Raw genomic sequence first — 57671 nt, forward strand, 5'->3', positions numbered from 1 at the left:
GGGTCCACCTCAGTACCTGGATTCTTAGGATCTTCTGGGGTGACGGTTACTACTTTTTCTCTTACGACGACTTCAAATGGTTGGTCTGTAGCCTTATCTGTGTCGAAGACTTGTCCACCTTCTTTAGTGAAGCCGTCTGTCACCACTTCATAGCCTTGGTTGGTAAGCTCTGTAATACGATCTGTTGTGGTGTAGTTGATTGGCTCGCCTGACTTACCTGTCACTTCATCGACAGTTCCTAGCGTTTTTCCTTTGTCATCTTTGTAGGTGATGGTGGCTTTTTGGGCGTCCTTCACATATCTAACGATAACTTCAGTGTCTGGATCAGTTGCCGGAACATCCTGAACAGCTTCGACACTTGCCTTGTCTGGTGTGTAACCTGCAATTGCTGGTGTGTCTACCTTGTCGAAGTCATCATCAGTTGAGGTCCAGTCGCCATAAGTCACTTCTTTAGTTACCAAGTTAACAGTCGCGGTACGTTTGTAGGTCAGTGTTTCAACAACATCTGGCTTAGCCTGACTTCCATCTTCGTATTGGTACTTGATAACTCGTGTAACCGTTTGGTTGAGGTCACTTTCCTTCAAGCCATCTGGCCATTCTGGTCCGGCTGGATTATCTGGGTCCACCTCAGTACCTGGATTCTTCGGATCTTCTGGGGTGACGGTTACTACTTTTTCTCTTACGACGACTTCAAATGGTTGGTCTGTAGCCTTATCTGTGTCGAAGACTTGACCACCTTCTTTAGTGAAGCCGTCTGTCACCACTTCATAGCCTTGGTTGGTAAGCTCTGTAATACGAGCTGTGGTGGTGTAATTAATCGGCTCGCCTGACTTACCTGTCACTTCATCGACAGTTCCTAGCGTTTTTCCTTTGTCATCTTTGTAGGTGATGGTGGCTTTTTGAGCGTCTTTTCTATAAGTAACGATAACCTCAGTATCTTGGGCATTATACGGAACATCCTGAACAGCTTCTACAGTTGGCTTATCTGCTTCATAGCCGTCAATAGTTGGCGAAACAACTTCATTAAAATCATCATCAGTCGAGGTCCATGGGGTATAAGCAAGAGCACCTGTCACTACATTTACCTTAGCAGTACGGGTAAATGTTAGTGTTTCTTCAACTGTTGGTCTAGCCTCTGCTCCACCCTCATACTGATATTTGATAGTACGCTTAACACTCTCGTTCAAATCTGTAGCACGTACTCCTTCTGGATACTTCGGCCCAGTTGGGTTAGTCGGATCTATCGGAGTATTCGGTTCTTTTGGAGCATCAGGAGTTACTGTCTTAATTCTTTCACGTAAGACAATTTTATAAACTTGGCTTGGTGCTACTGTTCCAACTCCATCTTCAATGCTATCGTAATAAGTTGTCTTATTCGAAAAACCATCGCTAATTACTTCATATCCTCTATCTATATAGTTCTGCAGAATATCAAGAGTAATACGTTTTGGAATAATCGTTTCTTTTCTTCCTTGTTCCCTGATAGTATGATCCAATTTATCAGGACCAGATACAGCGCCTGTTTCAACATCCACTGGTCTTAAATAAATTTCCATCAATGCTTTTGCTGCTTTTTCATAGACATAAGTCAATTCTTTCAAGGTATCTCTCTCGACAGCACCTGTTTCAGAATCAATTTTTACAATTCTTCTAAGCTCATTAGGATCTTCGGTAACTGGTCTTAGAGTAGAGGTTGATGGATCAATCCCTATTAGAAAATATTGATCTATCGCATCACCTTCTCCTGTAAACACACTAAAATGCTTATAATTTTTTGTATCGTACTCTTCACCAGTTGCCCCATGTCCAACAAGGGTAGCACTACGCTTGATCGTTTCTCCTTTATCATTCACATAGTGAATAATAACACTACCTTTTTCGGCATAATAATAGGTCACATGTTGCTCATTTTTTACATTGTCATTGACCATTCTCATTCGAACACCACCGAAACCGAAAGGTTGACCATCTTTACCTTTTAATGTTACAGCTTTGTGTTCTGGAATAAAAAACATACCTTCAGAGAAGTTTTTTCCATTTCTAGAGAACTCTATAGTTTCCCCTGTTATCACATTTGTAACAGTTTTAGGCTTAGTTTTATAACTCTCAAACTGATGTTTAGAAGTATAACTATGACTACCTTCTAAGGTATTTACTGCTCCAGGGACGATTTCCTCAGACGTAAAGAATTTAATAAAGTTTTCAGAAGTCAAATCTGCTTCTGTAATTTCTGTTTTTCTATCTAGTGTTAATCTATTCGGTCCGTCTGGATTTAATAAATAAATATGTGCTTTATGCGTACCATCTTTTTGGGTAACTTCTAACACACGCACCAAATTGTGCGTCATGATACTTTGAATCGTTTTAGCACCCACCTTGTAATCTGCCGCCAAATCTCCCTTAAGAACTGTCGGAACATCTTCGGCAATTAGCTCATATTTATCAAAATCTAGGGCACCTGCAATCGTGTAGCTATCGCCTGTCAATGCTCCTTTTTGAATAAAGGTAGCAAGCGTTTCTTCGGCTCTCTTATCTGTCGCTTTTACAACGTATTTCGTTTCTTGTGTTGTCCGAACTGGAACCAAAACATCGTGAATATTCAGTTCTGTACCAACAGATTTTGGACTTACCTTATCATAGATGATGGTATTGATATTGCCACCGTTAGGGTTATTGATTTTTAAGTTTTTACTTGTAGAATTACTTGGATCTGGAGTAAATTCGAAACGATAGTTAAAATTGTTGCCCGAAGTTCCTTCATATTGGGCTAGGCTAGCAAATTTCCCTGTAGAACCTTGAGCAATCTCTATAGATTCTAAAATTTTATTGTTTTGACGCTTATCAACTAGATCAGCATATACTTTATTTATTTCTCCTTCTTTAGCTGTAGAAAATTGGAAGAAATAGTCTTTGTTATATTTTTTATTAAAAGTCGTTGCCTTATTCGGATCTGTTTGTGAATCTAGGCTTAAGACCATAAAGACCTCTCGTCCTTCGGGTACAGTCGTCTTATAGGCAGTAGGAACAACCGTTGTTGTCGCAGTCACACTTGCATCACCAGCTGCCTTGTCAAAATTTGCACCAACTGTTTTAGCCTCATCAGGAACAATCCACTCTGTCGTTACATAAGATACAGTATTTGCACGTCTTGTAGCATTTTCGATAGCCCTAAAACCACTTGTCCCTTCCGCATTACCACTAGCTGCAACGGTCGTTTCTGTCAGCGGATTATCCTTCTCATCTTTTTTCCGAGTTACAGCAAAGGAAAGTATGTTGGTTTCGTTTTCAGCAACAACCTTAGTTATGACATTCGCCTGTCCATCTGCTAGACGATAACCTGAACGAAGCTTATCAGCAGTGACAGTTACCTCAGTCTTAGCCACCTCATCAGTAGTCTTGACAGTTACATAACCTACTTGGCCTAGCTTTTTCTCTTCACCTGTTTCCACATCAGTTTGAACAACCTTATAAGGAATATTGACTGTACGCTCAATGACTGGCTGAGAAAGTTCTTTCGAAGCTTCAGCTAATGGTTGAGTATCAGAATGAGTAGTTTCAGCTGGAATAAGCGATTTAACTGCAACAGCTGGTTCCTGTTTTTCTGCTGGCTTATCCACAATTGGAGAAACGGTTTCAGCCTTAGCAACTTCCTGGCTTGAAGCCGGTTCTGTAACCTGCTTTTTCTCCTCCATCTCTACTTTTTCAAGGCGGAATGTGATGAGATTTTCCCCACCTTCAACAATATCCACCGTCTGTTCAGTAGCCTGACCTGCAACCAAACGATACCCTTCTGGTAGATTAGACGATACTAACACCTGATGACGAGCTTGGGCATCACTGGTTGTTACCTCAACAGATAGAGATTCTGATGAAAGAACATTTTCCGATGCATCGATATAGCGAACGGTGTAGCTGATTACTGCCTGTCTAACAGTTACCGTTTCTTCCACAACTGGTGGCAATACAGGTTGCACTTCTTCTACTGGGGACGATTCAGCTTGAACAGCAACTGCAGTATTTTCAACCTCCGGCACCACTTCCGTTTCCGATAAAGCGGTTACGTTTTTCGCTTGAGCATCCGTAACATTCGTCTCAGTAGCTTTTTCTTCTTCACCGACTACGACTTCCTGCGCTGGTGGAACTATCGCCGCCTCTTCCGCAGAAATGACTGTTGCACCTGCTCCTAATATCAGGGACATCCCTAAAAGCACACTTGCTGCACCAAAATGGAATTTACGAATTGAGAAGTGTTGTCTCATCCCATACCAATCAAATGATTTCCTCTTAGCTTTACGCATAAAAACCTCCATGAATTAATTCATATTAAAACAGAAAAAGAACACATTCGTCCTTCAATATGCTCCACACACTGTATTACTTGTCTTGTTCATGGTATTGCTCTTTCCTACTCTCATTTTTATTCCTAATATTAGGTTAAGAACTACTGCATTTTTCGGGGGGAAAAATTCTTATTGACCTAAATAGTTGACATAGAAATGAAATAGTATATTAGGTTAAGAACTACTGTATGTTCGGGGGGGAAAATTCTTATTGACCTAGATAATTAACATAGAAATGAAACAATATTGAACAAGAATCATAAAACAATGCTCTGCTACATAATAGCCTTAAAAATGGCTACTAAAATAGCATACCCCCTCCCCTTACCCCCAATTTCCAAGTATTTTATTTAAGTTTTTTCATGTTTTCAACAATTTTTACGTGTTTAAATAAACAAATCTACTTTTCTATTCACCTCGTATATACTATATAAAGAGAGTGTCAAGATGTTCTTGAACTTCAACGAAATCTACAATTTATTTTGCGATTCCATCCGCTATCGAACTATAACCATCTCGTAACATACCAATCAGAAGCTTTCTTACCTTTTTCATCAAAGGCCTCCTTTCACACTGTACAACATGTTAGTATAACAAATTATTGTTTACGTTTACATACTACCACTACCTGTTCTTTTTTTCAAGTAATTATATGCTATTATTAAAAAGTTTAATACCATTATAAGCTGTACTTATAGGTTGAATATATATATATATGTCAAAGAAAACAATTTACGCCTTATACTAAATTTAATAATGCAAATATCATCCCTGCTATTTGAGGATTTACAATCATTGAGAAACTTTTTTATAAATGCTTAATTATTTAGAGATATGTATAGTTTTCTTTCAAAAAAAGAGTTTGATACGTAATTCACAAAATTGCATGACATAATATGTACGAACGAAAAAACGAGCACTTCCATAGGAAATACTCGTTCTGTTACTATAGCATTTTATTATCTCTCACCTTTATTTCGAATAACAAAGCCTGTTTTCTTTTCACTTGACGTGCGTTGGTGTGGTTTCTTATTGTCTTGACGGCGGTTGTCGCGCTTGAACTTGTCATCACGACGGCTGCGGTCGTTACGATCAACACGGCGTCCTCCACGGTCTCGGTTGCGGTCACCGTCACGACGGCCACCACGATCACGGTCGCGACCTCCACGTCCACCTTTACCCTTGGCTTGTCCAGGAGCAAACTTGAATGGCAGTGGTTTTTCACGTGCAATTTCCACTTCTGGCAAGCTATCCGGATCTTGAACTGTCAAGGTCAAGACATAAAGTGCCAATTCTTCAGGAGTAAATTCAGCCGCCAACTGAATAGCATCTTTCTTGAACTTATCGAAATTGCTACGGATGGTTTCATCCGCCATTTCGCGCTCAATCTTCTTCAGGGCAACTTTCTTCTTAGCTTCAAATGCTTCCTGAGCCGTTGCTGGCTTGAGACCTTTCATACGTTTCTTGGTCAAATCTTCGATGATTGCCAAATAGCCCATCTCGTTTGGTGAAACAAAGGTAATAGATTGACCTGATTGACCTGCACGACCTGTACGACCGATACGGTGAACATAGCTTTCTGGATCCTGTGGAATATCGTAGTTATAAACGTGGGTTACACCTGAAATATCCAATCCACGCGCCGCAACGTCCGTCGCAACAAGGACATCAATCTGGTCATTTTTAAAATCACGGATGACACGAAGGCGCTTATTCTGATCCAAATCTCCGTGAATACCCTCTGCACGGAAGCCACGCAGTTTCAAACCACGAGTTAATTCATCAACACGACGCTTAGTACGACCGAAGACGATAGATAATTCAGGCTGGTCAACATCCATAAGGCGTGTCATGGTGTCGAATTTTTCATTTTCTTTGACACGGATATAGTATTGGTCCACGTTCACATTGGTCAATTCCTTAGCCGCAATCTTAACGTGCTCAGGCTCTTTCATGAACTTGACACCGATGCGCTTGATTGGCTCTGGCATAGTCGCAGAAAATAGTAGAGTTTGGCGACTTTCTGGCACACGTTCGATGATCGCTTCAATATCGTCCAAGAAGCCCATGTTGAGCATTTCATCCGCTTCATCAAGAATGAGGGTTTCAACACCGTCAAGCTTGAGGGCTTTTCTCTTAATCAAGTCCAAGAGACGACCAGGTGTACCTACAACGATGTGGGCACCTGAGCGAAGGGCCTTGATTTGTTTTTCAATGCTTGAGCCACCGTAAACAGAGCGGACTTTCACACCCTTTTCACGACCAAATTTGAAGAGTTCTTCCTGACTCTGCACCGCCAACTCACGTGTTGGGGCAATAATCAGGGCTTGAACTGCTTGATTGTTGGTGTCAATTTTATTGAGGGTTGGCAGACCAAAGGCTGCAGTTTTCCCTGTACCCGTCTGGGCTTGACCAATCACATCTTTTCCTTCCAGAGCAAGCGGAATGGTCTGCTCCTGGATAGGTGACGGCGTTTCAAAACCAGCCTTCTCAACGGCAAGCAAAATGTCTTCGGACAACTGTAGATCTGTAAATTTCAATGTATTCTCTTTTCTAAAAGGCAGTGCGAAGCTACCTTATCTCACTTTTTTTGTAACAACTATTTCCACTGGCAGCGAACTACTACTCAATGAAAATCAAAATTAGCCTAGCTCCAACAGTCTAGGAATAGACTGTTGGAGGTGGGAAATCCCACGAACATTGTTCGTGTCACAACAGTCTAGGAATAGACTGTTGGAGGTGGGAAATCCTACGAACATTGTTCGTGTCACAACAGTCTAGGAATAGACTGTTGGAGGTGGGAAATCCTACGAACATTGTTCGTGTCACAACAGTCAGAGTAGTGACTATTGGAGGTGGGAAATCCTACGAACATTGTTCGTGACAATTAGTCGAAGGTAGAACACAGTTACTTCCTTGTTTGTAGGTAACAGGCTGAAAAGTTCCACTGGAGCTTTTCACTCACCAAGACGAGTTGACAACGGATGGCTTTGATTTTCGCAGAGTAAACCAGTATCAGACTTGCAACTTACCTAGTATAACACATTCTCAGCATTAAGGTGAGGATTTACCTTGGAAATCAAAATAATACGTTTTCACAAAAAGCAACCTCTCTCGAGATTGCCTATTCTTACTTCAATTCCTTTTTTGAAAATAGCAGAGCACCGCAGATGAAGTAGCCCAAACTAAAGACCCGTGCCAAGATTGATGGCCAAGAGAGCAAGTTCTCCAAGTCAGCCGCTACAGATAATTGTGAAAACATCATAAAGTCCGCAAAAAAATCCGTTTTAAGAAGAATGCCTGTCGCCATCATGAACAACTGATCAAACAAGAAGGCAATCAAAATATAGACCATGTATGCTTGATAGATTTTTGGAAAAATGACAAACAAGATTGTACAAAAACTAGCAATCACAATATAAAAGGGCAACTGATAAACAAAACCTTCTAAAAGAACCCCGTAATCTGCCGCCCCATTCATCATTTGACGAGCAAAACCAGTCAGCATATAGGCAAATAAGACATAGAAGACACAAAGTCCTACACTAGACAACCACTTATGTGTAAAAATCTTCAAACGGTTCTGGGTACGTACCAGACTATTATTGACTGTCCGAAACTGGAAATCATCCCCAAAGAAAATCTTGGCTGGTGCCACAAAAAAGAGAGGCAACAAGTTTGTCCAGTTAGACAGAATATCCTCAGCCCCAACAGCAGTCAGTTCCCGACTACTGCTATAAGCCAAAATCAGACTGAGGATAATCAATATTGCCAGACTAACCAAGGACAATCTTTCCTTACGAATACGATACCAATCTGCTTTCACCAAATTCATTTTCCACTTCCTCCTAGTTCAACAAACTCAAATAATACTCTTCCAAATGCTGGCCCTGACGGTAAATCTCCAGAATTTCAATCCCTGATTGACCCACCAAATCAATAAGAGATTGAACATGTTCATCCGCATCCAAGACCAAACCAGCCTCTTCCAAACTAACTTCCAGCCCCTTTTCTTCCAAATAAGCCTTCACAGCTGCATTGTCTGCCGTATCCAGATAGAGCTTTCTCGCCACGACCGCTGCCAAATCAGCCCTGGTCAGATCACGAATGACCTTGCCCTTGTGCATGATGACAAAACGATCTGCCAACAACTCCAACTCCGACAAGATATGACTAGAAATCAAGACCGTCATTCCGTACTCATCCCGCAAGCGCAAGATAATGTCCCGCACATCCTTGATCCCAGACGGATCCAAACCATTGATCGGCTCATCCAAAATCAAAAACTCTGGAAAATCAATAATCGCCAAGGCAATGGACATCCGCTGCCGCATCCCAAGCGAAAAATTTTTGACCTTCTTCTTCCGATCCACATCCCCCAGACCAACCAAGTCCAGCACCTGCTGGATACGCTCCTTGGGATTTTCCAGGGATAATTGCAGAGCCGCATACATGAGATTGTCCCAGGCAGACATGTTGGGATACAGAGTAGGCGACTCAATAATAGCCCCCATCTTCACTGGTTTTGGATAGACCAGCTGACCAGCCGAGGGAAAAATCAGCCCTGACAAGATTCGGATCAGAGTTGTTTTTCCCGCACCATTTTGCCCAACCAGACCACAAATCTCTCCACGCTGGATGGCGAAGGATATCTGATCTACCGCAGCCTGCTGACCATAGACCTTACTCATCCCCTCAATCCGCAACAAGACATTCTCTCTATTCATACAAGTCTCCTTTTGTATCTTTGTTTTGATGTCTTAATTGTATCATACAAACAATACAGTGTCAAGCCAAAAAATAAAAAAGTTTGGAAAGAAGCCAATTCAAAAAATAAAACCTATACTCACCGTCCAGTACTGACTGGTGAATACAGGTTCTATCCTATTTCCATTTGGTCAAACACAAGTCTAAGGATTTACTGATAAGAAAGACCATAACCAGGGTCCAAAACGTTTTGGTCCAACCAATTTTAAAAGCCAAGGGTGTCACCACCAGAATATCAAAAATCAAAATAACCCTTGTAATCTTCCAATTAAAATATTTGTTACATAATAGGGCAACAATGTCACTGCCTGCTGTTGAGCCGTTTCCTTTAAGAACCAGGGCCATGGACAAACCAGTCGCTAGACCAGCTAAAATAGCAGAGGGAATAAGCGGAAGCCATTGGGCTTGTAGAAATCTTGTCACATACATGGTCACCGACATAGAACCCACTGCCAAAAAAGTATAGAAGACCCTTACTCTACTCAAAAAACGGTAGGCCAAAACAAGGAGAACGCCATTGAATATAAAACTTGTTACCCCTGCTTCCATGCCCAGAGTGTAGTAAAAAAGTAAGGCAAGCCCTGTGACCCCACCTTCTCCAAACTCATGGGGAATGACCAACATATTCAAAACTAGGGCATACAAAATCCCACCCATAACAATCAGTAAACAATCTTTTAAACCTATCTTTGACATAAAAACACCTACTGGATTTGTCTATATTTAGTATATCAAAAAAAGTAGAAAGCGGATACACTTTCTACTCATTCTACACCGAGATTGTTAGGATTATTTCCCCAAAACAGCGGATGCCAAGGCTTTTTGAATAGCAATAACACTCTTGTCACTCTTGAACTGAAGAGTTTCTGCAGGCTCTGCCGCAGAAGAAATCCAAATTTTTAATTCAGCATCCAAGTCAAAATGGCCAGAGGTTTCGACCGTAAAACGCGAGATCGAACGATAGGGAATAGACTTATATGAAACCTTCTTACCAGACATTCCTTGCTTGTCCACCAAGATCAAACGATACTCAGTAAAGACAATCAAGTCACGAACCAAGCTAAAGGCCATCTCCACCTGTTCAGCATCCAAAAGGATATCTGCCAAATCCTGCTCTACCTTATCATTATTCATCTGCGAGGCATTGCCCATCAAACCTGAAAACAAACCCATGTGTTTACTCCTTTTTTGTTTTTCCTTATTTTACCGAAAAATGTGGAATAAAAAAAGCAAAAACCCCAGAAGAGTTTTTGCTGCTGTCAAACTGATAGATGAACCTGCTCATCAAAGAGGGCTAAAAAACTTTCCTCCTGAGAGTGTGTCACAACAATCACCAGTTTGTCCCTTATTTTCTCGAGACTATCTGCAATCAATTGTTCGCTTTGAGAATCTAAGCCTGTTGTAGGTTCATCAAATAAAAAGACCTCTGCATCACGGTAAAGGGCACGCGCCAAATCAAACCGTCTCTCTTCCCCACCTGATAATTGCTGAGAAGAGGTCAAGAGAGTAGCAAATCCATCTCCCTGCCGATAGAACCAGTCCTCTAAACCAACTTGCCGCAAGCAACCCATTGCTTTATTCTCATCTAAAGGCGCAAACAAGGTCAAATTATCCCCGATGCTAGCTGTAAATAGATTGGTTTTCTGCGGTAGGTAGTAAATTTTCCGAAAGAGGGCAAGCTGATCCAGTTCTGCCAGATCCCTAAGATTGACTAAGATCCGTCCCTCATCTGCTTTCTGAACCCCCATTAGCAGACGGAGCAAGGTCGTCTTCCCACACCCGCTCTTGCCCAAGATAGCGTATTTTTTATTGGCTTGGAAACGATAGGAAAACCTATCAAACAGACGGTGGTTATTTTGCTCAAAACTAATAGCATCCAAGCTGATGCTGTCAATGGTTTCAGTCAGTTTCACTTTGGCTTCATTTTCCTTGGATGTTCCCTGTAGAATTGTGGTCAAATCTGCCACAACCGTCCGACTAGAAAGATAATCCGTCAGCAAGCCTGACATGGTTTGGATAGGACCTGCCACAGTTCCCATCAGGGTTGTCATAGCAATCAAATCCGAAATGTTCAGCAGACCTTGAAAAACAAATATCCCTCCAATAATCCAGGAACCTGAATAGACCACGCTGCTCAAACTGTAGGAAACCGCATAGGTCTGGGATTGTTTTTGGGCAAAACGGTTAGCACGCCTAGTGTATTCCTGATTGGATGCCGCCAGCTTTTCTTGGAAAACTGGCGTGATGGCGCTGATGCGAATGAAAGAGAGAGCTTCTACAAACTCACTAAACAAGGTAAGATAGGCATTTTTCTCCTCCTGACTGTCCTTTGTCGCACGAGCTAAAATCCCCTTATTTATCACCGGAGCCAAAAATGGAATAAAGCAGAGCGCCAACATGATCATAGCCATGGTTCCTTGAAGGTAGAGAGCCCCAATCAAAGAAAAACTAAAAACCAACAGGCTTGTCACCATGGACAGGAGCGGCGTTAGATAGGTAGTTTCCAAGATATTCAGATGATGAACCAAGACATGGACCTTATCTGCCTGATTGTCTTTTGCTGCCTCTCCTAAGTCCTCACGCGCATAGACAGTCACTAATTGATTGCGCGTCTCTTCCATAATCTGATTGATTGCCTTAAACTTGAGACAGCGGGGCAGGTAATCAAAATAGCCATCACATAAAAAGAATACCACTGCAATCACTGAACTGGTCACAAATGCCTTCTGGTCACCAGATAAGGCCGCTTCCGAAACACGCGCATAAATAAAACCCGTTGCTGCTAAAATCAGAGCATAGACCACCGACACAGCAGTATAAGCAACTACTGCCAACTTGCATTTTCTAAGGTAGTAAAACACCGTTCAAACCTCCAATCCATTTCTGTTTATTTAATCATAGTATATTATAATACATTTTTCGGAGTATAACCAAATTTTTATGAAAAAAGCCAGGACCTGCCTGACTTCTTATAGAATTGATTGGATTAGCTGAAGATTGAACTTAAGGTTCATCGAAGCGACTTAACGAAGTTTTAACTTGATTTTCAAAGCTGAACAGCTGTAAACTGACTTCCGTCAGTTCCCATCTCCCACTAGTAGAAAAGGGCCACTGGACCTTAGCCATTGGTAAGCCGACTGCTGTCGGCTCTTATCTCCAACTAACAACAGTCCCCCGGACTGTTGTTACATCTTCTCTTCCAACTCCACATCTGGGTACTTATCCGCGAACCAGCGGAGGGCGAAGTCGTTTTCAAAGAGGAAGACGGGTTGGTCAAAGCGGTCTTTGGCTAGGATGTTGCGGCTTGAGGACATGCGTTCATCCAGGTCTTCTGGCTTGATCCAACGGACTGTCTTTTTGCCCATTGGGGTCATGACCACTTCTGCATTGTACTCGCCTTCCATGCGGTGTTTGAAAACTTCAAACTGGAGCTGACCAACAGCCCCCAGCATATACTCGCCAGTCTGGTAGTTCTTGTAGAGCTGGATAGCTCCTTCTTGCACCAATTGCTCAATTCCCTTGTGGAAGGATTTTTGTTTCATGACGTTTTTAGCAGACACTTTCATGAAAATTTCCGGGGTAAAGGTTGGTAGCGGTTCGAATTCAAACTTGTTCTTGCCTACGGTCAAGGTATCTCCTACCTGATAGGTTCCTGTATCATAAACCCCGATAATGTCCCCCGCAACTGCATTTTCCACATTCTCACGGGACTCGGCCATGAACTGGGTCACATTTGACAACTTGGCTCCCTTTCCTGTACGAGGCAGGTTGACCGCCATACCGCGTTCAAATTCACCTGAAACCACACGGACAAAGGCAATGCGGTCGCGGTGACGAGGGTCCATGTTGGCTTGGATTTTGAAGACAAAGCCTGAAAAATCTTTATTGAGCGGGTCAATGACATCCCCTGTCGTTGTCTTGTGACCATGTGGCTCTGGAGCAAATTCCAAGAAGGTATCAAGGAAGGTCTGCACACCAAAGTTGGTCAGGGCTGAACCGAAGAAGACAGGTGTCAAATCGCCGTCCAAAATCGCCTGCTCTGAGAATTCATTCCCAGCTTCCGCCAAAAGCTCAATATCATCCAGAACTTGAGCATAAAATGGGTTAGAGCCAAATAACTTATCACCCTCATCCAAGCTTGCAAAACGCTCCTCGCTACGGTAGAGTTCCAAGCGTTTGTTATGGAGGTCATAAAGTCCCTCAAAAGATTTCCCCATACCAATCGGCCAGTTCATCGGATAGCTGGCAATACCCAAGACTTCTTCCAACTCCTGCAATAAATCAAGCGGCTCACGACCGTCACGGTCCAACTTGTTGATAAAGGTAAAAACAGGAATGTTGCGGTGCTTAACAACCTCAAAGAGTTTTTTGGTTTGGGCCTCGATACCTTTGGCAGAGTCCACTACCATGACAGCCGCATCCACCGCCATCAAGGTCCGATAGGTATCCTCAGAGAAGTCCTCGTGTCCTGGCGTATCCAAAATGTTAACACGCTTGCCCGCATAGTCAAACTGCATAACAGATGAGGTAACAGAGATACCACGCTGTTTCTCGATATCCATCCAGTCAGACTTAGCAAAGTTACCAGTCTTTTTCCCCTTGACCGTCCCTGCCTCACGAATTTCACCACCAAAGTAGAGCAACTGCTCAGTAATTGTGGTCTTACCCGCGTCCGGGTGAGAGATGATCGCAAAGGTGCGGCGTTTCTTGATTTCTTCTTGTAGTGACATGATGTTTATTCCTTTTTCTTTGGTCCATAGCAGAGCTGACTTCAACTTTTTCCTATCATAAAATGAGACAAAAGAAAAAGAGAGTGACTACTGCAACTCTCTTATTATATCGGAAACACGGGAATTTTTCAAACGCTTGGAAAATCAATCTTGGAGTAGATAGACTAATTTCTTTTTCCAATATAATTGGAACCCTACCTGAACAGAACTAATTAAACATGATATTATTAGTGAAAGTAGGACAAAATTGAACCAAGTCCCTTGGCTATTGACTATGGGTAAGCGAGTCAAATAACCATAATTACCTTTTGTCAACCAATTAACAAAAAGCATGACCAGATGAAGCATGACTGTCAGTGACAAACGCTCCCGTCTTGAAAGACTGAATTGATGTCCCTCTGTCAAAATATAAGACAAACACAACACTGCTAAAGCATAATGACCAACCACAAAGGTAAAGAAGGTCAGATGTGGAAAAGGAAAGGGATCGAAGACCGGGTAAATAAAAGCCACCAAGGAACCAATGAGACCAAGATAGGAAAAGTAGAGTTTCAAATCTCCCTTCCTAGCAAACAGTGAAAATAATATGGCTAGTCGACAATGATAAAAGGGTAAACTTTCAGAAAGGGACCAATCGGACCAAATATACCAAGTATATAGACTAACCACTTGAAAAAGTAAAATTGTCCAAAACAAACGATTAAACCAAGTTTTAGTATAATATCGCGTGGTCAAGTAAAGCAAGATAAAAAGCGGTAGCAACAAGCCAAGGTGAGTAAATAACCCTAGATGCGGGCCATGCGAAACTTGATTAGTAAAAAAATCATTCATACTTTCTCCCCCTAAATCCTTTCTAACCATTCAAATCAAATATAGTATATCAAATTGTATAAATGTTTACAAGGTTAACCAAGAAAATTGAATATCACTCAATTTAAAACTTGCAACAACAGACTACACATTTTAAAAACCACTTTTCTTCATCAATTTCAGAAATCGTTGCAACCAATCACGCTGCTCTTGCAAACCATCCAAACTATCCACAAATTCAATACATTTCTTAGCTCGTTCAGTATAGGGATAATATTTTTTCACCTGTCTTCTCAATTCTAAAACAACACATAACAACTCATCTTGTTGTCGTTGTTCCATCCGACGATGATGTACATAGTCTGAATGCCACTTTTCAAGCATGAACAGTTGATTATCGAGGCTTTCAATAGTCTGAACTGTTTTCAGGTCATCCAGTCGATTCTGCGAATGGAGCCAATCACACAAACTCTTCACACGAGCCTGTTTTCGCTCGAGTTCCGCGATAGCCAATCTTTCCTGTGCTTCTTTTCGTTCAAGAAATTTTTGATGGTCTTCTATTTTATGACAGATTTCTCTATCTTCCGTTTGGGAATCAAGCGAGTTCTTCAAAGCAATTGACTCTTCATCGAATTGTCCATCTAGCCAGGCTAGTAAATCCTGCTTTTTCTGAGCCCATCTCTTCAAGTCAAGTTGTCTTTGTCGCTCACGCTCTGCCTCTCTTTCCCTCTTAGCTAGCAATTTCTCTCGTTCAAGGGCATTTTTACGCAATGCAGCAGCAACTCGCTCGTGCAGTTTCCACCTTCTAAGCTTTTTTAAATAGACTTCTACATCAAAAACTTGATTCAATTCAGGTCGTAAATAATCATTAACCACATAGAGGATACGCTCCATCTTATGAAAGGCAAGCTGTCGTTCCGATTGTTTTCCACTCAAGGCCAGTTTAAATAGCTGGTAATCATTCCAAGGATTATAGCGATTGCCCCTATCTGCCTTAAAATAGCCCTTCTGATAGTATTCATCTAAACTATCCAAGTCCATTATTTCTTTGAGGCTTGAAAAGTCAGAGTTGGACCGCAAACGATATTCTCGCTCTGCCTTCTTCAAACTCTTTGTCAGTTCCTTATTTTGAAATTTTTTGATACAAGAGGATCCAATTGGTGATAGCTTTATATTACTAAGATCTGTACGAGAAACAGAATAGACTTTCTGCAAGTGAGCCTTACCACATAAACACTTGCTTTCCATGACCTTATCAATTTTTTCTAGCTTTACCCTTGTCCATTCCTGCCTAGCTTCTTCCCAATTATTAGCTAGACTCAAGGAAATGACTATCGCTTGTAAATTTGAATCCTTCATCTCAACCTCTTTTTGTATATTGTTATTATATATTTTATAAAATATATACATACTTTTCAAGGTCTTGAACAAATAAAAATGATTGAACTTCTCCGCATTTTTGCAAAAGAAATTCAATCCTATTCTTACTATTTTTCTAATGCTTCCACCACTTTGCCAAGATTCATGGAGTTGGAGCCTTTGAAGAGGATTTGGTCGTCTTTTCCTAGACACTCCCTAACCTGTTTAACCAGTTCTTCAAATTGGTCCTGCTCTGCATTTTTCCTAAAGAAATAGACTTTTCCAATCGGAAATATCTGACTAGCCAGCTGGGCCAGACCTTCAATGTCCTGACCGTAAAAAATGACGGTGTCTAGCACATCAGGCGACAGGCTCAAAATCATCTGATTATGAAGATCAACCGACTGGCTGCCCAGTTCTTTCATATCTGCCAAAACCGCGATTTTCTTGCCGCCGTCGTTTGCGGGAATACTAGAAAAAGTTTCCAAAATCAATCGCATGGCCGTTGGGTTAGCGTTGTAGACATCACTAAGAATATCGGCTCCGTTAGCTGCCTTTTTCCACTCGGTGCGGTTGCGGGTCAAGTTAAGACTGGCTAGGGCTGAGGTGATGGCCTCATCAGACACACCCAAGGTCTTGCCCACATAGCTTGCTACCATGGCATTGGTGGCATTGTACTTGCCTGTTACAGGCAGGAAAATATCGCCGTCCATAAAATTGACGGTGAAAGTCAGGCTGTCCTTGCTCTCAACCAGACTGGTCACCTGCAAATCAGCCTGCTCACCGAAGCGAATGAGTTCTACATGGCTAGGTAAGAGCTTATCCGCAATTGGATCTGCCGGGATCAAGAGTTTACTACCTGGCTCCATTCCATCTGCAATCTGTAATTTTCCCTTGGCAATCTCTTCTCGTGAGCCGAAAAATTCCAGGTGGGCTTCTCCAAAAAGGGTAACAACTGATAGGCTTGGTTTAGCAATTTCAGACAAGAGGTGAATATCGCCCAAGTGGTCCTGCCCCATTTCCAAGACCAGTTTTTCTGTATCGTCAGGCATATGGAGGACGGTGTATGGCAGACCGATTTCGTTGTTGTAGTTGCCTTGGGTCTTGTAAGTCTTGTAAGTCGTCGCTAGAACATCGTGAATCATGTCCTTGGTGGTCGTTTTACCGTTTGAACCTGTCACGGCAATGACTTCTACCCCTGTTTTCTCTAGGTAGTAGGCCGCTAATTGTTGAAGCGCAGCCAAGCAGTCATCTACTAGAATGTGGGGAACATCAAGGCTGACTTCCGAAAGGGTTACTGCGCAGCCATTTTCAAAAGCAACAGGAATAAAGTCATGACCGTCACGCGCACCCTTGAGGGGAACAAAAAGGTCACCAGTTGTGACGAGTCGGCTATCGAACTCGACCTTGTTGAGTGCTGTATCAGGATAAAGACTACTATCATTTTTTGCGCCCAAGACCTGAGCGACTTCGTGTAGGGTTAATTTCATTATTTTCTCCAATATAGTCTTTTAGTTTACTTTTAGTACTCGCTCCAACTATCTGGGAGATAGTTGGAGGTTGGAAATAAAGCGAACAAAGTTCGCACCAACAGCCGCAGGCATAACTCAATGCTTTCTAATTTCTAGGCATTGACTTGAAACAGTCCCCCAGACTGTTTCAATCAGGCAAGGCGAGTTCAAACACTCCAGTGGAGTGTTTGAAGTTGGAAATAAGGAAACAAAGTTTCCTCATTCGTCGACGTAATAAAAGATAAACTAAATGACGATAAACTAAAAAAGAGCTTTCGCTCTCTCTATTATATCACTTTTTAGCTCGTGTGGATGAAAGTTCAGCCTCATCTAACAGATCAAACGCGATGTGGTAGCTGATATCATCACGCAAGAGGGCTTTAACCCTACACTTTTGGTCCACATAGGCCAAGATTGCTGCCTGCTTTTCGGCTGAAACCTGCTCAGCCAAGGCAATTTTCAGATCAAATTTTCTGTCTTCCAACTGACAAGCTACTTGAACAGGCATAGTTTTATTGCCCTCTTGGCTGGCATAATAGCCCTGCACACACATGGTCACACAGGCAGCCAAGCCGATATTAACTAGACTAACAGGCGTTTCTCCCTTATCAGTCACACCAAAAGTACGAACGGGGTCCCCGTAGCCTTGAGAAAGGGCCTGAAATAGACCTTCTCCTTTTACTGTCGTTTGATACATAAACACCTCCAGATACTTGTCCCCATTCTATTCCTTTTTGCAAACCTTTGCAAGAAAAAAGGGAGTGGGAAAGAACTCGACCAGTCTAAAAAGAGTTCGTCAACAAGTCCTTATTTCCAGTTGTTGAGCTGAAACAGTCTATCCCCAGACTGTTTCACTCCCACCCCGCATAGCTCCAACAGTCAGAGTAGTGACTGTTGGAGGTTGGAAATGAAGCGAACTCTGTTCGCATCAGTCGTAATGGTCAGATTTGGAGTGTGAAACACGAACAAATCTGCCAATCAACCACTGCGCTGAGATGTTGACACGAACTCTGAGAAGCGAGGCTGGACTTTCTGCCCAGCCTCTTGACAATAGTTAAATGAGGTGGCTTTCGCGTTTTTCAAACATTTCCTTAGCCAAGCTGACTAACTCTTCAATCAGGTCTGGGTAAGCCAGTCCCATGTTGTCCCAAAGAAGTGGGTACATAGACCACTGGGTAAAGCCTGGCATAGTGTTAAGCTCGTTGAGGAAGATATCGCCCTCTTCTGTTAAGAAGAAATCACAGCGAGATAGACCACAACCACCGATAGCACGAAAGGCCTTGGCAGCATTGTCCCGCATGGTATCCATGATAGACTCATCAATCTTAGCTGGGATTTCCATAGTAATCTTGTTGTCGATGTATTTGGCATCGTAGTCATAAAAAGCAACGTCTTTGACTACTTCGCCAGGAAGTGTCGTTTTCACGTCAGCATTTCCCAAAAGACCAACCTCAATCTCACGCGCGTTAACCCCTTGCTCAACAAGAACACGGCTGTCATACTTGAAGGCCACATCAAGCGCCGCCTGCAAGCCTGCCAAGTCTTCTGCCTTGGAGATACCAACGCTGGAGCCCATGTTGGCTGGTTTAACAAAGACTGGATAGGTCAATTTTCCTTCAATCTCTGCAATCTTATCATCGATATTTTCACCCTCGATAACTGCCACATAAGGTACTTGGGAGATTCCTGCTGATTCAAGAACACGCTTAGTAGTGATTTTGTCCATAGCAACGCTGGAAGACAAGATATTGGTGCCAACATAGGGCATACGAAGGACTTCCAAGAAGCCTTGGATAGAGCCATCTTCTCCCATTGGTCCGTGAAGGACAGGGAAAACAACGGCATTTTCTTCGTAAATATCACTTGGACGCACTTGTTGGTCTACAACAATAGTCGCATTGGTCATCAGTTTTTCATCAGCAGATGGTGTTTGAGAAAATTCCTGCGTCTTGATGAAATCACCAGTTTGAGTGATAAAGTAAGTTTTTACAAAAAATTTATCATAATTGATGGCGCGCATCACACTTTCAGCAGACAATACAGATACTTCACGTTCTGCTGAACGACCACCATAGAGTAAAATCAAGGTTTCTTTTGACATATACATTCCTCTTCTAATTAGATAATCTACACTTAGTATAGCATAATTTTGAGTTTGAAGCCTTCTCTAATGGATAAAAACTACAATTCTGTCCTGTTCTCAATGGCACGAAGGAGGGTGACTTCATCTGCGTATTCAATGTCACTTCCGACTGCCAATCCTCGTGCCAAGCGAGTAACCTTGATTCCCGCTGGCTTTAGGACACGTGAGATGTACATGGATGTCGCTTCACCATCTGCTGTTGCATTTGTCGCAACAATGACTTCTGTCACTTCGTTTTCCATCAGACGAGTTAGCAAGGTCTTTAAGTTAATATCGTCTGGTCCAATACCATTCATCGGGGAAATCAAGCCATGCAAGACATGGTAAAGACCGTGGTATTCTTGGATATTTTCCAAGGCTGTCACATCTCGACTGTCTTCTACAATTAAAATAGTCGACTGGTCACGACTGCTATCTTGACAAATACCGCAAGGGTCCTGGTCTGTCAGATTGCCACAAACCGAACAATAGGTCAAATCCCTCTTGGCAGCCAAGAGATTTTTTGCAAATTCATTGACCACATCATCTTCCATACCAATGGTATAGAAGGCCAGCCGCGTAGCTGTCTTAATACCGATTCCTGGTAATTTGGAGTAACTGTCAATCAACTTGGCAATGGGTGTAGGATATAGCATAATTCTCCTTAGTTCATTGGGTAAAGTGAATTGTATAAATTAATGATTTCTGTTGTAATTGCTTTTGTTGTAGAATTTTCGTTAGTCAAGTTTGGAAGTACGACTGCAACTGCGATTTGTGGATTATCACTAGGTGCATAGGCAACAACGTTGGTATTTACTGCAGTTACTACTTCACCTGAAGGAGTTGTAGTATAAGTTTCGGCAGTACCAGTCTTGGCACTGATGGTCACGGCCGCACCACGACCGATAGCACTACCTGTATTAAATCGTCCTCCACCATTTACAAGTTGATAAAATCCTTGACGAAGGAGAGCCATTTCATCAGCTGAAATATTGACTTGATTCATCTCTTTACCAGAAACTGTTTCAATCAAATCTCCCAATCCACCTTGGGGATTATTTCCATAGATACCTTCTACAAGATGAGGAGAAATCCTTTTTCCATTATTTGCTACTGTCGCTACATATTGAGCCATCTGCATCGGTGTATAGTTATCAAACTGTCCAAATGCATTCATAATAAAGTTTGCGGTGGAATATTCTTCTGGTAAGAAACCTGTTGATTCAAGTGGTAAGTCAATTCCTGTTGACGCACCTAAACCATACTCTGCAAAAGTCGAACGAAGCTTAGTCATGGCATTTGTCAATGTATCGCCATCATTCAAATACATGTTAGCTGAGTAGGTCTGACCAAGTAGTCCCAAAGCAATCTTAACCATGTAGACGTTAGAAGAATATTCCAGAGCCTCTGTCGCATCAATATTAAAACTACCATAGGCCCACCAAGATGTAATTGGTGCTGAACCTGCAAAATAAATCGGTTCATCTAATAATACCTGATTTCCTGAGATAATGCCATTCTCCCAACCAGATGAAATAGTTGCACCCTTGACAATAGAACCTGGTGTGAAAACACTTGTGATGGTGCCAAGAGCATCTTCAGTAATCGTAGTCGTCCCTTTTTCATGGCTGTAGCCAGACATGGCCAAGACTGCACCTGTACTTGGCTCCAGCGCTACGGCATAAACACCTTCTGAATAAAGAGCACTTCCTGTAGACAGTTCGCTTTCAAAATATTTTTTCAAAATGGCATTGACACCATCTTGAAAGGCCAAATCAATGGTTAGTTTAATATTGTTTCCTTGCTGACCCTCTTGGATGGTCTTAATACTCTCCACATTACCATTTCGGTCCAGATTGATTTCCTTTTTCTCACGTTGTCCTTGTAGGACTTCTTCATACTGCTTTTCGAGGTAGGCAGTTCCCACTCGGTCATTTGGCGAATAGCCTTTAGACAAATAATACTCTGCATCTTCGGCTGGCAAACCTGCCTGTTCACTTGTTACCGTTCCAATAACCGAACTCAAGGAGGTCGGTAGGATATTCCGCTGCCAGTTATTGGTCGTAGAAATACCAGGCAGTTGAGATTCGTTGGCAACAATATGAGCCACCTGCTCTGCGGACAAGGAGTCTGTTACCAGGTTTACTGTTGCGAAGTAAGCAGCACCATTCATTTGCTTAAATAGTTCTATGGCCTGATTTTCCTGTTCCGAATAATTCAACACATCTTCAGACAAACTTTCAACAGCATTGGCATAGATAGTTGCTTCTTCCAGATAATTGCCATCCGAATCATAGAGTTTATCTTTTGGCAGCTTCTCTACAACCTGCTTATAGACCTCTGTATCTGCCAAATAATAATCTGCCTTGTCCCGTTCCGTTACCGAAACATCAGACACCTTGACCCATTGCAAGAGCTTATTTGCTACTTCCTTCATTTCCTGGGCTGACATCTTATTGGAACGGGTAAAGGAAACGACCTGTTGAATCTGATTTTCCACAAGCGGCTTACCTTGCGCATCATAAATCTGCCCACGAACCGATCCATTGCTGATAATTTTTTGGCTAGCAGTTGATAACTTATTGCTATAAAAATCATGATTGACAATCTGCATGTCTGCCAAACGCAAAATCAAGACCAAAAATAAGAAAATAACGATAGAAAATAAAATATTTAGACGGATGGCAATAAAATTCCCATTATTCTCCACCAAATGTTCCTGTCTTTTTTTCAATTCACCGACCTCATTCTAGAAATATCCTTCTTATTATACCACAGGCGAAAAATATTTTTGAGAACCAACTGTCGTTTCAAATAATATTTTCTTTACAAAATGTTAAGGAGTTGACAATTCTCAACCAACCATTTTCTGTGCACAACACTCTCAACAAACCGCTGATCATGGGAAATCAAGAGGACACTTCCCTGGTATTCCTGCAAAAATTTCTCCAGAGCTTCGATGGCTGTAATGTCCAAATAGTTTGTAGGCTCATCTACTATCAAAAAATTGGCATCCGATAACAAGACCTTGGCCAAGGAAAGCCGAACACGTTCACCACCAGACAGATTTGCTACCTTCTGCTGGGCCTTATCGTAAGAAAGTCCCAACATGCCCAATAAATTGAGAACCGTTACCTTATCTTGAAGCGATGTCGAGCTAGCATTCACAAAGGCTGTTTCTTCTTCATTGAGACTTGTCAAATCTTGGGAGAAATAAGCAATTTTTAATTTTGGATTGTAATAGCCTTCTAATTCTTTTGAAATCAATTTCCGAACAAAACTTGTTTTTCCACAGCCATTTGACCCAACCAAAGCTAGTTTATCCCCAAAAGTCATACCAAGCTGAGGAAAATCAAATAAATACTTTTCCCCAATCCACAGCTGTCCATCCTGCAAGCGAAAGAGACTGTGAAGACCAGTATCCAAGGCACCTTTCGCTTCCATCTTTACCCACGTTTCCTTTCTAGGTTGTTCAACCTTTTCCAAACGCTCCATCCGTTTTTCCAAATGCTTGGCAGTCTTGGCCATAGACTTGGCTTGACTGTCATAGGAACCCATCATGGCATTAACCTTCCACTCTGATGAAGAAATGCCTTTCTTTTTCTTCCCCATCTTCTGAGCCTTTTCCTGACGCTCTTGCTGGGCTCTTTTTAGTTGAGCGACTTTTTTCTGATAGGCTTCATAGGCCTCCTGCTGACCTTCTCGCTTAGCTCGGCGACTTTCTACAAATGCCTCGTAATTCCCAGGATAAACCTGAATAGTTCCTTCTTCCAAATGCCAAATGTGACTGGCTATTTGATTGAGAAAATGCCGATCATGACTGACAACCAGTAGACTGCCACGATAGCGTTTGATTTGTTTGATCAGCTTTTCCTGGTGTTCATAGTCTAGGTTAGCTGTCGGTTCATCCATAATTAACAACTGCGGTCTTTGGGCAAAAGCCTCTTGAATAGACTTCCAAACTTGTTCCCCACCTGAAAGCGAGCTCCTTTCCTGTAACTGGGGTACATAGGCCCAGTCTGTTTTTACCTCAATCTGACCAGCAAAATCCCTATCCAGTCCTAGTAAGATTTTCAAAAAAGTAGACTTGCCAACACCATTATTTCCAACCAAACCAACCTTTTGACCAGCTTGAAGGCTCAACTGCTGGATTGTAAACAAACTACGTCCCGCAAATTCCTTCTCTAATTGAATACATTTCATTAATTCCATATAGACCTCTTTTCTTCACAAAAAGGGCCCCTATTCTACTCAATGAACACAGAAAAAAGCCATGCAAAACATGACCTTTCCCTATGGAAAAGTCACACGAATAGTAAGCCCTTATGAGCAGTCTTATCCCTTGCGTAGTCATTTAGTTTATCTTTTATTACTTAGACGTAAGAGGAAACATCGTTTCCTTATTTCCAACTTCAAACACTCCACTGGATTGTTTGAACTCGCTTTGCCGTACTTTGTACAGTTACTCGCCTGTACAAGCAGCCTGCAGCTTTTGGTGCGAACATCATTCGCTCTATTTCCGACCTCCAACAGTCTATTCCTAGACTGTTGGAGCAAGTACTAAAAGTAAACAAAAAGACTAAATTATCAAATAATTGATTTTCAACAAGTTTTAAGAACGACTAATAAGTAGCTTAATTATTCATGTAACTTCACCTCACGTATTTTATAAATTTATTTTAACAAAGTTCAATGAATTTGTCAAATCTTGGTCAAAGGAGTTGCTGTATCTGGCGATGTGTCATAGACTTGAAAATCCACTCCAACCCCTAAATCAGCCTGCGCCAACTGATTAACCATGGTCATATGGGCCAATTCCTTGATATTATTTTCCTTTGATAAATGCCCGAGGTAAATCTTTTTGGTTCGATTTCCCAGCGAGCGAATCATGGCATCAGCACCGTCTTCGTTACAAAGATGGCCCTTATCTGACAAAATCCGTTGTTTCAGGTTCCAAGAGTAGGAACCTGCTCGCAAGATTTCGACATCATGATTGGATTCTATCAAATAGGCATCTGCATTAGCCACAATCCCTGCCATCCGATCACTAACATAACCCGTATCCGTCAGCATGACAAAGGACTTATCATCCTTCATAAAGCGATAAAATTGAGGACAGGCCGCATCATGGCTAACTCCGAAGGACTCAATATCTAGGTCGCCTAAGGTCTTCGTAGCTCCCAATTCGAAGATATGCTTTTGAGCCACATCAATCTTACCCAATTTGCTTTCCATTGCCTGCCAGGTCAACTCATTGGCATAAATATCCATACCATATTTACGCGCCAAAACACCTATACCATGGATATGGTCACTATGTTCATGCGTTACTAAGATAGCATCGATATCTTCTGGCTTGCGGTCAATTTCTGCCAAAAGGCTGGTAATCTTTTTTCCTGATAAACCAGCATCTACCAAGATTTTCTTTTTATCCGTTTCCAGATAAAAGCAATTTCCGCTGGAACCAGAAGCTAAAATACTGTAATTAAAACCTTTTCCGATCATATTCTCCTATTCTTCCCCGTCAGCCTCATCCCACTCATCCATTGTAATATCTTTAGTATATGGTAAAACAATGGTGAAGGTTGAGCCATGCTCATACTCACTTTTAGCCCAGATGAAGCCCTTGTGTTGCTTGACAATTTCCTTGGCAATAGCCAAACCTAAACCAGTGCCCCCTTGAGCACGCGAGCGCGCCTTGTCCACACGGTAAAAACGATCAAAAATCTTAGGTAGGTCTGCCTTTGGAATACCCAAACCCTCATCTGAAATGGAGACAATCAACTGACTATCCGTCGTTTTCATACTAAAGGTAATGGTACCCCCATCAGGCGAATACTTGATAGCATTGTTTAAGATATTATCTAGCACCTGGGTCATCTTATCCGTATCAATCTCCACCCAAATAGGGCTGATTTGATAGTCACGCACAATGGAATAAACCTTATCTGACTCGGCATTTTTCATCTGGTCAAAACGGTTAAGGATAAAGGTCACAAAGGCTGTAAAGTTGATTAGTTCGACATCTATTTGACCAACCTGGTTATCAATCCTTGATAGACTGAGTAAGTCCGTAATCATCCGCATCATGCGATTGGTTTCATCCAGAGATACCTTGACAAAACTTGGAGCGACTGATTCCGTCAAGGCTCCCTCATCCAGGGCTTCTAAATAGGACTTGACAGACGTTAGCGGAGTACGGAGTTCGTGACTGACATTGGATACAAATAGACGGCGTTCCCGTTCCTCCTTAGCCTGCTCGGTCATATCATGCAAGACAACAACAAGACCGGAAATCAAACCACTCTCACTCCGAATAGTCGCAAAATTGGCCCGAAGGGTCAGAAATTCTTGGTTCTCATTGGTATGGTCCAAGACAATCTCAGGTGTTTGTGCCAATAAATCACGCAGACTATACCGATCCTTAATATCCAAAACATCTAATATCTGCAAGGGCTCCTGTTTCTTACCGGCTAACCCCAATTGCTTTTGCGCCATATCATTGATCATGATAATCCGACCAACTCGGTCCGTCGCAATGACTCCATCACTCATATAAGAAAGAATGGAACTCAGACGGGTTTTCTCCTGTTCTAAGCTATCATGAGTTAGACGGATGACTTCCGACAGATCATTGAGCGAGTTGGCCATGTCCGTAATTTCCGGACTGCCTCTCATATCCAAGACCTCCGTATAATCGCCATCCATCAAGGCTTTTACACGCTGATTGAGCTGTTTGATTTGCTTATTATCCCTATGGTTTTCAATCAACAAGACCGTCAATGCAATCAAAAAACCAATGAGAATAACAACAAACCAAAACTCTGCTGTTGTCATTAAATAACGTAATTGATTAATCATTTCCCTTGATAAAGTATCCTACACCACGACGGGTCAAAATATATTCCGGTCGGCTCGGTGTATCTTCAATTTTTTCACGCAAACGGCGAATAGTTACGTCCACCGTACGCACATCTCCAAAATAGTCATAGCCCCATACCGTTTCCAGCAAATGCTCCCGGGTCATGACTTGCCCCAAATGCTTAGCTAAATGATGCAACAATTCAAACTCACGGTGGGTCAATTCCAATTCTTTGCCATGCTTCTTAGCAACAAAGGCATCTGGCAAAATGACCAAGTCCCCGATGACCAATTCAGGACTGCCAGTATTCTCAACGGACATCTGTGTTTCTGACAATTCGCTTCTACGCAAGAGAGCCTTGACACGCGCCTGCAATTCACGATTAGAGAAAGGCTTGGTCACATAGTCATCTGCCCCAATCTCAAGTCCAATTACCTTGTCAAACTCACTATCCTTGGCAGACAACATAATAATGGGAACATTGCTGGTCTTACGGATGGTCCGAGCAACTTCCAAACCATCCAACTCTGGCAGCATCAAATCCAAAATTACAATATCTGGAAATTCAGCTTCAAAAACCGCCAAGGCCTCTCGACCATCAAAAGCCGTCACGACCTCATAGCCCTCACGGGTCATATTAAATTTAATAATGTCTGAGATGGGTTTCTCATCATCTACAATCAAAATTTTTCTCATAATTTTTTACCTTAATTATCTTTATTTCTTCTATTATATCAAACTTACTTAAAAAATTCATAACCAGAGTTAACTAACATAGTTATGTTACATCTTCTAACATATCCTATATTAAATTGTCTGAATTTACTTGACTTTTAATATAGGGAGTGATATCATGCTATTATCTTACATAAAAAAGGAGATTACTATGGCTTTAGTAGAATTTAAAGATGTAAACAAATACTATGGTGACTACCATGCTCTTCGCAATATCAACTTGGAATTCGAACCTGGACAGGTTGTTGTTCTCCTTGGACCATCCGGTTCTGGTAAATCAACTCTTATTCGTACCATCAATGGACTAGAAACTGTCGATCAAGGTAGCCTTGTTGTCAATGGACATACCGTATCCGGCTCATCTGTCAAAGAATTGGTAGCTCTTCGCAAGGAAGTCGGCATGGTTTTCCAACACTTCAATCTCTATCCACATAAAACTGTGTTAGAAAATGTTACATTGGCACCGATTAAGGTTTTAGGCATTGATAAGGCTACTGCTGAAAAGACTGCCAAGAAATACCTTGAATTCGTAAACCTCTGGGACCGTAAAGATTCCTACCCTGCCATGCTATCGGGTGGTCAGAAACAACGTGTAGCCATCGCCCGCGGACTAGCTATGCACCCAGAATTGCTCTTATTTGACGAACCAACTTCTGCCCTTGACCCAGAAACAATCGGCGATGTTCTTGCAGTTATGCAAAAATTGGCTCGCGATGGAATGAATATGATTGTCGTAACCCACGAAATGGGCTTTGCTCGTGAAGTTGCTGACCGAATCATCTTCATGGCTGAGGGGGAAGTATTGGTTGATACAACCGATGTCAATGGCTTCTTTGACAATCCTACTGAACCTCGTGCTAAACAGTTCCTCAGCAAGATTATCAACCATGAATCAGACAAGGTCAAACTCTAGGAGGTTGCTTATGACAGATAAAAAAGTCAATCTATTTTTAGCCGTCAGGCTTGCCATCATCAGCATCTTAACGCTGTTCTTTATCCATATCAATCAAACCGTTGTCCAAACAGAAACACCTGCACCTATTACCAATAGCGATCAGGTTCAAGCCATCATCGATAGGGGCGTGCTCCGTGTCGGAGTGAAACAGGACGTCCCTAACTTTGGCTTTAAAAATCCGGATACTTATGAATTTGAAGGTATGGAAATCGACATCGCTCGTAAAATTGCTGATGAGTTGGGAGTGGATATTGAATTCACCCCTGTAACAGCCCAAACCCGAGGACCGCTCTTGGATAATGGTCAAGTGGATATGGTCATTGCCACCTTCACTATTACCGATGAGCGGAAGTTGCTTTACAACTTTACAAGCCCTTACTACACAGATGCTGTAGGTTTATTAGTCAACAAGGATAGCGGTATTGAAACCTTCACCGACTTAGACGGAAAGACTGTCGGGGTTGCACAAGGCTCTATCACGCGTAAATTGATTACTGACTTAGCTGATAAATACGGTATCTCTGTTTCATTTGCGGAATTAGGTTCCTATCCTGAACTTTCTGTATCGCTTCGTGCCCACCGTATTGATAGCTTCTCCGTAGACCAATCCATCCTATCAGGCTACATTGGTTCTAAGTCTAAATTACTGGACTTCAGCTTCTCTGCATCTGACTATGGTATCGCCACTAAACTGTCAAACAAAGATTTAAATGCCTATCTAAATTCTCTTATTGAAACTTGGCATAATGATGGCAGTTTACAGGCTATCTATAATGCCAATGGCTTGAAGCCTGTAACAGAAACCGACGAATAGAAAGGGAAAATTTTATGACTATCTTGACTACAAGTCCCTATGCTTGGGAAAACTGGGTTAGTTATTTCAATGACTTCCCTCTCTTCTTCCAAGGCTTCCTCTTCACTCTAGCCATTGCTATTGGGGCTTTTATCACAGCCATGTTACTAGGCATACTTTTTGGCAGCCTATCTTCTAGCAAGAACAAGCTTTTAAAGGTGCTAGCTCGTGTCTATGTGGAATACTTCCAAAACACTCCGCTCTTGGTTCAATTCATGATTGTTTATTATGGACTGCCTCTGATTTCTAACTACCTCCTCATGCCATCCATCTACTGGACAGCTGTTATCTGTGTGGGACTTTACCACGGTGCCTATATCGCAGAGGTCATCCGTGCAGGGATTGAGGCTGTTCCAACTGGTCAAACCGAAGCCGCACTTTCACAAGGATTTACCCAGGCCGAAACCATGCGGATCATCATCTTGCCACAGGCCATTCCAACAATCTTGCCACCATTGACCAACCAAGTGGTAAACTTGATTAAAAATACGGCGACTGTTGCCATCATTTCAGGTGCTGATATTATGTTTATGACAAAATCATGGTCTGCCATGAATGCCAACTACATTCCAGCCTTTGCTGGCGCTGCCTTCCTCTACTTCTGTATGTGCTTCCCTGTTGCAAGCTGGGGCCGCCGTATCGAAGAAAAAAACAAGGCTACCTTTTCACACTAAGGAGGTTGAATGATGAATTATGTATTAGAATTACTCAAACCCTCAACCTTCCAACTCTTGTGGAATGGTTTGAAACTGACACTCTATATTTCTAGCATTGCGGTTGTCCTCTCCGTCCTCTTCGGAATGGTCCTAGCCATTATGCGAAACGGAAAAAATCCAATTTTCAAGTGGATTGCGACCATCTATATCGAGTTTGTGCGTAATGTACCCAACTTGCTGTGGATTTTCACTGTCTTCTTGGTCTTCCAAATGAAATCAACGCCTGCTGGTATTACTGCTTTCACTATTTTTACCACGGCAGCCATGGCCGAGATTATCCGTGGTGGTCTCAACGCCATCGGACCGGGCCAGACCGAAGCTGGTTTGTCACAGGGTTTTACCCCAGTACAAATCATGGTCTATATCATCATGCCACAGGCCATTCGTAAGATGTTGCCTGCCATCATCTCACAGATTGTAACGGTCATCAAGGACACCAGCTTCCTCTACTCCGTTATCGCTTTACAAGAACTCTTCGGTTCTAGCCAAATCCTCATGGGACGCTACTTTGAAGCAGAGCAAGTCTTTGCCCTCTATCTCATGGTCGCTTTCATCTATTTCATTATCAACTTTGCCATCTCAAGCCTGTCACGTTATGTGGCTAAGTCTTGGGCGAGCAGTATTGAATAATACTCTTCGAAAATCAAACTCAGCCGTTGTTGACTTGATTTGATGAGTGTAAAGCTCCTATGGAGCTTTACAGCCTACTACTTGAAAATGCGAAAGTAGTAGAGTTCTATCTGCTCTTGGAGAAACGAACTTTGTTCGCCTTATCTCCAACCTCCAAAGGTTCCCCGAACCTTTGGAGCTAGCCTGATTTTGATTTTCATTGAGTACTACCTAACCTCCCAGCCAGTCGGTTGGGAGGTTTTGTGTTTGTAACAACTATTTTAAGAATGAATAATGATGATCTTTTACCTTGATTGTTACGAAAAAACTTGTCGACTGCACTCCAGGTCTACGAAAACCAATTCTATAGGTTCCGTCTTCCACATTAGAATAGTCAAATGTTTCAACTTTCTGTTTTAAATCAGCTAGTAATTTATCTTCCTCTATTAAGTCGTTTTCTAAACCAAGGTCCTTCTTATTAAAAAATTCAACTTCAATTACCGCCATTTCTTCCTCCATGAGCCAGTCTAAATTAATATCATAAAAACCTGCAAAAGCCCGACCATTATAGCGATTTTCCTCTACCTTTTCATAAAACTTTATCAGTTTTTCATCCTGAGTTTCAAGCCTACCATCCACTTCAAACAAAGTGAAATCTTTTTCTTCCATCAATTTAAATATCTGCTGTGCCTGATTCAGTAAATATTTACCTCTCGGCTGATGCCACATAGCTTGGTCAACGATACCATCAAATTGATACAACATTCCGCTTGGACTATCATCAAAATAGACCGTCATATTTAGCAGTCCGTTTAATGCCTCCTGTCCTTCAATTCGGTTATTGACCAAAGTATCAGAGGATTGAAGTGTAATTGACTGACCATCTATAACCTCAGTATAATCATACTCTAAAACATCCCATGGGTTACCAATGGCTATAGGACGAAATTTTGTCAACTCCACCTTCCCAGTGAAACCATATGACTCCATACCCTGTTCAAGCATCATCTGATACGATATCAATTCCTCTCGAGTAGCTACCCTGGGACTAAAGAGCAGTAATAGACAAAGCAACAAAATGCCAAAGAAACCAATAATTCCTAATATAAGACCTACAATAAACTTCATTATCCTTTTCATTTAAGTACCTCTTTCCTTGACTATTATACCAAAAAAGAAGCCCTTTCGGACTTCTTACTTTATTTATTCAGCTTTAGCTGGACGTGATTTGCGAGCAATATCTGCTAAGATATGGTCCACAAATTCTGATACAGACTGAGTTTGCGTTGCCTTGCTTCCGTAGCGACGGACGTTGACAGCATTGTCTTCCATTTCCTTGTCACCGACGATGAGCTGGTATGGAATCTTGCTAGTCTGGCTCTGACGAATCTTGTACTGCATCTTCTCGTTACGCTCATCCACGTGTACACGAACGCCACGGTCTTGCAATTCTTTGGCAACCTTCCAAGCGTAATCCAGGTGAGCCTCCACAGAAATTGGAATCATAGTCACTTGGGTTGGAGCCAACCAAGTTGGGAAGGCACCCTTGTAGGTTTCAATCAAGATGGCAGTGAAACGTTCCATAGTCGAGATAACACCACGGTGAATCATGACTGGGCGGTGCTCTTCACCGTCAGCACCAATATAGGTCAAGCCAAAACGTTCTGGCAAAAGGAAGTCTAACTGAATAGTTGACAAAGTTTCCTCATTACCAAGAGCAGTCTTCACCTGAATATCCAACTTCGGACCGTAGAAGGCCGCTTCACCTTCTGCCTCGAAGTAGTCCACGCCCATTTCATCCATGGCACCCTTCAGCATACGCTGGGCATTTTCCCACATCTCATCGTTGTCATAGTACTTCTCTTTGTCCTCTGGGTCACGATAAGACAGGCGGAAACGGTAGTCGTTTAGGTTGAAATCTGCGTACACATCGATAATCAACTGGAGAGCTTTTTTGAACTCTTCTTGGATTTGCTCAGGAGTCACGAAGATATGACCGTCGTTGAGAGTCATCTCACGTACACGCTGCAAACCAGTAAGAGCACCAGATTTCTCATAGCGGTGCATCATACCAAGCTCAGCGATACGTACAGGCAATTCACGGTAAGAACGCACATGGTTTTTATAAACTTGAATATGGTGCGGGCAGTTCATCGGACGAAGCACAAACTCCTCACCGTCGCCCATGTCCATAGTTGGGAACATGTCTTCTGAGTAATGCTCCCAGTGACCTGAGGTCTTGTAGAGTTCAACCGAAGCCAACGGTGGTGTGTAAACGTGCTGGTAGCCTGAAGCCAATTCCTTGTCTGTGATGTAACGTTCCAAGGTACGACGGATAGTCGCTCCATTTGGCAACCAGAATGGCAAGCCTTGACCAACTTCTTGGCTGATCATGAAGAGATCCAATTCCTTACCAAGTTTACGGTGATCACGTTCTTTGGCTTCCTCACGCATTTGAAGGTAGGCCTTGAGGTCTTTCTTGTCAAACCAAGCTGTACCATAAACACGTTGCATCATCGGATTTTCGCTCTTACCACGCCAGTAAGCACCTGCCACATTGAGCAATTCAAAAATCTGGATACGACCTGTTGACGGAACGTGTGGGCCACGGCAGAGGTCAACGTATTCACCCTGAGTATAGATGGTCAAACCGCCTTCATCATCAGAATGTTCTTGAATGAGTTCCAGCTTATATGGATCATTTTTGAAAATCTCAAGAGCTTCTTCCTTGGTTACTTCACGACGTTCAGAAGGGAAGTTTTCCTTGACAATTTTAGCCATTTCTTCCTGAATGCGTGGCAGGTCTTCATTTGAAATCTGACCAGCAGCATTGTCCGTATCATAGTAGAAACCATCCTGAATGGCTGGACCAACCCCCAACTTAATGTCTGGGAAAAGACGACGAGCCGCTTGGGCAAACAAGTGGGCAGCTGAGTGACGCAAGATAGGCAAAGCATCCTCGTGGTCAGGCGTTACGATTTCAAGCGTGCCGTCCTCTTCAATGGCACGAGTGGTATCAATCAATTTACCATTGAACTTACCAGCAAGAGCCTTTTTCGCCAAAGACTTGCTGATACTCTCCGCAATTTCAACAGTCGTCACACCAGCCTGGTACTCACGAACAGCACCATCTGGGAAAGTAATTTTTAACATAAGTATCTCCTTTTTTTATTTTTTAATCCCTAGTAACTCTTCTTTTTGAATTAAAAAGAAAATACGACGCCCTCGCAAAAGGACGTCGTAACGTGGTTCCACCTTCATTCGCAGTCACACTAAAAAGCCTGACTACCTCAGATTGGCGATAAGGGAACCACCCTTTTATGTTTGCATAAAATCATACCGAGTAGTGTCAATCCTATCCTCTATGTGCTTGCACCAACCGCACACTCTCTCAAAGATTTCCTAGAATTGATAAGTCTCTAAGTGACATTATACCATCTTTTTCCCGATTTTCAAAGATTTTTTATTTTTTCTGTGGCATAGCAGAGCGCCAAAGAGCATACCGACTACTGCACTTAGGCTATAGATGACCTGATAGAGCCATATCCACTCTCCAAAACTAAAAATCGTAAGAGGAAAGAGGAGAATAGCTAAGGCAGGAACCCTTATTGAAAGTCCCTGACCATAACCATCAACCAAGCCTAATAGGAATAGTCCCAGAGGAGTATAAAGAAGAATGTTATGCACAATCAAGGTCTTAGCAAGATAAGGGTCCAAAAAAGAAGCAAGACCATAGACACCGACGTAAAAGAATAACACACTCACAGCTTGGACCAAGCCTATTTTCATCTTTTTATCCATGAGAAACCTCCTGTTGACTAGCCAATGGAAGATGGGACTACCGTGGTAAGCTCTTCACTCATCCTAAGAACCTGTATCCCATCAGTCAAAAAAATTCCGAATGGACTTGACCTGCTCAACAGATTTTTTCAAGATTTTGACAGTTGTATCGGTTGACTTGACAACAATTTTCTGGGGCAGATAGATGGTTTCTTTCAAGATAGCTTCTGCCACACTATCTTGATTGGTATGTTCCCTACGAAAATCATAGGAAATTTTCAAATCTAAATAATATTCGTAAACACGACGACCAAAGTTGGTGGACGAAATCTCATATAATTTTTTCTCCAACACATGATCATTCATAGGAGGTGTTGCAACAATGGCTTCTACCACTGCATCCGCCAATTCCTGCTCACGCACAAAGAGGGTTCCAAACATCTTATCCGTCACCACATTTTTCAAATAGGGATTGGTATGGGCTAAAATCGGAGTTCCAGAAGCCAGACTTTCCAAGAAGGTCAAGCCCTGGGTCTCACTGGTCGAGGCAGAGATAAAGAAGTCTGCCGCCTTATAGTAAAGAGCTGTATCGCTTGGTGCAATCATCCCCGTCAACTGAACATTTTCTTCCAAGGCTAATTCACTAATCATAGCCTGCAAGGTTTCAGCATAGGGACCCCCACCAACAATGACCAATTTGACCTTAGGATTTTCAGATAAAATCCTTGGCATAGCCTTGATAATGGCCTGAATATTTTTTTCATGGGAAATCCGTGACAGACTGAGCAACATGGTTTCATCTGGCTCAATTCCTAGCTGTATGCGCAAATCAGCCGTATCCTCTTCCGAGATTTCTGGACGATCAAACTTAGCCAAATCAATTCCTGTCGGAATGACCCGCTTAGAGATAGGAATATCATAGCCCGTCAATAAATCCTCAACAATCTCACTAGGACAGATGACCCCATCCAAATCACGCAAATAGGCTCTCGCAAAATACTTAATCATACTCGGACGAATAATCCGCCCCTTAGCAATATAATGGACATAGTCTTCATACTGAGTATGGTAGGTATGGACAACTGGAATACCCAGTTCCCTCGCCACCATCTTCCCCAAAATCCCCAAGGCAAACTCTGTATGGGTGTGAATCATATCCAATTTGTAACGACTAGCAATCTTCAAGGCATCCGTAAAGCCAGCATAGGCTACTCGACGGTCCTTAAACGCAAAGAAAGGAACGCTAGGAATACGAATAATATCCCAATCTTCGTAGCGATTGACATCTTCATCTGTCGTTGTAAAAATAAATACCGTGTGCCCTAACTTTTCCAGCTCCGTTTTCAAGGTACGAATAGAAGTCGCAACTCCTGAAACCTGTGGAAAATAGGTATCCGTAAATAGTCCAATCCTCATCTACATCTCCAATACTTGGCGATAAGCCTCTACCAACTGATGACCAACTTGGTCAATGGAACGACTGACAGCGACTTGATAACCCGCCTCTCGTTTATCTACTTTCTTGTCTAATATTTTTTGAATGGAGGCAACAAAATCATCTACCGTATGCCCTAGTTCTGCACTGCTTTCGTCAATCCAGCCCTCATAGACAGGAATATCTCGCAGAACGACATGCTGGTGACTGGCTAGAGCTTCCAAGACCACAATTCCTTCCGTTTCTTCATAGGAAGGGAAGAAAAAGGCATCCGCTCCGCTCATTGCTCCCTGAAAAACAGCCCCCTTAAAATAGCCAGGAAAGGCAACATTGGCTGGATGATCCCTCTCTACAATCTTGCGGATATAAGATGGGATGATCCACTTATTGATGGAACCCAGCCAAATAAAACGAACGTGAGGCATTTTTTCGGCAACTTTCACAAAATCCTCAATCCCTTTTCTGCGGAAATAAAGTCCTGCACAGACAACAACAGGTTGCCCCTCCTCTATGCCAAAATACTCCCTAAATACAGCTTCTTTTCTTTCGTCTTTTTTGTACTTTGCCAAATCTATGCCGTTTGAAACAGCAATGATAGGCGTTGTGACACCGTAACCTTGTATGAGTTTCTTCGAATATTCTGACGGTGTAATGACAAAATCTGCTTTTTGATACATGGAAGCCAGGTATTTTCCTACAAATGGCGCCAATAAATTGGATCCAATAAAGGAATTTTGGAAATCTTCCTTGGTCGAATGTCCATGTAGGATCACCTTTTTCCCCCTACGCTTAGCTGCGTGCAGGAGCAACCAGGAGCGAGGGCCGTAGGTATTGATATGGACAACATCATAGTCACCCAGTAAATCTGTCGTATAGGGAATACCGGCCATATCCAAAGCCTCCATCTGATGATGCAGAGCCCGACCAATTCCTGATTTTTCTAAAACTGTTTTTCCTTCAAGATACAATAGAACTTTCATACTCTATATTATATCCCTTTTTGCCTGTTTTTCCTATACAAAACTGAATATTAGGAAAAAAGACCATCAAACTGGATGGATGGCTAGGCCGTCAGTCCAGAATGATCGTCTTTCGTCTGTTTATTACTTGGTCGATTGACGGACCTTAATACCGTGGTTAAGAATGACCTCGCGGTTCTCCAAGTCTTCCTTGTGCATGATTTTGGTCAACATCCGCATGGCAATGGCGCCAATATCATAGAGGGGTTGGTTGATAGAAGTCAGATTTGGACGAGTAAATTTGGTCACCAGAGAATCATCACTGGTCACAATTTCAAATTCCTCTGGCACCTTGATGCCCTTATCGCTGATACCATTTAACAAACCAGCCGCAATCTCATCTTCCGCAACATAAGCAGCCGTTGCTCCTGCATTTAGAATACGTTCTGCTAGGGCATAGCCTTCCTCATACTTGTACTTAGACTCAAAAACCAGACCTTCATTAAACTCAATGCCGTTTTCCTTCAAGCCTTGCTTGTAGCCCGCCAGACGAACCTTCCCATTGATGTCATCCACCAATGGACCTGAAACAAAGGCAATTTTTTTGTTGTTCTTAGCCAGCAGATTCACAGCATCTACACTGGCTGCAGCGTAATCAATGTTGACACTTGGCAACTGGTGTTCCAAATCAACTGTACCAGCCAAGACAATCGGTGTACGAGAGCGTGAAAACTCTGCCCGAATCTTGTCTGTCAAATGATAGCCCATGAAAATGATACCATCTACCTGTTTAGAGAAGAGGGTATTGACCACATTGATCTCCTTCTCATCATTTTCATCGCTATTGGCAAGGACGATATTGTACTTATACATATCCGCAATATCATCAATCCCTTTAGCCAAAGTCGCAAAATAAGCATTGGCAATATTTGGAATGACAACCCCCACTGTTGTCGTCTTCTTGCTTGCCAATCCCCGAGCCACTGCATTTGGACGATAATCCAAACGGTCAATCACTTCCAATACTTTCTTACGAGTATTTTCCTTGACATTTTTATTCCCATTCACAACACGCGACACTGTTGCCATGGATACGCCTGCTTCACGGGCAACGTCGTAAATCGTTACCGTATCATCTGTATTCATCATAGACGTTACTTCCTTTCTTTTTCTTTATCTATTTTATGAAAATTACGCTTTCACTCAATCATAGTGTATCACTTTTTGAAACCACTTTCAAGAGAAAAAGGGGATTTTTTTGATAATACTTGCAATTTTTTTCATTTTTTGAAACAATAGTCCATATAATAAACGAAAATTTCATTTCAATTTACTAACATCAGAGAGGTTCATCCTATGTCAAAACTCAATCATGTAAAATCCTATCTTGAAAGCAAGAAGCTTGATTTGGCTATTTTCTCAGATCCAGTTAGCATCTACTACCTAACTGGCTATCACAGCGACCCGCATGAACGCCACATGATGCTCTTTGTCATGCCTGACCATGACTCACTGCTCTTTCTCCCTGCCTTAGACATGGAGCGGGCTGTGGCGACGGTTGACTTTCCTGTGGCTGGCTACATGGATTCTGAAAATCCTTGGCAGATTATCAAAAACAAATTACCTCAAAAAACTTTCTCTGCCATTGGAGCAGAATTTGATAATCTCAACCTGACCCGCTATCACGGTCTTCAATCCATTTTCAATCAGCCTTTTTCAGACATCACTCCACTTATCAACACTATGAAATTGATTAAGTCCCGTGATGAGATTGAAAAGATGTTGGTGGCTGGTGAATTTGCGGACAAGGCTATGCAGGTTGGTTTTGACAATATCTCACTCGATGTAACCGAAACCGACATTATCGCTCAGATTGAGTTTGAGATGAAGAAACAAGGCATTTCCAAGATGAGCTTTGATACCATGGTCTTGACTGGGAATAATGCAGCAAATCCGCACGGCATTCCAGGAACAAACAAAATCGAAAATAACGCTCTGCTCTTGTTCGACCTTGGTGTTGAAACTTTAGGCTACACATCTGATATGACACGGACTGTCGCTGTCGGTAAACCTGATCAGTTTAAAAAAGATATTTACAACCTGACCCTCGAAGCTCATATGGCTGCGGTCAATATGATCAAGCCTGGTGTGACGGCTGGCGAGATTGACTATGCTGCTCGGTCTGTGATTGAAAAAGCGGGCTATGGTGAGTACTTCAATCACCGACTCGGTCACGGTTTGGGAATGAGTGTCCATGAATTCCCATCTATCATGGAGGGCAACGACCTAGTCATCGAGGAAGGCATGTGCTTCTCTGTCGAGCCTGGCATTTACATTCCTGGAAAAGTTGGAGTTCGGATTGAGGATTGTGGTTACGTTACCAAAAATGGCTTTGAAGTCTTTACCAAGACACCGAAAGAACTTCTTTATTTCGACGTATAAAAAATATGCCTCCTACAATTATGTAGGAGGTTATTTTAATGTTAGAAATTTCGACCATTTTTCCCATAGCCGTACCGTTCCATAAAGTCTTGACGGAACTCTAGCAGGTTATCATCCATGATGGCCTGACGGACATTTTTCATCAGGTTGATTAGGAAGAAGAGGTTGTGGTAGCTGGTCAAACGGATACCAAAGGTTTCATCTGCCTTGAGCAAGTGACGGAGATAGGCACGAGTGTAGTTTTTACATGTGTAGCAATCACAGTTTGGATCAAGCGGTGTAAAGTCTTCTGCAAACTGGGCATTTTTCACTACCAAACGACCTTGGCTGGTCATGCAGGTGCCGTTACGTGCGATGCGGGTTGGCAAAACACAGTCAAACATATCGACACCTCGGATGACACCATCAATCAAACTGTCTGGCGCTCCCACTCCCATGAGATAACGTGGTTTGTTCTCAGGTAAAAGCGGGGTTGTGAAGTCCAGGACGGCATTCATTTCGTCATGGGTTTCACCAACAGCTAGACCGCCGATTGAATAACCTGGGAAATCCATGCTGACCAAATCATGGGCTGATTGGCGACGAAGGTCTTCAAAGCCTGCACCTTGCACGATACCAAATAATCCTTGGTCATGCGGACGTCGGTGAGCCTTGAGTCCACGTTCTGCCCAACGGCTGGTACGTTCGATGGATTTTTTCACATAATCATAAGGCTGATAGAACTGCGGGCACTCATCAAAACTCATCATAATGTCTGAACCCAAATTATTTTGAATAGAAATAGCCTTCTCAGGTGACAGGAACATCTTGCTGCCGTTGAGGTGGTTTTTAAAGGTCACCCCTTCTTCTGAGATATTGCGGCTGTCAGCCAGGGAATAAACCTGGAAACCACCTGAGTCTGTCAAAATTGGCTGATCCCAGTTCATGAACTTGTGCAGACCACCTGCCTGGGCAATCAATTCATCGCCTGGACGGAGCCAGAGATGATAGGTATTTGATAGGATAATGCCTGAGCCCATTTCTTTCAACTCCTCAGGCGACATAGTCTTAACCGTTGCCTGAGTTCCTACGGGCATAAACATAGGGGTCGGGAAGGTCCCGTGGGGTGTGATAATCTCCCCTAAACGAGCACCTGTGTGCTTTTCTTTCTTAATCAAGCGATACTTGATTGGAACATCTGTCATGGTTACCTCCAACTAGGAAAAACAGTCCTAGGAATTTAATCTTGTATGGTCAATCAGTCAAACTTCCATAAAGTTCGCCAATTTCCACAGCACTTTCCAGTCTATCAAAAAAATACTTTCTTGTCACTTAGAATTATGTTACAATGTTGAGTAAGGAGGTTATGTAGATGTTTACAATTTCTGAGATTCGGGAAAAGGCGAGGCATACTTTAAATGATACAACAGGCATTTATCAAGTAGCAGCAATTCCCGTCGCCATATCTGTTATCGTTCAATTATTTTCTGCTTCTCGCAATAGTCTTGCAGGCCTGACACCTGAGGAAATCCTTAGTCCAGGTTACCTTATTTCTACCTCCTTGTTTCCTTTATTCTACGGTTTATTACTAGGCTTGCTTCAGTTATCGGTCATTTGGACCTTGTTTCAAGTCGCAAAAAATACCAAGCAAGCAGTGTCATATAAGGACTGCGTCAGTATCTTTTACCACAAGGATTTTGGAAAGATCATTAGGACCTATATCTTAAAGAGTTTCCTTATCTTTCTTTGGGGGTTTCTCTTCTATTTTGGGATTGGTCTAGTGATTGGAGCTACCATTGTTTCAGCCAGCATAGTCGTTTCAACAGGTCTAACCGACCCAAACCTTATTCCTCAGGATATTCTAGCCCTACTAGGGAGTTTCCTGATTGTCGGTCTTTTCCTCACCATCATTGGATTTGCTATTTATATTCCACAAATCTATGCCTACTCTCAGGTAGAATTTATCTTATTTGAGCAATTAGAGCGTGAGGAATACACAGGTGCCTATTCGATTATCAAGAGCAGCCGAAAATTGATGAAAGGCTATAAGTTCAAACGCTTCACCTTGGATTTGTCCTTTGTCGGTTGGTATGTGCTGAGCATCATCACCTTTGGTCTAGCCGGTCTGTATGTTTTGCCCTACCACTACCTAGCACAGTCTTACTTCCATGAGGGTATTTTGGATGATCAGGCTAAAAAAATGAACTACGTTTATGAATAATCTAACGATAACATAATCTATTTTCGTATAATATTCATCTATAGTGGAAAGAGTTGACTATTCTTTTTCTATAAAAAATATTTTATGAATACTAGTGAAGAAGTTGACTGAAATCAGCTTCTTTTCTTTTATTCAAAAAATGCATAAAATCGACCTTTTTTCAATTTGTGTCGATATTTAAAATAAAATAATAGTTAATAATTGAAATTCTATATAGTTTTATGTTATACTATCAACTGAGGAATGGTAAATGTATATTCTTACATCTTTAGAATTGAAATAGGTTTCTTCCTTTCTATTTTTTACGCCATGTGTAGTAGCTTATTCCAATTCTAACATTCCTCTTCTTCAGTCACCACAGGGTCCAACGTCAAACGCTGGGCTTTTTTTGTCTATGAAAAAAGTCAGTTTCAATAGAAACCAACTTTAACAGGGTAGATGGAAGAGGTTTAGCATCGGTCAGCTAGAAGCATTACCATCCAAATTCTTCATAGAAAATGTGTGTCTTTGGCACTCCGTTTTTGGCCAAGGTCTTGATCCAGTGACGGGCCATTGCTGGAGGTCCTGACACCAAGACTGTCAATGCATCAAAGTCATGTGGCAGTGCAGACAAGACTTCTGCTTCTTCAAAGGCACCGATTTTGCGGATAGCTCTAAAATTATCCCTTTCTGCTTCCCAAGATGTGAATTTTTCTTCGTAAATCAAGGATGCCTCAGTTGTGGCACCGTGAAAGACCGTGGTATCAATTTCTGGGAATTGATCAATGAGCGACAGCAAGGGCGTAATACCGATACCACCTGAAATCATGATAATGTTCTTTGGTTGCTGGTCTTCTACGACCGTTTGGAACATTCCATAGCCACCATCCACTCGGACACGGGCTGAAGCTGACACTGTTTGTAGGGTGCGGGTAAAATCACCATCTCCACGAATGGCCAAGGTAATCTGGTCATTTCGGTCAGGAGCATTGACAAGGGAGAAGGGATGAGGCTCTGACAAGCCCTTGACACCCGGGAAGGAAATGAAGACAAAATCTCCTGCTCTCAGCTTAGCCGACTTACCTTTAGGTAATTGAATGTGCAATTCATAAATATTTTCAGCAATTTCACGATTTGCAACTAGCTTAGCTGTATACCCCTTTGCATTTGGCTTGAACTTGGCCCATAAATACGATAGAAAAACAAAACCAGACGCTAGGTAAAAAACGACCATAAAGCCAGTATTTGCCCGAATATAATCAATCAACTGAACATGGATAAAGATTAAGAAGGTCGCCAAAAGGTTCAAACGATGGAGCCAAACAGACACTTCATGTTTGAATGTGGTCTCCAGTTTGCGCTTCAAGATAGCTAGGAAACGAATTCTCGATGTCAACCAACCTGCCATGAACACCATTGAATAGATGCCTAGGGACAGGAAGATGAGAAAGGCAATATCCCCTGTCTGCTCAATCAAACCATAAGATGGCAGGAGATTCTTATGCATAAATGAAAAATAGATGGCCACCAGACTGAGAATTCCATGAATCATATAGGCTGCTGGCAAGCCAATCAATCGATCCAACCACTTGGGCTTGGTTCCAATATAAATCGCTAGGAGCATCCATACGTAGGCCACGATCCCTAAAGCGATACTAACCTTCATTTGACCGTAGCCCGCAGGCATTCCCGTCACGAAGGTATAGATAAATGGAAATGGTAGGATGAATAGGGCAACCATCCAGGCCAATCCTAAAGTATAGTTATTTTTCTTAATCACGAAATAAATTCTCCTTTTTGAAAAAATTGTAGCTGTTGCGGTTTGATATACAAACCACTGAGTTGGTGGTGGGCGATGGCTTGAGCCAATTTGTTCTCTGGCATGCTTAATCCAGCTGTAGCCCAGACATCGGCTCTTGTTAGACTAGTGTCCATAAAGGTTATCTGTTGGAGGTCATTCTTGGATTGAATGTGTTGCCCTCGTTTGCTATAACCAGATGTGGCGATGGCTCCATTCTTGGCTGTAAAGACGGCCAGCATTTCCTGGAGGTTTTCAGGATTTTCAATACCGATTTTCCAGACAAAAGCACTTTCTTCCTTGGTCGCAAACTGCATATCTCCACCACCATTTAGGCAGACTGCTTCAACATCTGGGTGTTGAAGATAGGGAAGCAATGTTGTTTTAAAAATCTCTTCAATCACCCAGCCCTTGACCAGACCTGTCGGATCATAGACCCCCTTGTAGTAGGGATCAAATGCGCCATCTGTTTCTTGATAGGCCATCTCTGCCAAGGCAAAAACTTCTTGGAATTCATTGTCTAGTAAGACGCTTTTATCTCCGTTTTGAAAGCGACAGACCATCGATGTCGAGCGAAAGGCTGAAAATTTTTCCTCCAAACAATCTAGCTCGCTCAGTATTGTCGAACTCAGTCTTTCCAACTCATCTTCTAGTTGACGGGTTTGGGTCGTTGCCAGACTAATGGTAAAGGGAAGGGTCATGGCTTCAACTGTTCGGCTGACGATTTTTATCATGAGGCTTGGTTAAGGGCATCTTGCAAGGAACCTGTAAAGCCTTTGTAGGCTTCTGTTGCACCCGAAATTTGGTTGACTTGGGCTGATTGATTAGAGATAGCTTCTGCAACATAGGTTGGTAGGGCACCGTCATTGATTTCTTGAGATTGTGGGTTATCATTAGGATATTGCAAGATGCTAATATCGCTGATACTTCCACCTGAAACGGTTAACTGAACCTGGTAGTCTCCTCGATTGGTCGATGTTACCGCACCTGTATAGGTACCGTCTGTCAAGCCTGTTGATTGACTGGAGCTTGTAGCGCTACTAGCTTTACCGCCTGTGCTATTTTCACTACTGGCACTGGCTAAACTGGTGGAACTTGTCTGGCTAGAACTTGTAGCTGTTTGATTATTGCTCGTCACCGTATCCTTTTGGAAAAAGAGCAAGAAGCCATTATAGGCTGCTGCTGCCAATGCCAGCAAGGCAATAAAGATAGCTGTTAATTTTCTCTTCATGATTTCCTCATTTCTAATTTTAAAAACATACGTTTTCAATTTATTTTCAAATAGTGATTTCCAATTATAGCATGCTAAAACTTGGAAAGGCAAGTAAAAAATCTCCAATTATGGCTATTTTAAAAATGGTTTAAGAAAACGTTAAGAAAAGGCCCCAGAACATTCTGGGTGCCCGATATGATTATTGCAATAAGTACCAGTTTAATCCATCTTGAATAGCCGTGCTTCTATCTGGCAGGACTTCTGGTCCTTGGGAAGTCACCTGTCCTGTTTGGCTATTGAGAATAAAGGTTCCGACTGTATAGGCCTGACTGCCGTCAGTAGCCATTCTGAAAATAGTTCCCTCACTTTCTGGTCGATAGCCGTCCAAGAAGAAACTACTGATTAAGCCATTCTCGAAAATATCTACATATACCCGTACATTTTCTGATGAAACCAAGCGGGTTGGATAGGCTTCATTTCCCCAAATGGAAAAGACAAACATGTGCTCCCCACCTGTCGCCAGTAAGAGTTCTGCCTGACCATTCCCATCAATATCATAGAGGGTATAGTAGAATGAAACCTGGGGATTTATATTCTTTAAATAGCCTTCTTCCACCGTTGGATCATCGAAGGTTCCGCCGCTTCTCAAAACATTTATCCACTTACTGTAGGTATTCAAGATAGCTTGGTAATTGGGATGTAGCGCTGGTTGGCTAGGAACAAGGACCTGGCTGTTCTCCTCTGTCTGACTGGTCTGGGTTTGACTGGCACTCTCGTCAGCCAGGCTTGAGCTAGTACTACTACTTGTACTTGAAACCGTGGATGATGAGCCAGTCGTTTCTACCTGCTTGCTCGTTGAAGTGTTGCTTAAGGAGCTTGTTTTTGTAGAACTGCTCGAACTTGTTGAACTCCTATCTACTGATGAGATCTGGCTAGAACAGGCTAGTAGGCTGACCAACATGAGAGCGGATAGGCTTAAATATATAAGATATTTGGTAAGTAATTTCATCAATACCACCTCCGACTATCCGATCATGAAGCTTCCTGCATATCTAAGTATTCAATCTTGATACACTTGTTCATGACAAGGTCATTGCGACCAGCCTGGCGCAATATTTCTTCTGCTTCTTGGCTTTCCAATCCAAGCTGAGCCCAAAAGACCTGTGCTTCTGTCTGGACAAACTCACGCGCCACATCAGCTAAAAACTCAGAGCGACGAAAAACATTGACAATATCAATCGGCTGGTCAAGGTCCAAAAGGCTAGCATAAACCTTTTCTCCGAGGATAGTCTCACCTGCTGCTCTTGGATTGACTGGGATAATCTTGTAGCCTGCTTCTTGCATGAGCTTAGAGACCCGATAGGCTGCTGTTTCTTCACGGCTAGATAAGCCAACGACTGCAATGGTCTTGGCATTCTTCAGGTAAGTAAAAATTTGTTCTTGACTGGGGTTTTGAAATGAATAAGTCATAGGTTCCTCCATTAGGATAGTTCAAATCGAAAGACAACTAGAAATAAAACAAGTGCAAGGATGGCAACCAAGCGGACGGTCTTTTCTTCTTTATCTGTCAACCGTGTCCGGTTAGGTATTTTTGGAAAAGCTAATATCAATAAAGCATAAGAGGCACAGCCGAGGTTTGCCAAATAATTGATTTTGGTCAGCCAAGCTAAAAACATACTTAGTAGGACACAAGTAAACCCTAACCAAAACTGCTCCCCATAGCTTCTTGTCTTCAACCAGTCTATCATTTGCTACTCTTTCTAATTAGATTTATTTTTTAGAAATATTGTACAGAACATCCTTGAGCTGACCGATGGTCTGCTTAAGGTTGGTCCGATCCTTATCTAATCCTGGATCCAGAGAATAATAGACAGATCCTACTACAACAGAGTCGTCATAGGCACCTGTTGATTCCATGCGATAGAAGGTAATGCGTCCCATTTTTCTATCTGTCATCAATTGACGACCGACCTGCCATTCTTGACCATTTATGGTAACAATCGTTTTTTCAATGAAAGAGTGATTGGTTTCAGCCATGCGAGCTTCCAATTCCTCGGGGGTCATATTGCGACCTTCTTCAAGGGGTGATTTATTGAAGGCATTGATGTTATAAAGCTGAACCATAAAATTGCTAGAATCAACTTTAACATCGTAGACTGCAGCTACCGTCTCATCTTCCGTGTTCTCTGTATTGATAGTCCAGTTGGTCGGCACATCATAATAACGAAAATTTTCCTTGATATTGCCAGCCTCGTCCTTTTCTGCAACACCATTGTTGGCTGCGTGGATCTTATGGCCTTTTTGTTTCTCGTCAGCTGGTGGGTTGGCATTAACAACCACCACAGGTGCATTAGCAAGGACGTTCATCGATTCATTGATTGTGTCTTGCTTTTCTTTTAAAATCGGCAATGTTGTAGAAAAATCATCCCCAGAAGGATTGGTGCCCTTATTTTCTGTCTTTTCTCCACAGCCTACCAAAAAACAGGAAGCCAGTCCTAGCATGATTAGTGTCTTCTTCATTATTTCATCCTTTATCTTTTAATTAAAATATAGCAAATTCTTCTCTATTTTTCACCGATAAAATTGGTTCATCCCGTTCAAATAGCAAAACTTTGACAGGATACCGCTGGTAAAAATGACTTTGCCATAGTACTTTTCCCGCTTCATAGAGTAGCCCTAATAGTAAAAACGTTAGTAAAGCTAGGACACCCATTAAGAATGGTACTATTTCTTCAATTCCTCCAGATAATTGGTACAAGGTATTTTCCTGAGAGGAGACTGGAAAACCTTCTTCTCCTATATAAACCAAGAAGGAGAGAAACACAAACAAAAAGGAGAAGTAACATGTTCGATAAATAATCTTATAGGTATTGTACATTATTTGATATTTTAGCGACTGTTGCTGGCGAATCTGTTTATATTCCTCTGTATTTTTTGTAAATACAGGTAAGTGAATTCCACCTTTTGGTCCTCTTTGATATCGCCGCTCTGGTAAGGGATGATAGCCCATACGATACCATAGTTTGTATAAGAAAAGTCTAATTGAAAAATAGAGATGGGGTAAAGCAAAAACTAAAAAAGTGTTGATTTTACTCAAAGGAGTAAAGGCGAAAAAGCAGAAAAGAAAATTAGAAAAGTTACATATGTAAAATAGCCAAGTAGCTAGCCTCTGCTCCTCACCTTTCAACACGTTTTCTGCCTTTACAGGTATCCGTGTAGCTCTCTTCCTATTTTGCTTCATACCAGGTCTCACCTGCATTTTCATCTGCAATCAATGGGACAGACAGGGCAATGGCTGATTCCATGGTTTCTTTTACTAGTTTTTTTACAGTTCCCAATTCTGCTCTTGGTACTTCCAGAACTATCTCATCGTGCACCTGCAAAAGCATGCGTGTCGACAAACCTGCTTCTTCAATGGCCTTGTCCAAGTTAATCATAGCCACTTTGAGAATATCTGCGGCAGAACCTTGGATAGGGGAGTTGATGGCTGTCCGTTCCGCAAAATTACGGATATTGAAATTACGGGAATTGATTTCTGGCAATTCACGGCGACGTTTGTAAATAGTTTCTACATAGCCCTTATCACGCGCCTCACGAACAATGGTTTCCATGTAGTTCTTAATACCTGGGAAGCGTTCAAAGTAGGTGTCAATGTATTCCTTGGCTTCCTTACGGCTAATACCCAAGTTGTTGGACAGACCAAAATCTGAAATCCCGTAAACCACTCCAAAGTTGACTGCCTTGGCATTGCGGCGGTCATTTGCTGTCACATCTTCTGCTTTTTCAATGCCAAAGACCCGCATGGCAGTCGAGGTATGGATGTCTACACCTTTTTGGAAGGCTTCAATCAAATGCTCATCCTTAGAAATATGGGCCAAGACCCGCAATTCAATCTGTGAATAATCCGATGCCAGAAGAAGGCTGTCTTCAAGCGATGGCACAAAGGCCTTGCGAATGAGTCGACCTTGTTCCAGACGGACTGGGATATTTTGCAGGTTAGGATCTGTCGAGGACAAGCGACCTGTTTGGGTCAAATCCTGTACATAACGGGTATGGATCTTGCCGTCTTCTAAAATGGCATCCTGTAAACCGATCACATAGGTTGATTGCAACTTGGTAATCTGACGGTAGTCCAAAATCTTGGAAACAACTGGAGCGATTGGCGCCAGACGTTCTAAAACATCCACTGCCGTCGAATAGCCTGTCTTGGTTTTCTTGGTGTATTCCAAAGGCAAGCCCATGTCTTCAAAAAGAATAGTTCCCAGTTGTTTCGGCGAATTGATATTAAACTCCTGACCTGCCAACTCATAGATTTCCTTGGTTAGCTGTTCAATCAAGACTTCATTTTCAGCCTGCATGGTCTGCAAGGTTTCTTTTTGAACCTTGATTCCTGTGATTTCCATCTTGGCTAGGACATTTGCCAGAGGCAATTCCATGTCAAAAAGAAGGGAAATTTGCTGGTTTTCTTCCAGTTTTTCGAGCATGACTGCTTCGGTTTCAATAAGGACTTGTAGTTTATTGGCAAGATGAGGGAAGAAATCTTCTCGGGCAGGCAGAGCCAATTTTGCCCCCTTGCCATAGACTACTTCGTCGGGAACTAAACGAGTTTGACCATAAAGGTTGGCAATAGTGGTGATGGCATTGTCTTCGACTGTTGACAGGAGGTACTTTGCCAGACGGCTGTCAAAGCTAGCCAATGGCAAGTCCAAACCCTGGCGGGCAAGGAGGACTTTTCCACGCTTGAAGTCATAGGTTTTGATAGTCTGGCTTTCCAAGAACTGGCGTAAAATTGGGTTATCGAGGAGTTCTGGTCCTCCGACATAAATCTGCTCCTTGTCTCCCCAAGCTAGTCCTATCAAGTCTTCTCGGTGGTAGTTTTCACCCAAGATTTCAAAATAGAAAAATTGATCTGCGCGTAGCATGCCCTCAGTCAATTCGGTGACAGTTTGAAACTCGACTGCAGGAAGTTCTTCCTCAGCGCTAGTTCCCAACTGGGCCCGCAACTGCTTGAAGCCCATGTCATCGTAGAATTGACCGAGTTCTTCTACCTTGGGACCTTCATAGATCAGGTCATCCAGTCCAATTTCAATAGGAGCATTGGTATCAATGGTGGCAAGGGTCCGAGATAGAAATGCCTGCTCCTTATCAGCAATCAGGTTTTCTTTCATCTTGGACGCCTTCATGCTGTCGATGTTTTCGTAAATACCGTCCAGTGACCCGTGTTCCATCAGGAGTTTGAGGCCTGTTTTTTCACCGATTTTGGTCACACCTGGGATGTTATCGGACTTATCGCCCATGAGGGCTTTGAGGTCGATAAACTGAGCGGGGGTGATACCCATTTTTTCCATGAGGTTGGCTGGGGTAAATTCTTCGAATTCGGCAACGCCTTTCTTGGAAATCTCGACAACGGTATTTTCGTCTGTCAGCTGAATCAAGTCCTTGTCACCGCTGACAATGGTCACATCAAAGGGAATGTCTGTCCGCTCTGCCATTTTGTCCAAGGTACCGATAATATCGTCTGCCTCGTACTGAGCTAACTCATAGTGCTTGACCCCCATGGCATCCAACATCTGACGAATGAAAGGAAACTGCTCGCGGAACTCGTCGGGCGTCTTGGCACGGCCCGCCTTGTAATCGGCGTACATCTCGGTACGGAAGGTGGTCTTGCCGGCGTCAAAAGCCACCAGGATGTGGGTCGGCTCAATCCGCTTCATCATGTGGTCCAGCATGAGATTGAAGCCGTAAATGGCATTGGTATGCAGACCATTGGCATTCTTGAAGCGGTCAATTTGATTATATAGTGCAAAGAAGGCACGGAAGGCTACCGAAGAGCCATCAATGAGTAATAATTTATTTTTTTTCATGACTCTATTATAGCATGCTTTATCTGTTTTGGTATCCGAGAGTATTGGGAATGAAAAAGAGCAGGAAATTTCCTACTCTTTGATAGAATTTTCTCGTCTTTCATGCCACAGTCGTGCTACATTGAAAAGAAATGAAATCGTCGCCACTACTAAAAAGAGAATAATTGCCCCGATGACATGATAGGTAATGTAAAGAGGCAAGGCGTGGGTATCTCCAGTAAAATCCGTTCGCCCTCTCAGAGGAAGACCGTCTGCCAGAGCAACTTGGAGAAAATAAACTGCTGGACAAGCTGATAAATAGGAAAGGCAGAGGATAATCCATTTTTTTGTAGAAAACATCACCCCTCCAACAAAGGGTAGAAAAAATGCAATCAAGGGAATTCCAAATAATACTATCGTGATAAACGCTATCATTCTCCCTTCCCACTCTAAAAAAGCAAAAAGGACTAAAACATAGGATGCATAATACAGTATCATCAATATAGTGTTCAATAGTGTAAATAGTGTATTATTTTTCATTTTGTCCTTTCTATTCGTTAGACTTGAGTGCTTCCAGCATATCCACCTTTCTTAGATGATGGTTGACATAGATGCCAAGGGCTGCCAAAATACCAACAATAGCTATCACTGGAATGACGTAAACTTCAAGGCTGACTGCTGGATTGAAACGAATGCTGTCCGAACCAATCATGGCAAGAAGAAGCTTGTGAAGGTAGATACCTCCAATCAGCCCAAGCCCCATACCAATCAAGGAAAGAACCATAGTTTCCCTATAAATATAGAGGGTCACTTCCTTATTATGGAAGCCCAGAACTTTTATGGTCGATAGTTCTCGAATACGCTCTGACATATTGATGATGGTCAGGTTGTAGAGGATAACCAGACCAAGCAGGATAGACAGGACCACCAAGATAGTCATAATGGTCTGTAGTGAGCCTGCAATAGTGGTCAGCATGGACATGAGGGAGGTGTTTTGCACCAGACTTCTGACCGCTGGCATGGCTAGCAGCTGGCTAGAAATCGTTTGAACATGGCTGGTCTGGTCATTTTTTAACTGCACCAGATAGGCATTGGCAGTCTTTTGCTTGCCAGTCACTTGCTCGTAATAACCTCTGGTCATATAGATAAAGTGTCCTGCATACATATCCGCCACAGCAGCGACCCTGACCGGCACTTCCTTATCCTCCAAGGTCAGCGATAGCTTGTCTCCGACTGTCACACCGTAGATAGCTGCGAGTTTTTCCGTGAGGACAATACCCCTGCCACTCAGTTGAATAGGCTGACCAGATGACGTTTCAAGACTGACTAGATTTCCTAGATCCTGACGGTCTGAAATAAAGAGGCTGATCGATACATTCTTTCTTTGGCCATTTGTCTCCACTGTTTGATGGAGTTGTTCAAAAGCCACTGGCAAGGATTGACCAACTTGGTTTGACTGGAGAAAATCTGTTAAATCATCTAAATCCTTCTCCTCTGCTCTGCTATTTTCCACTACCAACATATCATAATGGATCAGCTCCCCAAACTGCCGTTGGACAACCCCTGAGATAGAGGAACGAATGCCTAGACCGCCAAAGAGGAGGGCGACTGTCCCTGCCACACCAAAGATGGTCATGAGCATGCGGAGCTTGTAGCGGAAGATGTTTCGGGCAGTCACCTTGTGGGTAAAGCTCAAGCGGGACCAGATGGCTGGCCATTTTTCTAGCCAAATGCTGGAGCCAGCAGCGGGAGGTTTTGGAAGGAGGAGCTGGGCTGGCTTCTCTGTCAATTCTCTCCGAGCTACCAAATAGGCAGGGAGGACGGATGAAATCAGAGAAAGTAAGAGGGCCAGACCTGTCCAAAGTGGATAAAAATGAAGCTGGGCAGACCCGATGACTGTCGTCTGGGTGATAATGCTTGAAATAATAGGCGATAGGACAAGATTCCCCATCAGTATGCCGACAAAGGTACCAACTAGGCCTGCTGCTAGTCCATAAAGGATAAACTTAGCCATAACCTGACCATTGGTATAGCCAAGTGCCTTGAAGAGCCCTGACTGGGTCCTCTCTTCATCGACAAATCGGGCCATGGTGGTAAAGGTAACCAGAGCTGCGACCAGATAGAGAACTACTGGAAAGACATTGCCTACTGCCGCAATGGACTTAGTCGCATTACTATAGGTGGTGTAGCCATCTCCACCGGGGAGACTAGTCCGACTGTAAATCTGATAGGGAGATTTTTCTAATTTGCTCAAGTCAAATTTGGCCTGGGCAATCTCTGTTTGGGCTTGGCTGATTTCTTGGTTGGCTTCCGCTTGTTTTTCTGATAATTGGGATTGAGCCTGAGCTAATTCCTTGTCTGCTTCTTCCAATCGCAATTCTTCCTGACGCAGTTTCAAGTCAGAAGATTCTAATTGACTGACACCCCACTCATAATCTGAAACGCCCTTTTGATAGGCTGCCAGACCTTGCTCATACTGCCCCAAACCTGATTGGTAGTGGGCCAAACCAGTCTGGTATTCCTGATTCCAGATGTTGTAGTCAGCTAGGTTTGTTTCATATTCTGCAACTTTTGATTGGTAATAATCATAGTTATTGATATAGTCTTGGTTGGCTTGGTCATAGTTAGCTTCCAGTTGATCTAAGCGAGCTTTTTCTGCGTCCAAGGCTTCCTGTCTAGCTAATAAGTCAGGATGGTCAGATAAGGTCTGTCCAGCCTGAACCTGACTGGCAATCAACTGATTTAAACCTTGTTGATTTTGGTACCAATCGGCACGACCAGTTGAAATTTGTGAAGCTGTCTGACTGAGTTGGGCATTTTGCCCATCCAGTTCCTGCTTGGCATTTTCCAAGCGCTGAGCAGTTTCAAGTAGACCCTCGTGGCTTCCATCCAAAAAAGATTTAGTTTGGTCTAATTTAGCCTTCTGGCTGTCCAGCTCTTTCTTGCTTTCTTCTAGCTGGAACTTGGTTTGTAATAATTGAGCAAGAGTTGCTCGCAATTCCATTTCCGACTGAACAAGCTTTGCCCGTCCACGCGCAAATTCACTGCGACCGCTTGCTGCTTGCTCCTGACCAGTCGCCAGGTCTTCTGCTGCTTGGTCCAGCTGGCTTTGAGCTTGAGCAATGTCTTCTTCACCCTTAGCAATCTCTGTCTGCCCTTCTACCTGAATGGTTTCCAACCGCTGTTCATCATTATCTGCCAATAACTTTTCCAAGTCTTCTTGGTGTTGGTCCAGTTTCTCCTGATAGGCCTGACTGTAGTAAGGCAAATTTGCCAAATCATCATAGACAATTCTAGCTATGGTATAAACATCAGATTGAAAAACTTCCTCCGAAACAACTCCATATCCTGTCAACTGACCATCTCCACTTGCGGCCATGCCCATGGTTTCATTGTCCCAAATTTCCGCCGAAGCTACGAAACCAACAACTGTAAAAGTCGTTTGGGTCAGGATGGTGCCATCCTTGTCAGGCTCAGTTACTTGAAATGGATCTCCCACTTTATAGCTTTCTTGTAAGGAAGGAGACAGAGCAATTTGCCCCTTTTGACTGGGCAATTTCCCTTCTAGCAATTTATAGGTGGAAATAGATTTTGGAGCTGAAAAAAGCCGAATCGCAGTCTGATTTTTCTTAGCAACCACATCCTTAAAATAGCTAGCCTCTACTGTCGCACCTTTAATGGATGCCAATTCATCCATGTCAGCCTGACTGATACCCAGACCAGAAACGACTGCCAAATCCATAGTTTTCTGGTCAGTAATATAGGCTTGGGCAGTCCTTTCCATATTGGGAGCTGTCACTTTTAGACCTGTCAGAGCTAGGGCTCCCAGCATCATCAGGCTAAATAGGGACAGAAAACGCCCCTTGGAAGAAAGGAGGGATTGCCTCATATCCTTCCAGTAGATTTTCTTTTTCATATGCTCCCCCACTAATATTCTAAACTAGCGATGTCCTGTGGATCTGCATTCAGCTCTACCGAATGCACGCGGGCATCCCGCATCCGAATCACTCGGTCCGCAATAGGAGCCAGTGAGCTATTGTGGGTCACGATAATCACCGTAGCTCCTTGCTTGCGGGACATATCTTGCAGGATTTGCAAGACCTGCTTACCAGTTTGGTAGTCCAAAGCCCCAGTCGGTTCATCACAGAGGAGAATTTTAGGCTTTTTGGCAACGGCACGGGCAATGGCCACCCGTTGTTGTTCACCGCCTGAAAGCTGGGCGGGGAAATTATTGATACGGTGACCAAGTCCGACCTGTTCCAAGACTTCCTCGGCATCCAAGGCATCCTTGACAATTTCTGCTGCCAGTTCCACATTTTCCTTGGCAGTCAAATTGGCAACCAGATTATAAAATTGAAAGACAAAGCCAACATCATCTCGGCGGTAGTTGGTCAATTCATGACTGGACAGCTTGGCGATGTCCACACCGTCAATCCAAACCTCTCCCTCGTCATTGCTGTCCATGCCTCCTAAGATATTGAGAAGCGTGGACTTGCCAGCACCAGATGAGCCAAGAATGATAACCAGCTCACCCTGCTCAATTTCAAAGGACACACCCTCATTGGCCACAATGGTGGCATCCCCCATTTGGTAGTATTTTGACGAATTCTTTACTTGGATGTAGGACATGGCACACCTCGCTTCTTCTCTTCCTAACAACTATATTCTTATACTTTATTATAGCACAAAAGAGGGATTGTCACCCTCTCTGATCATCTATTATATTTGGGCAATAGCAGAGCCACCATAGAGTTTCAATTCTTCTCTGATGGTCTGGTAGTAGTAGCGATCAAAGGCCTGCCAAGCCTGCCTGCTTTTCTCACTCAATCGCAGATCGCCCAGTCCAACCAAAAAACTGGTCGAACGATAAAACTTCTCAATCGCAATCAGTTCTGAATTGGTGACCGACCTGGCCTCCGACAATAGGCGTGTCGTCTCTGTCAGATTATGCTGGAACCGTTGTTCATCAACTGTCCCCCGCTTGTCTGCTTGAAAGGCCTGATTCAAGTCTTGAATGAGGGCCAAAACGTCTTGAATAATTTGTGTCTTTTCCATAAAAGACCCTCCTTGTTTTCGATGAATTTAGTATATCAAATTAGACAAAGATATACAAGTCCCTTACTTTTTCATAATATGAATTCCCCCAGGATCAAATCCGTCAGAAGTTCTCGTTACAATCCTCTTTACAGGAAAGATTACTATTGCGATTGCGAGAAACAGACACACAAATTTAACTATCCGTTTCATACATACCTCCTTTTTGATATAACTAATTTTTCACTATATTTCCTTACCCATTGTTACTAAAAAATTCTTCAATGACAAATATAACTTTGTATTTCCTTGTAACTTGTATAAAACTAGTGCCTGCTCATACAAATCTAAAACTTCATCTTCTCTCAATAAGCCTTTGCTGATATTCCCCAACAAACATAGTAAATCTGGCAATAAAAAACTACTATTATAAGCATTCAATTGGTTAATCAGTTCTGTCACTTCATCTAAAGCTACGTTCGTCTGTTTCCGTTTTAGAAGAAATCTAGCATAATTGTAACCAATCTTTATATAGGCTTGAAAGTCGGTATTGATTGATAAATCAAGCTTATTCACCTCTGATTTTACATTGCTGACCAACTCCATATATTTGTCATCTTCACCAACTTCACCTAAAAAAATAGTGTAACTGTTCAAAAAATCTAAATAAAAATAGTAATGAGGAGCGATAATAGCACTTAGTCTATCAAACTCTTTTGTCGCAAAATCTCTTTCATTGTATAGGTAAAATTGAACCAAGGTAAAAATATAGTCTAAATAGGCCTTATCTTCCTCATTCAATAAGTGTCTGCTTTTCACCTCTTTCACATACAATTGCTCTACAATTTCATAATTTCTGAGAAGCAATTGTTGGGAGAAAATAGTTCGTATTTTTCCAATGCTATGTCTACTTTCTTGAACAAATTCCTCAAAAAAATAATTCATAGTCACACCCAGCCTATTAGACAGTAGAAAAAGGATTTCCGATGAGGGAGAAAGGTTGGTATTTTCGATTCTACTAATCAAACTCTGCTCACAAATATCCTTAGCTAAGGCACTCTGAGTCAGTCCAAGTTCTTTTCTTCGTTGCTTAAAACGACTACCGCATATACTATTCATAACATACTCCAAATTTATTTAATAATATTATACACTATTTAAAAATGAATTTCGTAATTTTTATATTAAATTTTTCATTTTTTATTGACGATTTTCAGATGATTATATATAATAGTATATAGATAAGATATTCTGGCGATTTACGCTTAACCGATTATCAAAAACCAGTGACGGTTATTACTTAGCCTACTATTCAGGAACTATCTCTAGATAAAAATTAATACCTGCCCCTACAATCTCTTCTCTTTTGGAGGTATCTATGTTTCAGATTGAAGGTAAACTATTTTTCCGTATCAAGAAAAACTTAGTCGCTATCTTGGTCATGCTGATGACGATTCTAGCTAGTTCCCTTCTAGCAGGCTACCAAAATCGGCAAGCCAAATTAAATGTCATCCAGAACTATGAACAATACATTCAAAAATTTGAAAATATCATACAAGATTTAGAAACACAGTATCAGAAACAAGCCCTCAGCGAAGAGGATTACCAGGCTGAAAAAACATTCTTTACAGACTATATTGCCAACTACCAGAAGGAGATTGAAGCGGTCAAAAAGGAGGACTGGACCTATTTTTATGAGAAAAATATCCAGCACTATCAGAAGGATGGCCAATACGTCAGCCTTTCCTACCGAAGCTATGAATTTACCCCACAAACCATCGAAAATACCTTCTTGATTTCCAAGTATCTGTTAGAAAAGGAGATACCCTCTGCCTTTCCAACTGAGCTTTACCTAACAGCCTTTGAACATCCCAAAACACCAACAGATAGAGAAATCGTCAAGAGTCTGGGCCAGCAGGCCTTAAAGGGAACTAGCCATGAAATCTGGCAGGGTCAAAAACAGCTAGGCCTGGTCATCACCCTTCCTCTCTTTCTCTTAACTTTCACCAATTTTTTCATCAAAGACCAGCAGGGAACTAACCGACAAATCCGCCTCTTACAGACCCTAGGGCTGACTAGAATCCGAATTACAACCAATAAATACCTGGCTTTCCTGCTACTCTATACCGCCCTCTTTCTCGCCCTCTATCTGAGCCATTTGCTCATCGCTTTTTTACTAAATGGCAATAGTAGCTGGATCTATCCCGTCACCACCTATAGCAGTAAGGGACTGGCTTACAGTTTTATCACCACAACCATAAAACCTATTTACCAAGTCATCTTACTGGCCTGTGGCATGCACTATCTCTACCTTCTATTTTTGCTGGGAGTGGCACAGACCTTGGCTAGAGTCTTAAAAAATGGACTGGCTGGACTGGTTGTCACACTGGGACTTGTCATCTCTGCCAACTTCTATCCCCATATCTTCAATCCATTTAGCCTATGGAGTGCAGGCAATCTGGCTGACGGAAGTGCTATCATCTACCAGCAATTAACAGGATACAGCATTCCAAAAGTCTTTACGGTCCTTCTCATCAGTAACCTGCTCATCTATTGCCTGCAATTCTATCTCCTGACAAGAAAAAGTGAGGTCTAACCATGCGATTATCCATTCACAAT

General features: G+C 42.4%; 48 protein-coding genes (1 of these 48 running past the window's edge). 8 read left to right on the forward strand and 40 right to left on the reverse strand.

Features of this window, described 5'->3' with window-relative positions; genetic code table 11:
• The 19 genes from C1G57_RS09195 to yycF all read right to left on the reverse strand — a co-directional run.
• Nucleotides 1–4298, reverse strand: a 4298-nt coding sequence (locus tag C1G57_RS09195) for a mucin-binding protein (protein WP_161941144.1), incomplete at its 3' end; no start/stop codon positions are given.
• Nucleotides 4299–5299: 1001 nt separating this feature from the next.
• Nucleotides 5300–6880 (reverse strand): DEAD/DEAH box helicase, encoded by a 1581-nt coding sequence (locus tag C1G57_RS09200; protein WP_105114633.1) that lies wholly within the window; start codon nucleotides 6878–6880, stop codon nucleotides 5300–5302.
• A gap of 590 nt (nucleotides 6881–7470) precedes the next feature.
• Nucleotides 7471–8175, reverse strand: a complete 705-nt coding sequence (locus tag C1G57_RS09205) for a hypothetical protein (RefSeq protein WP_105114634.1) — start codon at nucleotides 8173–8175, stop codon at nucleotides 7471–7473.
• Between the two features lie 13 nt (nucleotides 8176–8188).
• Nucleotides 8189–9067, reverse strand: a complete 879-nt coding sequence (locus C1G57_RS09210) for an ATP-binding cassette domain-containing protein (protein ID WP_105114635.1) — start codon at nucleotides 9065–9067, stop codon at nucleotides 8189–8191.
• 157 nt (nucleotides 9068–9224) lie between these two features.
• On the reverse strand, nucleotides 9225–9803 hold the full coding sequence (locus C1G57_RS09215) for a YitT family protein (protein ID WP_105114636.1): 579 nt from the start codon (nucleotides 9801–9803) through the stop codon (nucleotides 9225–9227).
• Nucleotides 9804–9896: 93 nt separating this feature from the next.
• On the reverse strand, nucleotides 9897–10280 hold the full coding sequence (locus tag C1G57_RS09220; RefSeq protein ID WP_105114637.1) for a PH domain-containing protein: 384 nt from the start codon (nucleotides 10278–10280) through the stop codon (nucleotides 9897–9899).
• A gap of 86 nt (nucleotides 10281–10366) precedes the next feature.
• Nucleotides 10367–11968, reverse strand: a complete 1602-nt coding sequence (locus tag C1G57_RS09225) for an ATP-binding cassette domain-containing protein (protein ID WP_105114638.1) — start codon at nucleotides 11966–11968, stop codon at nucleotides 10367–10369.
• A gap of 324 nt (nucleotides 11969–12292) precedes the next feature.
• Nucleotides 12293–13837 (reverse strand): peptide chain release factor 3, encoded by a 1545-nt coding sequence (locus C1G57_RS09230; RefSeq protein ID WP_029186246.1) that lies wholly within the window; start codon nucleotides 13835–13837, stop codon nucleotides 12293–12295.
• A 144-nt stretch (nucleotides 13838–13981) separates the two neighbouring features.
• Entirely contained in the window at nucleotides 13982–14668 is a 687-nt protein-coding gene (locus C1G57_RS09235; protein WP_161941145.1) for a TIGR02206 family membrane protein, read from the reverse strand.
• A gap of 132 nt (nucleotides 14669–14800) precedes the next feature.
• A complete protein-coding gene (locus C1G57_RS09240) occupies nucleotides 14801–16006 on the reverse strand; it encodes a hypothetical protein (protein ID WP_105117127.1) in 1206 nt (401 codons plus the stop codon).
• A 128-nt stretch (nucleotides 16007–16134) separates the two neighbouring features.
• Nucleotides 16135–17496, reverse strand: coding sequence for a UDP-N-acetylmuramoyl-tripeptide--D-alanyl-D-alanine ligase (locus C1G57_RS09245; RefSeq protein ID WP_105114641.1), 1362 nt, complete (start codon nucleotides 17494–17496; stop codon nucleotides 16135–16137).
• Between the two features lie 313 nt (nucleotides 17497–17809).
• Nucleotides 17810–18214 carry an OsmC family protein gene (locus C1G57_RS09255; RefSeq protein WP_105114642.1) on the reverse strand — a complete coding sequence of 135 codons (405 nt, stop codon included), beginning with the start codon at nucleotides 18212–18214 and terminating at the stop codon, nucleotides 17810–17812.
• Between the two features lie 357 nt (nucleotides 18215–18571).
• Nucleotides 18572–19618 carry a D-alanine--D-alanine ligase gene (locus C1G57_RS09265; protein WP_105114643.1) on the reverse strand — a complete coding sequence of 349 codons (1047 nt, stop codon included), beginning with the start codon at nucleotides 19616–19618 and terminating at the stop codon, nucleotides 18572–18574.
• Between the two features lie 80 nt (nucleotides 19619–19698).
• Nucleotides 19699–20295, reverse strand: coding sequence for a recombination mediator RecR (gene recR, locus C1G57_RS09270; RefSeq protein ID WP_024404490.1), 597 nt, complete (start codon nucleotides 20293–20295; stop codon nucleotides 19699–19701).
• A gap of 8 nt (nucleotides 20296–20303) precedes the next feature.
• Nucleotides 20304–22349 (reverse strand): penicillin-binding protein PBP2B, encoded by a 2046-nt coding sequence (gene pbp2b, locus C1G57_RS09275; RefSeq protein WP_419579858.1) that lies wholly within the window; start codon nucleotides 22347–22349, stop codon nucleotides 20304–20306.
• A 116-nt stretch (nucleotides 22350–22465) separates the two neighbouring features.
• Nucleotides 22466–23851 (reverse strand): ABC-F type ribosomal protection protein Vga(F), encoded by a 1386-nt coding sequence (gene vga(F) / locus C1G57_RS09280; protein WP_161941146.1) that lies wholly within the window; start codon nucleotides 23849–23851, stop codon nucleotides 22466–22468.
• A 489-nt stretch (nucleotides 23852–24340) separates the two neighbouring features.
• Nucleotides 24341–25144 (reverse strand): MBL fold metallo-hydrolase, encoded by an 804-nt coding sequence (locus C1G57_RS09285; protein ID WP_105114645.1) that lies wholly within the window; start codon nucleotides 25142–25144, stop codon nucleotides 24341–24343.
• A 6-nt stretch (nucleotides 25145–25150) separates the two neighbouring features.
• Nucleotides 25151–26500 (reverse strand): cell wall metabolism sensor histidine kinase VicK, encoded by a 1350-nt coding sequence (vicK, locus tag C1G57_RS09290; protein ID WP_105114646.1) that lies wholly within the window; start codon nucleotides 26498–26500, stop codon nucleotides 25151–25153.
• Nucleotides 26493–27197: a response regulator YycF gene (gene yycF, locus C1G57_RS09295; RefSeq protein ID WP_105114647.1), complete on the reverse strand. Its 705-nt coding sequence runs from the start codon at nucleotides 27195–27197 to the stop codon at nucleotides 26493–26495. The genes vicK and yycF overlap by 8 nt, the downstream gene beginning before the upstream one ends.
• 190 nt (nucleotides 27198–27387) lie before the next feature.
• On the opposite strand from yycF, the gene C1G57_RS09300 reads away from it, so the two are divergent.
• From C1G57_RS09300 to C1G57_RS09315, 4 genes are read left to right on the forward strand one after another with little or no spacing between them, the layout of a single operon-like run.
• Entirely contained in the window at nucleotides 27388–28149 is a 762-nt protein-coding gene (locus C1G57_RS09300; RefSeq protein WP_105114648.1) for an amino acid ABC transporter ATP-binding protein, read from the forward strand.
• A 10-nt stretch (nucleotides 28150–28159) separates the two neighbouring features.
• On the forward strand, nucleotides 28160–29005 hold the full coding sequence (locus tag C1G57_RS09305) for a transporter substrate-binding domain-containing protein (protein ID WP_105114649.1): 846 nt from the start codon (nucleotides 28160–28162) through the stop codon (nucleotides 29003–29005).
• A gap of 14 nt (nucleotides 29006–29019) precedes the next feature.
• A complete protein-coding gene (locus C1G57_RS09310; protein WP_105114650.1) occupies nucleotides 29020–29718 on the forward strand; it encodes an amino acid ABC transporter permease in 699 nt (232 codons plus the stop codon).
• Nucleotides 29719–29730: 12 nt separating this feature from the next.
• Nucleotides 29731–30390: an amino acid ABC transporter permease gene (locus C1G57_RS09315; protein WP_105114689.1), complete on the forward strand. Its 660-nt coding sequence runs from the start codon at nucleotides 29731–29733 to the stop codon at nucleotides 30388–30390.
• 255 nt (nucleotides 30391–30645) lie between these two features.
• On the opposite strand, the gene C1G57_RS09325 is transcribed toward C1G57_RS09315, so the two are convergent.
• The 6 genes from C1G57_RS09325 to ccpA form a co-directional block, all read right to left on the reverse strand.
• The gene (locus C1G57_RS09325) at nucleotides 30646–31509 is read right to left on the reverse strand and encodes a hypothetical protein (protein ID WP_105114651.1); all 864 of its coding nucleotides are present in this window, start codon (nucleotides 31507–31509) and stop codon (nucleotides 30646–30648) included.
• A 63-nt stretch (nucleotides 31510–31572) separates the two neighbouring features.
• Complete coding sequence (gene thrS, locus C1G57_RS09330; protein ID WP_105114652.1) at nucleotides 31573–33522, reverse strand: threonine--tRNA ligase; 1950 nt, start codon at nucleotides 33520–33522, stop codon at nucleotides 31573–31575.
• 276 nt (nucleotides 33523–33798) lie between these two features.
• Nucleotides 33799–34170, reverse strand: coding sequence for a hypothetical protein (locus C1G57_RS09335; protein ID WP_105114653.1), 372 nt, complete (start codon nucleotides 34168–34170; stop codon nucleotides 33799–33801).
• A gap of 81 nt (nucleotides 34171–34251) precedes the next feature.
• Entirely contained in the window at nucleotides 34252–35565 is a 1314-nt protein-coding gene (locus tag C1G57_RS09340; protein WP_105114654.1) for a glycosyltransferase family 4 protein, read from the reverse strand.
• Nucleotides 35566–36564 carry a glycosyltransferase family 4 protein gene (locus tag C1G57_RS09345; protein ID WP_105114655.1) on the reverse strand — a complete coding sequence of 333 codons (999 nt, stop codon included), beginning with the start codon at nucleotides 36562–36564 and terminating at the stop codon, nucleotides 35566–35568.
• A gap of 123 nt (nucleotides 36565–36687) precedes the next feature.
• Nucleotides 36688–37689 carry a catabolite control protein A gene (gene ccpA / locus C1G57_RS09350; RefSeq protein ID WP_105114690.1) on the reverse strand — a complete coding sequence of 334 codons (1002 nt, stop codon included), beginning with the start codon at nucleotides 37687–37689 and terminating at the stop codon, nucleotides 36688–36690.
• 210 nt (nucleotides 37690–37899) lie between these two features.
• Here ccpA and C1G57_RS09355 point away from each other — a divergent pair, with 210 nt between their 5' ends.
• Entirely contained in the window at nucleotides 37900–38985 is a 1086-nt protein-coding gene (locus tag C1G57_RS09355) for a M24 family metallopeptidase (RefSeq protein ID WP_105114656.1), read from the forward strand.
• A 41-nt stretch (nucleotides 38986–39026) separates the two neighbouring features.
• On the opposite strand, the gene tgt is transcribed toward C1G57_RS09355, so the two are convergent.
• A complete protein-coding gene (tgt, locus tag C1G57_RS09360; RefSeq protein ID WP_105114657.1) occupies nucleotides 39027–40169 on the reverse strand; it encodes a tRNA guanosine(34) transglycosylase Tgt in 1143 nt (380 codons plus the stop codon).
• A 167-nt stretch (nucleotides 40170–40336) separates the two neighbouring features.
• On the opposite strand from tgt, the gene C1G57_RS09365 reads away from it, so the two are divergent.
• Nucleotides 40337–41185, forward strand: a complete 849-nt coding sequence (locus tag C1G57_RS09365; protein WP_105114658.1) for a DUF975 family protein — start codon at nucleotides 40337–40339, stop codon at nucleotides 41183–41185.
• A gap of 472 nt (nucleotides 41186–41657) precedes the next feature.
• Here C1G57_RS09365 and C1G57_RS09370 read toward each other — a convergent pair whose 3' ends face one another.
• The 14 genes from C1G57_RS09370 to C1G57_RS09435 all read right to left on the reverse strand — a co-directional run bounded on the left by C1G57_RS09370 (nucleotide 41658) and on the right by C1G57_RS09435 (nucleotide 56171).
• Nucleotides 41658–42944: an FAD-binding oxidoreductase gene (locus tag C1G57_RS09370; protein ID WP_105114659.1), complete on the reverse strand. Its 1287-nt coding sequence runs from the start codon at nucleotides 42942–42944 to the stop codon at nucleotides 41658–41660.
• Nucleotides 42941–43696, reverse strand: a complete 756-nt coding sequence (locus C1G57_RS09375) for an FAD:protein FMN transferase (RefSeq protein ID WP_105114660.1) — start codon at nucleotides 43694–43696, stop codon at nucleotides 42941–42943. Before C1G57_RS09375 ends, C1G57_RS09370 begins: the two co-directional genes overlap by 4 nt.
• Nucleotides 43693–44193 (reverse strand): FMN-binding protein, encoded by a 501-nt coding sequence (locus tag C1G57_RS09380; RefSeq protein ID WP_105114661.1) that lies wholly within the window; start codon nucleotides 44191–44193, stop codon nucleotides 43693–43695. The genes C1G57_RS09375 and C1G57_RS09380 overlap by 4 nt, the downstream gene beginning before the upstream one ends.
• Before the next feature lie 181 nt (nucleotides 44194–44374).
• On the reverse strand, nucleotides 44375–45184 hold the full coding sequence (locus C1G57_RS09385; RefSeq protein WP_105114662.1) for a hypothetical protein: 810 nt from the start codon (nucleotides 45182–45184) through the stop codon (nucleotides 44375–44377).
• 23 nt (nucleotides 45185–45207) lie between these two features.
• Nucleotides 45208–45645 (reverse strand): CoA-binding protein, encoded by a 438-nt coding sequence (locus tag C1G57_RS09390; RefSeq protein ID WP_105114663.1) that lies wholly within the window; start codon nucleotides 45643–45645, stop codon nucleotides 45208–45210.
• 11 nt (nucleotides 45646–45656) lie between these two features.
• Nucleotides 45657–45923: a hypothetical protein gene (locus tag C1G57_RS09395; protein ID WP_105114664.1), complete on the reverse strand. Its 267-nt coding sequence runs from the start codon at nucleotides 45921–45923 to the stop codon at nucleotides 45657–45659.
• Nucleotides 45924–45945: 22 nt separating this feature from the next.
• Nucleotides 45946–46695, reverse strand: a complete 750-nt coding sequence (locus tag C1G57_RS09400) for a glucose-6-phosphate isomerase (protein WP_105114665.1) — start codon at nucleotides 46693–46695, stop codon at nucleotides 45946–45948.
• 22 nt (nucleotides 46696–46717) lie between these two features.
• A complete protein-coding gene (locus C1G57_RS09405; RefSeq protein ID WP_105114666.1) occupies nucleotides 46718–47416 on the reverse strand; it encodes a hypothetical protein in 699 nt (232 codons plus the stop codon).
• Nucleotides 47403–50039: a DNA polymerase I gene (gene polA / locus C1G57_RS09410; RefSeq protein WP_105114667.1), complete on the reverse strand. Its 2637-nt coding sequence runs from the start codon at nucleotides 50037–50039 to the stop codon at nucleotides 47403–47405. The genes C1G57_RS09405 and polA overlap by 14 nt, the downstream gene beginning before the upstream one ends.
• A gap of 72 nt (nucleotides 50040–50111) precedes the next feature.
• Nucleotides 50112–50378, reverse strand: coding sequence for a hypothetical protein (locus C1G57_RS11060; protein WP_153045628.1), 267 nt, complete (start codon nucleotides 50376–50378; stop codon nucleotides 50112–50114).
• Between the two features lie 190 nt (nucleotides 50379–50568).
• Nucleotides 50569–53934, reverse strand: a complete 3366-nt coding sequence (locus tag C1G57_RS09420) for an FtsX-like permease family protein (protein ID WP_105114669.1) — start codon at nucleotides 53932–53934, stop codon at nucleotides 50569–50571.
• Nucleotides 53935–53945: 11 nt separating this feature from the next.
• Complete coding sequence (locus C1G57_RS09425; RefSeq protein ID WP_105114670.1) at nucleotides 53946–54647, reverse strand: ABC transporter ATP-binding protein; 702 nt, start codon at nucleotides 54645–54647, stop codon at nucleotides 53946–53948.
• A 90-nt stretch (nucleotides 54648–54737) separates the two neighbouring features.
• Nucleotides 54738–55073 (reverse strand): helicase BlpT, encoded by a 336-nt coding sequence (locus tag C1G57_RS09430; RefSeq protein WP_105114671.1) that lies wholly within the window; start codon nucleotides 55071–55073, stop codon nucleotides 54738–54740.
• A gap of 225 nt (nucleotides 55074–55298) precedes the next feature.
• Nucleotides 55299–56171 (reverse strand): helix-turn-helix domain-containing protein, encoded by an 873-nt coding sequence (locus C1G57_RS09435; protein WP_105114672.1) that lies wholly within the window; start codon nucleotides 56169–56171, stop codon nucleotides 55299–55301.
• Between the two features lie 259 nt (nucleotides 56172–56430).
• Here C1G57_RS09435 and C1G57_RS09440 point away from each other — a divergent pair, with 259 nt between their 5' ends.
• Nucleotides 56431–57648, forward strand: a complete 1218-nt coding sequence (locus tag C1G57_RS09440; RefSeq protein ID WP_105114673.1) for a hypothetical protein — start codon at nucleotides 56431–56433, stop codon at nucleotides 57646–57648.
• 2 nt (nucleotides 57649–57650) lie between these two features.
• Nucleotides 57651–57671, forward strand: partial view of an ABC transporter ATP-binding protein gene (locus tag C1G57_RS09445; protein WP_105114674.1) — the start only. Its footprint extends 840 nt past the window's final position; the window shows 21 of its 861 coding nt (coding positions 1–21); it begins with the start codon at nucleotides 57651–57653; its stop codon lies off the right edge, out of view.

The organism is Streptococcus suis, from assembly GCF_002960425.1.
GTDB classification, from domain to species: Bacteria; Bacillota; Bacilli; order Lactobacillales; family Streptococcaceae; genus Streptococcus; species Streptococcus suis_S.

Coding starts and splice junctions, on each gene's coding strand:
- C1G57_RS09425 (WP_105114670.1), bottom strand. CDS start 54,647: ATGTCCTACATCCAAGTAAAGAATTCGTCAAAATACTACCAAATGGGG.
- vicK (WP_105114646.1), bottom strand. CDS start 26,500: ATGATTAATCAATTACGTTATTTAATGACAACAGCAGAGTTTTGGTTT.
- C1G57_RS09285 (WP_105114645.1), bottom strand. CDS start 25,144: ATGATCGGAAAAGGTTTTAATTACAGTATTTTAGCTTCTGGTTCCAGC.
- C1G57_RS09205 (WP_105114634.1), bottom strand. CDS start 8,175: ATGAATTTGGTGAAAGCAGATTGGTATCGTATTCGTAAGGAAAGATTG.
- C1G57_RS09315 (WP_105114689.1), top strand. CDS start 29,731: ATGAATTATGTATTAGAATTACTCAAACCCTCAACCTTCCAACTCTTG.
- C1G57_RS09230 (WP_029186246.1), bottom strand. CDS start 13,837: ATGTCACTACAAGAAGAAATCAAGAAACGCCGCACCTTTGCGATCATC.
- C1G57_RS09255 (WP_105114642.1), bottom strand. CDS start 18,214: ATGTATCAAACGACAGTAAAAGGAGAAGGTCTATTTCAGGCCCTTTCT.
- C1G57_RS09305 (WP_105114649.1), top strand. CDS start 28,160: ATGACAGATAAAAAAGTCAATCTATTTTTAGCCGTCAGGCTTGCCATC.
- C1G57_RS09220 (WP_105114637.1), bottom strand. CDS start 10,280: ATGGGTTTGTTTTCAGGTTTGATGGGCAATGCCTCGCAGATGAATAAT.
- tgt (WP_105114657.1), bottom strand. CDS start 40,169: ATGACAGATGTTCCAATCAAGTATCGCTTGATTAAGAAAGAAAAGCAC.
- C1G57_RS09240 (WP_105117127.1), bottom strand. CDS start 16,006: ATGAAGGATTCAAATTTACAAGCGATAGTCATTTCCTTGAGTCTAGCT.
- C1G57_RS09210 (WP_105114635.1), bottom strand. CDS start 9,067: ATGAATAGAGAGAATGTCTTGTTGCGGATTGAGGGGATGAGTAAGGTC.
- yycF (WP_105114647.1), bottom strand. CDS start 27,197: ATGAGAAAAATTTTGATTGTAGATGATGAGAAACCCATCTCAGACATT.
- C1G57_RS09365 (WP_105114658.1), top strand. CDS start 40,337: ATGTTTACAATTTCTGAGATTCGGGAAAAGGCGAGGCATACTTTAAAT.
- polA (WP_105114667.1), bottom strand. CDS start 50,039: ATGAAAAAAAATAAATTATTACTCATTGATGGCTCTTCGGTAGCCTTC.
- C1G57_RS09215 (WP_105114636.1), bottom strand. CDS start 9,803: ATGTCAAAGATAGGTTTAAAAGATTGTTTACTGATTGTTATGGGTGGG.
- C1G57_RS09390 (WP_105114663.1), bottom strand. CDS start 45,645: ATGACTTATTCATTTCAAAACCCCAGTCAAGAACAAATTTTTACTTAC.
- C1G57_RS09355 (WP_105114656.1), top strand. CDS start 37,900: ATGTCAAAACTCAATCATGTAAAATCCTATCTTGAAAGCAAGAAGCTT.
- C1G57_RS09310 (WP_105114650.1), top strand. CDS start 29,020: ATGACTATCTTGACTACAAGTCCCTATGCTTGGGAAAACTGGGTTAGT.
- C1G57_RS09385 (WP_105114662.1), bottom strand. CDS start 45,184: ATGAAATTACTTACCAAATATCTTATATATTTAAGCCTATCCGCTCTC.
- ccpA (WP_105114690.1), bottom strand. CDS start 37,689: ATGAATACAGATGATACGGTAACGATTTACGACGTTGCCCGTGAAGCA.
- C1G57_RS11060 (WP_153045628.1), bottom strand. CDS start 50,378: ATGTTTTCTACAAAAAAATGGATTATCCTCTGCCTTTCCTATTTATCA.
- C1G57_RS09375 (WP_105114660.1), bottom strand. CDS start 43,696: ATGATAAAAATCGTCAGCCGAACAGTTGAAGCCATGACCCTTCCCTTT.
- recR (WP_024404490.1), bottom strand. CDS start 20,295: ATGCTATATCCTACACCCATTGCCAAGTTGATTGACAGTTACTCCAAA.
- C1G57_RS09300 (WP_105114648.1), top strand. CDS start 27,388: ATGGCTTTAGTAGAATTTAAAGATGTAAACAAATACTATGGTGACTAC.
- C1G57_RS09440 (WP_105114673.1), top strand. CDS start 56,431: ATGTTTCAGATTGAAGGTAAACTATTTTTCCGTATCAAGAAAAACTTA.
- C1G57_RS09405 (WP_105114666.1), bottom strand. CDS start 47,416: ATGAAGCAAAATAGGAAGAGAGCTACACGGATACCTGTAAAGGCAGAA.
- C1G57_RS09325 (WP_105114651.1), bottom strand. CDS start 31,509: ATGAAAAGGATAATGAAGTTTATTGTAGGTCTTATATTAGGAATTATT.
- C1G57_RS09265 (WP_105114643.1), bottom strand. CDS start 19,618: ATGTCAAAAGAAACCTTGATTTTACTCTATGGTGGTCGTTCAGCAGAA.
- C1G57_RS09335 (WP_105114653.1), bottom strand. CDS start 34,170: ATGGATAAAAAGATGAAAATAGGCTTGGTCCAAGCTGTGAGTGTGTTA.
- C1G57_RS09430 (WP_105114671.1), bottom strand. CDS start 55,073: ATGGAAAAGACACAAATTATTCAAGACGTTTTGGCCCTCATTCAAGAC.
- thrS (WP_105114652.1), bottom strand. CDS start 33,522: ATGTTAAAAATTACTTTCCCAGATGGTGCTGTTCGTGAGTACCAGGCT.
- C1G57_RS09340 (WP_105114654.1), bottom strand. CDS start 35,565: ATGAGGATTGGACTATTTACGGATACCTATTTTCCACAGGTTTCAGGA.
- C1G57_RS09380 (WP_105114661.1), bottom strand. CDS start 44,193: ATGAAGAGAAAATTAACAGCTATCTTTATTGCCTTGCTGGCATTGGCA.
- C1G57_RS09235 (WP_161941145.1), bottom strand. CDS start 14,668: ATGAATGATTTTTTTACTAATCAAGTTTCGCATGGCCCGCATCTAGGG.
- C1G57_RS09395 (WP_105114664.1), bottom strand. CDS start 45,923: ATGATAGACTGGTTGAAGACAAGAAGCTATGGGGAGCAGTTTTGGTTA.
- C1G57_RS09245 (WP_105114641.1), bottom strand. CDS start 17,496: ATGAAATTAACCCTACACGAAGTCGCTCAGGTCTTGGGCGCAAAAAAT.
- C1G57_RS09435 (WP_105114672.1), bottom strand. CDS start 56,171: ATGAATAGTATATGCGGTAGTCGTTTTAAGCAACGAAGAAAAGAACTT.
- C1G57_RS09420 (WP_105114669.1), bottom strand. CDS start 53,934: ATGAAAAAGAAAATCTACTGGAAGGATATGAGGCAATCCCTCCTTTCT.
- C1G57_RS09400 (WP_105114665.1), bottom strand. CDS start 46,695: ATGAAGAAGACACTAATCATGCTAGGACTGGCTTCCTGTTTTTTGGTA.
- C1G57_RS09345 (WP_105114655.1), bottom strand. CDS start 36,564: ATGAAAGTTCTATTGTATCTTGAAGGAAAAACAGTTTTAGAAAAATCA.